This is a genomic window from Mycolicibacterium sp. XJ870 (assembly GCF_053483975.1).
Map to the genome: position 1 here is coordinate 1 of NZ_JBEFTI010000011.1, position 55467 is coordinate 55467.

Consider the following 55467-nt stretch of genomic DNA (forward strand, 5'->3'; position numbering starts at 1 on the left):
TCCCGCCGGACTTCGGCCCGTGGCCGGATCCACTGCCCACACCCAACGTCTGGCCCGGTCCAGTCCCACAACCCGCACCCAGCCCGGCGCCTTCGGACGCCACGATGCCGCAGGCACCACAAGGTCCGCTGGAGGCGGCACCGTCGGGTTCCGGAGTTGGCGCGACACCGCCCGCGGGCATATCACCGGGCGCGCCTACCGATCCCGGTGCCCACGTTGGCCCGGGGTACCCGGTACAGGCTCCGACCGGTTTGGTCGATCCGGCGATGTTCCTGCCGTAGCCGCGAGACCATCGTGACCCGTCGCGCCGTCGCCGGGGCGATCGCCGGTTTGGTGATCGCCTTGGCGCTCCCCGGATCAGCTGAGGCGCAACTGACTTCGGGCCACGCGCCGGTCACGTGGCGGTCACTGCCTGCCAGTCCACTACCGGTCGAAGCTGGGGTGTTCATTCCTGCCCAACTCAATATCCCGGCTATCGGAGTGACGGCCCACGTCGTCCCGGTGGGGACAGTGATGGCCCCTGCTCCTTTCCTCGGAGGCCAGGTGGTGCCGACGTTTGCCGTACCGCCGGATGCGTCCAGCGTCGGATGGTGGGACGGTGGACCCCTGGTTGGCGCCCCCGGCATGGCAATCATGTTGGGGCACACACAGGTTGGCGGTGGCTATGCAGTGTTCAACCGTCTCGGTGAGCTGCGCTCCGGTGATCAAGTCAGGGTCGCAGGTCGTCCTGGCGGCGACGGGGCCGATTTCCGCATCATCCGCGTGGTGTCTGGCATCCCGAAGAAGGATCCTGAAGCGCTGCGGCGGGTGCTGTCCGATAACGCACAGGGCGCACAACTGGCGTTGATCACCTGCGGCGGCGACTTCGAGGCCAGCTATCGGGCAAGCGCCGACAACATCGTTGCCTTCGCCGCGCGGTCGTGACGTCTGCTCGCGTCGCCGCCAGCCCGACGCAGATGGATATGGGCCTCCTGGCGGACCTGATCGATCGCGGCATCAGGAGCTCACCGACGGACGAGCCATAGAGCGACTACGCAACTTTCACCTATCTGAACGGTAACTACGTTTACGGTGTGGCCGACCACGCCAATGGAGTCAAGTCAAGCGTTCCGTGGGGCATGGCGGGAATCGGAACTGACCTGCTGTCGATCACACAGACGGTGGCGACCGAAGGCGCCTCGGCAATGGCCAGGTCGGCGGCCGCATCGGGCGACCTGGCGTCGGCCAACACGCTCAAGAATTTCGCCAAAGGCGCTGGAACTCCGATAATCAATGCCGGGTTGATCACCCTGACCATGGAAAGCAACATGCTGGGATTCGGACGGCCTGCAGACGGGGCGCGGTTCACGGAAGCCGCCACCCAGTTTTTGGACGCCCACTCGACGCTACTGAGGCCCACCCGGCGACTGGACGGGCGATGGGTCGACTGCCTACGGCGATAGAAATAGAGAGCAACAGGCATGTGCCGCCGAAATGTCTACTACGGACGCAAACATTCAGAAGGTCCTCGTCGAAGAAGCCGGTCAGGTCGATCAAACACGCGAATCCGTGTCGAAATGCCAGACCATACTCAGCTTGAGCATCATCCCCGGGCTGGCAGCCAAGGCGATCCCGGTCGTGGGCCAAGCGGTCTCGATCGCAATTGAGGTCGCAGCAGTCGCGGGCACCGTGCCCGTCGGCACGATGCGAGTCCATGAAATGGCCAGTCATTCCGGACAGCATGCAAGCAAAATCAAGGAATTGGCCTCACAGTACGAGTCGATCGGTTCGACCGCCGAGATTCCGGGCGGCGGTTTTGGCCCCGCCTAGACCTCACCTCGCTACGACCTGAATCCAACACGGGAACTGCAGATGACTCAACCGCCACTCACCGTTTCCGAGCAGATCCTCTCCACCGCAAGCATCCAGGCGGACGCCGCAACGAAGATCGAGACCGCCAAGTCGGCAACCCATGGTACGGCCGGGCATGTTTTTCAGACCCACGGCCTCGTGTGCTCGCCCACAGCAATGGCGTTGAAATCGGCAGAACTGTCGCGCCGTAACGCCGCGGAGAAGATGCACCTGATCTCGACGGACCTCTCGGTCAAGTTGACGTCCGCGGCTACCGAATACGACGGCACCGACCAACAAGAGGCCGGCAAGCTCAATGGCCAGATGCAGCCGGACTGAACATCTTTCACGCTAGCGCCAACAACGCGCGCACCGCTTGCGCCATGTCCTCCTCCAGCCAGGGCGGCATCTCCTTGTCGTGCGCATGGCGACGCACGGTCGCGTACGGCAGGTCCACCACGGCCCGCGCCATGGCGTCCATGGTTCGTTCGCCGTCGTCGCCAAAGATCGCGCGGGCCAGTTCGTGTAATCGCTCGATGAGTGGAGCGTTCATCGTGGCGAGCGTGGCCTGAAAGTCAGCGTCGGGTTCGCCGTCGAGGAGGTCGGCGGGCCGGATGGTCAGCAGCAGCCGGGCGTCGTCTGGAATCTCGCGGGCGAATTGCACGGCGGCGACTGCCATGGCCACTGCCGACTCCAATGCAGACTCCCCCTTTGCGGCCATCGCCCGCGACTGGAACCGCTCCAACGCTCGCAGCCACGCCGCGGTGAGGATCCCGTTCCGGTTGCCGAACCGGTGATACAGCGTGCCCGCCGGTGCACCGCTGACCTTGGCGATCGCCGCGACGCTGGCGGCCCGAGGCCCGTCAGACAGCACCAGCGCGCGCGTCGCGTCGAGAATCACATCGGTTTCATGCTTCCGCGGAGGGGCCATGATCTAGTACGGTCCTTCTATATGAAACGTTTACCCTATATCGATGAGCATGCCATAACCGTCGACGCCGACGCGGCCACGACATGGGCCGCCACCCTGCGCACCATGTGTGACGATCCGGCTGATCCGCGCGCTCCGTTCGGCTTCGCCATCGGCGAATGCACACCGCGCGAGCGTCTGGTCCTCAAAGGCCGGCACCCCTTCTCGATCTACGAGTGGGTGTTCGAACTCGACGCCCTCAGCCCGCACCGCACCCGGGTGCGCTCGCAGACCTGGGCGGCGTTCCCGGGCCTGCACGGCAAGATCTACCGGGCCCTGGTGATCGGCTCGGGCGGCCATCGAGTGGCGGTGCAATGGATGCTCAAACGGATTGCGGGGCAATTACGTCCGCGTCCGGAGGTGACCGCGTGACCATGACGTTCATGAATTGGGGCGCGACGCCTCAGGAGCGCGTGGCCATCTTGCCCTGCGATGAGGTGGCACCCAGCGCTCGCACCCGGGCTGATCGGGCGATCACCATCAACGCACCGGCATCGGTCGTGTTCGGTTGGCTGTGCCAATTGCGCGTCGCGCCATACAGCTACGACCTGCTCGACAACTTCGGCCGCCGCAGCCCGCGCACGCGCGACCCGGCCCTGACCGGACTCGCAATCGGCCAGCGGTTCATGGGCCTCTTCGACCTGCAGTCGTTCACCGACGATGAGCACATCACGCTCCAATCGGGGAAGGTGACCGTCACCTACTCGGTGCGGGCGGCCGGGGCGGGCAGCCGTCTACATGTGCGCGTCTTGTTCGACGGTCCACGCCTGGTCGGGTGGGCTCTCGCGGTGGGCGACGTGGTGATGATGCGCAAACAACTGCTTACGTTGCGTCATCTTTCAGAACTGGACGCTGCGGGGATCGCATCTTGACGCTGACAAGTTGCCGTGGAATAGTTCAACTTGTCACTGCCTAGATGTTCAGGGGATGCGATGGCTGACATTGTTCTCAACACCGCCACAACCACGCGCGCCGGCGACGGCGAACGCGAAAAGACCGCCAACGACCTGGGCCGGGCGCTCGCGCAGGGCTACCTGACCATGGCCGAATATGAGGTCCGCCTGCAATCCGCCTTCCAAGCGCAGACCACCGGCGAACTGCGCCAACTTCTCACCGACCTGCCCGTCGCTCAACTCCGCCGCAACGACCCGCGTCGTCGTGAAGCCCAAATCAGGGCGGCCAGACTGGGCGTTCGCATCCACCTCGCCGCGTACGTCGCGGGATCCGTACTGATGCTTGGCATCTGGCTCGCCGTCGGACTCGGCGGCGGTGGATGGTATTTCTGGCCGGTCTGGCCGATCATGGGCTGGGGCATCGGCGTTGCGTCCCATGCGATTCCGATCTGGGCTCACGGTCGCTGAGCACTGCCCGCCGCGGCCCGCGTCTGCCGAAAAGCGTTTACGTCTAGGATTACTGCTTGATAGTGACTGCAATCCGCGGCGTAGATGCCTGCCCCCAGGCGGCGACGCGCAACCGCGGCCCGCGTGTGAAGCGCCTTGGCGGAGAATCGGCTTTGGGACCGCCACCACGCTTCAAACGCGGAACGTGCGGCCCGGACGATTCCAGGCATTGCAGCCTCCAGCGACAATGTCGCTATTAGGCGGGCGCACCGAATTACGTTGCAGGAGTGACAGATAGGGGTCATCGGGATTTATGGGGTTTCGAGCTTGTGGCTACCGCGGCGCATGTGACTGAGGTGGCGATTTCCGCGACTCAGTCGCGCACAGGCGGGCACATCGACGATGCCGCCGGGAGCCGCCGAAGATCACCGATCAACGCCGAGCAACACAGTCACGGCTCGATGAGCCCAGCCCGGATGGCATACCGCGTCAACGCCAACCGATCCCGCAGCCCCAGCTTGGCCAGGATGTTGGTGCGGTGGCGGTCAACGGTTTTGGCGCTGATGGTCAATGTCGCCGCGATCTCCCGCGTCGAATACCCCTCGGCGATGAGCTTGAGCACCTCCTCCTCGCGCGGCGTGATGATGTTGTCGGGCATCTCCCCGCCCTGGCGGGCCCGGTGCAGATAGTCGCGGATCAACGCGGTTACCGCACCGGCGTACAGGAACGGTTCACCACGCATCGTCGCCCGGCAGGCCTCCAGCAGGTCGCGGTCAGCCACCGATTTCAGCACGTAGCCCGACGCTCCCGCTTTGAGCGCCTCGAAGAAGTACTGCTCGTTGTCGTACATCGACAGGATCAGGATGCGGACGTGCGGGTGTGACCGGTTGATCTCACGTGCCGCCTGCAGGCCGGTCATTCGCGGCATCGCGATGTCGAGGATGGCCAGGTCGACGGGAGTGCCGTCCAGCGCTGCCAGGGCCTCATACCCGTCGGCCGCCTCGGCCACCACCTGCAGATCGGGTTCGGCGTCGATGATCATCCGCAACCCACTGCGCACCAGGGCGTGGTCGTCGGCGAGCAGGATTCGGGCCATTCAACCCCTCCGGACCGGGATGACGAGACGCACCTCGGTACCGCCACCATCCGGTGAAGTGATGGTGAGCGCGGCGTTCACGAGCAGCGCCCGTTCTCGCATGCCGTTGATCCCGGCGCCTTCGCCGACCACGCCGCCGCACCCGTCGTCGGCAATCCGCAGCGTGAGTTCATCGGCGCCGGCGTGCAGATCCAGCCATACCTTGCTGGCCCCCGAATGCCGGGCCACATTCGTCAGGCTCTCCTGCGCGATCCGGTAACAGACCAACTCGATGTCAGGCTTGAGTCGATCCACCTGCGGGGCAACATGTTTGATAACGGCAATACCCGAGGCCTGAGCGAAGTCGTTGCAGAGTGCATTCAAAGCACTGTGCAGACCCAGATCTTCGAGGGCATCCGGGCGCAACCGGCGGGCGATGCCACGCACCTCGTCGAGGCTGGCTCGCACGATCTCCTGCGCGTCGGCCAGCTCGCCGCGGATCTCCGACGGCGCGCGGTCCACCGCCCGCTTGAGGGTCAGTAGGGCGACCGTCAGGGTCTGGCCGATCTCATCGTGCAGTTCCCGCGCGATGCGCTGGCGTTCGTTCTCCTGGGCGGCCAAAGCCGACGCGCTCGCCGTGGTCCGCTCGGTCTCCAGGCGGTCCAGCATGGTGTTGAACGACGAGATCAGATGGTGCAGGTCGCCGGTACCACGGTCGTCCACGCGGTCGCTACGCCTGGGCGGATCGACTCGCCGCATTGACGCGGCGAGCCGATCCAATGGGGCAAGACTGGATCGCAATAGCAGTGCGTTGGCAGTCAGGATAATCGCCAAACCCACCACCAATACTGGGATTTCGGTGAGTTTTATCCGTGAAGAAACTGACGCGGGCGACAGCGCCAGGATCAACGTGCCCAGGGTGAAGATCAGGCCGTTGATCAGAAACACCCGCCGGAACAGTGCCGCCGCCGGGGTCCGCGCCGGTTTCACCACACCAGCGTGGCCCGCGACGAGGACTTTTGTCCATACAGGTGCCATCCCCCTGCGAATGGGTGTCAGCCCCGATGGTCACTGGTGGATATGCCGCCCACACTTGCTGCACCTGCTTCGAAGCGCCCGAATGCCGGCATCTGTTCACCTGCGATCGCCGAAATCCTGCACAGCCGTCCCGACTGATCGGAGAACGAGGACGATGACGATAGCTACCCATTGGACCGAAGAGATGCAAGCACACGAGATCGCCGTCCACCCGCCGACGGTTCGCACCGACGATCCGGTGTCCAAGGCCGTGCAGTTGATGGTCGTCAACCGGCTGCCCGGCCTGGTCGTGGTCGACGATGCGGACCGGCCGATCGCAGTGCTGCCCGGAACACAGGTGCTGCGCCTGGCGATTCCCGAGTCGTACCGGGATGACCCCGCCTTGGTGCGGACGGTCGACGAGATTCACGCCGACCTGTTCTGGCACGGCCCCGGGAAGTTGACCGTCGGCGACTGCCTACCCAGTCCCGTCGCCAAACCGGCCACCGTGTCCCCGGACGCGACGCTGTTGGAGGTCGCCACGGTCATGGCCAACAAACGCAGCCCGCTCATCGCGGTCGTCGACCGTAGCGGGCGCCTCACCGGAGCGGTGACGCTGGAACGGCTACTGACCAGTCTGGCGGTGGCCGGACCCGGCGACTGACCCCTGAGCCCATGTTGGCTCCGGTCCTGGCGCTGACGATCTTCGTCGTCGCCTTCTGGTTCATCGCCACCGAACGGGCCGACAAGGTCAAGACCGTCCTCGTCGCCGCCGGCCTGATGGCTCTGCTCGGCCTGATCCCCGGCGAGAAGATCTTCTATTCCGAGCACGAGGGCATCGACTGGAACGTCATCTTCCTGCTGCTCGGGATGATGGTCATCGTCGGCGTCATCAAACAGACCGGCCTGTTCGACTTCCTCGCCATCTGGGCAGCCAAGCGCTCCCGCGGCAAACCGTTCCGGCTCATGGTGATGCTGATGGTGATTACCGCGATCGCGTCGCCGGTGCTCGACAACGTCACCATCATCCTGCTCATCGCCCCGGTCACCTTGGTGATCTGCGACAGGCTTCGCATCGCGCCGCAGCCCTACCTGATCGCCGAGGTGCTCGCGTCGAACATCGGCGGCGCGGCCACCTTGATCGGCGACCCGCCCAACATCATCATCGGCAGCCGTGCCGGCCTGACATTCAACGACTTCCTCATCCACATGGCCCCGGCGGTGATCATCATCTTCGCGCTGTTCGTGGTGTTCACCCGGTTGCTGTTCCGCGCCGACCTGCGCAACGGGACGATGCACATCGACGAGGTGATGGCCCTGCAGGAGCGCCGCGCCATCAAGGACACCCGACTGCTGGTCCGCTCACTGGTGGTGTTGGCGGTGGTGATCGTCGGGTTCGGTCTGCACTCGGTGCTGCACGTCGCGCCGTCGATTGTGGCGTTGCTGGGTGCGGGGGCGATGCTGCTGGTCACCGACATCGACGTGGCCGAGGTGCTGCCCGAGGTGGAGTGGTCGACGCTGGTGTTCTTCATGGGCCTGTTCGCGATGGTGGCGGGTCTGGTGCACACCGGGGTGATCGGAGCGCTCGGGTCGGTGGCCGAATCGGCGTTCGGCGACAACTGGTTCGGCGCGGCCACCGCGCTGCTGTTCGGCTCGTCGATCGTCGGTGCGTTCGTCGACAACATTCCCTACACCGCGACGATGACGCCCGTCGTGGAAGGCATGGTGGCCCAAGCCCCTGATGCCGACACCGGCCAGGCACTGTGGTGGGCGTTCGCGCTGGGCGCCTGCTTTTCCGGTAACGGCACCGCCATCGCCGCGAGCGCCAATGTGGTTGCCATAGGTATCGCGAAACGGGCCGGGCATCCGATCAGCTTCTGGCGGTTCACCCGCTACGGCATCGTGGTGACGCTGTTGAGTACCGCTCTGGCGTGGGTGTATGTCTGGCTGCGCTATTTCTGAGAGCGTCACCCCGACGCAGAAGTCCAATGCGCGATCGCCGCGCGCACGTCAGCCGAACGCGGCAACCGCTCGCTGGCCCAGGCCACATAACCGTCGGGCCGGACGAGCAGCGCGTCGGGCAACTCGGGCCGGTCGTCGATCGCGTGCACCACGTCGCAGCCACCGATGTCCACCGGCGCCGCGGTCAGCAGCACGAACTTCCCTGCCCGCAACAACTCATAGAGCCGCTTGCCGTCACACTCCACATCGGCCATCCGCCGCCCGACCAACCGGTCCTCGCCCCTCGACCGCGGATACGCGATGCCGATCCCGCTGAGCCGCTCGGCCAGGAACCGCCGCGTGCGAGGAACGCGCAGCACGGCACCGAGCACCAGTACCCGAAATCGGCGCGTGGCCGCCGAGCTGAGCACCACCTGATTGAACGCATCGGTGAGCCGAAGCACCGCCGCACCGACCGGATGCCGCTCGCGTTCGTAGCTGTCCAGCAACCATGCCGGTGCCTGTCCCCGCACCGCCGACGCGAGCTTCCAGCCCAAGTTGATCGCGTCGCCGAGCCCGGTGTTCATCCCCTGCCCACCGAGCGGCGAATGCACGTGGGCGGCGTCGCCGGCCAGGAACACCCGACCCGAGCGGTAATGCCGGGCTTGACGTCGTTCACTGAGGAACCGAGAGCTCCACCGCATCTCGCTCATGCCGAAGTCCTCACCAGCGATGCGGCGAAACGCGTCGCGCATCTCATCGAGCGTGACCGGCTCGTCCAGCGGGGCCTGCTCACGCAACCGGTCCCAGGCAATCGCGCGGAACCAGCCGTCACCGAACGGGACGAACAGCACCACGCCTTCCGTACCGGTCCTGGCGAACAACGTCTCGGTGGGCGGCGACGCCAACCTGACGTCGGCCAGCAGGACGTGCGTCTCATACTGTTTGCCGACGAAGTCGATCCCGACGAGCCGCCGAACGGCGCTGTGCGCACCATCGCAGCCGACGACGTACGACGCCTGCAGGCTCTCGCCGCCGGCCAGGTCCACGGTCACCGCGTCGGCGTCCTGCCGCAGGCCGACGACTTCCGCACCGCGGCGCACTTCAACGCCCAGCTCGGCGCCCCGCGCCTCCAGCACATGTTCGGTGCCGCTCTGCGGGACGATGAGCACCATCCCGTAGCGAGTAGGCAGCTCGCGAAGATCCAGCGTCGTCCCACCCGGTGGCGCCAGCTCCTGCACCGGTAGCCCGCGGCTCAACAACTCCTCGACCAGGCCACGCCCGTCGAGCAGTTCGAGGGTTCTGGCGTGGACGGCGAAGGCCCTCGTGATGTTGGGCATCGTGGTGCGTTCCTCCAGCACGGTGCACTTCGCGCCGCCCAGGGCAAGCTCGCACGCCAGCATCAAACCGGTCGGGCCCGCACCCACGACCAGAACCTCGTTGGTTGCCACGAGAATTCACCCCCTCGCCGCGCGACGGCTCTGCACGCTGATCGTAACGACAACGGCCCACGTAGAATGGCTAACCGAAGCCGTAGCCAATCCAATAGCTAGAGGCTGACACCCCGACCCCAACCCGATCGGAGTGCCATGCTCGCCGTCCTACTCGCCCACGCGGTGGCCACCGCGCTGGCGCCACTTCTGGTGGCCAGATGGGGTCGGGCGGCGTTCTATCCGCTGGCGCTTGTTCCGCTGGGCTCGCTGGTGTGGGTGGGGCTGAACTGGCCGACGGACGACCGGGTCCCGACGGTGCACATTCCGTGGGTCTCCGAACTGTCGATGGACATCACCCTGCGGTTCGATTCGCTCGCGGCGATCATGAGCGTATTGGTGCTGGCCATCGGGGCGCTGGTGCTGTTCTACTGCGTGGACTACTTCCACCACCATGACGGCAAGATCGAGAAACGGCTGCCCAGTTTCGCGGCCGAGCTCGTCGCGTTCTCCGGGGCGATGTTCGGTCTGGTGGTCAGCGACAACATGCTGGTGCTCTACGTGTTCTGGGAAACCACCACCGTGCTGTCGTTCCTGCTGGTCGGCCACTACGCCGAACGGGCCACCAGCCGTCGGGCCGCCACTCAGGCACTGCTGGTGACGACGTTCGGCGGGCTAGCCATGCTGGTCGGCATCATCGTTCTGGGCAATCTCGCCGGCACCTATCTGCTCTCGGAATTGATCGCCGCGCCGCCGACGGGGACCGCCGCATCGATCGGCATCGCGCTGATTCTGGTCGGCGCGCTGTCCAAGTCGGCGATCGTGCCGATGCACTTCTGGCTGCCCGGTGCGATGGCAGCGCCGACGCCGGTGAGCGCGTATCTGCATGCGGCCGCCATGGTGAAGGCCGGTGTGTACCTGGTGGCGCGGATGACCCCCGGTTTTGCCGACACCCCGCTGTGGCGGCCCATGGTGATCGGCCTCGGGTTGCTCACCATGTTGCTGGCCGGGTGGCGCGCGGTGCGCGAATACGACTTGAAACTGATCCTGGCGTTCGGCACGGTCAGCCAGCTCGGTCTGATCACCGTGATGGTCGGCGCCGGTGGATCAGACATGATGCTGGCCGGGCTGGCCATGCTGTGCGCGCACGCGATGTTCAAGGCTGCCCTGTTCATGGTGGTCGGCATCATCGACCACGCCACCGGCACGCGCGACATCCGCCGGCTGGCCGGGTTGGGATCCCAGCACCGGCCGCTGCTGATCATCGCGTGCGGGGCAACCGCCAGCATGGCCGCACTTCCACCGTTCTTCGGCTTCGTCGCCAAGGAGGCCGATCTGGAGACGGTGCTGCACAGCGCCGCGCTGGGAACGGCCGCACCCTATGTGCTGGCCGGTATCGTGCTCGGCTCGGTGTTCACCACCATTTACAGTCTGCGGTTCCTGTGGGGGGCGTTCTCCGCCAAAGGATTACCCAAACCCAGCATCCGGGTGACCGAGATGCACCGTCCCCCAATAACTTTCCTGGCATCCCCGGCGATCCTGGCCGCCGCGGGCCTGGTGTTCGGAGTGTGGCCGGCGGGGCTGGACGCGGTGCTCGACGAGTACGCCGACACGGTGCCGGGCGGATCGGGCTATCACCTGGCGTTGTGGCACGGGCTGGGCCTGCCGTTGCTGCTGTCGGTTGTGGTGATCGCCGTCGGCACCGCAGTGTTCTTCGGCCGGAATCGGCTGCCCCGCACCCGTTTCGCCTATCGACCGCTGGGCAACGCCGACCACGTCTACGACGCGGTCATCCGCGGCCTCGACGTGGTTTCCGTGCGACTCACCTCGCAGACACAGCGCGGATCACTGCCGGCCACCCAGTCGGTGATCCTGTCCACGTTGGTGCTGCTGCCAATCGCAACGCTGGCGCTCGGTGCCCGCGATCACCCCGATTTCGCGCTGTGGGGTTCACCGCTGCAGGTCGTGGTGGGGTTACTGATGCTGGCCGCGGCGCTGGGCGCCACGGTGATGCGCAACCGTCTGGCCGCTGTGCTGCTGGTCGGGGTCACCGGCTACGGCTGCGGCGCGATCTTCGCGTTCCACGGCGCGCCTGATCTGGCGTTAACCCAATTCCTGGTCGAGACACTGGTTTTGGTGACTTTCGTGCTCGTGCTGCGCACGCTTCCGGCCGAGGCCGAAGCGACCATGATCAACAAGAACCGTCTTCCCCGGGCTCTGCTCGCCCTCGCGGTCGGCGCGGCGGTCACCACCCTGACCGTCTACGCCATGGCTGCCCGCACCGGCGCCGGCATCGCCGAGTTGCTGCCGGACGCCGCCTATTACCGCGGACACGGCGCCAACACCGTCAACGTCCTGCTTGTCGACATCCGCGCGTGGGACACCATGGGCGAAGTGATGGTGTTGCTCGTCGCCGCGACGGGCGTGGCGTCACTGGTGTTCCGGCACCGACGGTTCGGCACCGCGCCGCGGGTCAGCACCGCCGTCGGTCAGCCCGACATCGGCCCGGTCGGTGCCTACAGCCCTGCCGCCGGCGGCGTCACCTGGCTGCGCGGCAGCGAACTGCGCGACCCCCGGCACCGGTCGCTCGTGCTGGAGGTGGCGACTCGCATCATCTTCCCGCTCATCATGGTGCTCTCGGCGTACTTCTTCTTCGCCGGACACAACACCCCGGGCGGTGGCTTCGCCGGCGGTCTGACCGCGGGACTGGCGCTGGTGCTTCGCTATCTGGCCGGCGGCCGTTACGAATTGGGCGAGACGCTGCCGCTGGACGCCGGCAAGATCCTCGGCACCGGACTTGCGTTGTCGGCGGGAACCGCCGTCGCGTCGCTGCTGGTCGGTGCGCCCGCCCTGTCGTCGGCGCTGGTCCAGTTCGAGCTTCCGCTGTTGGGCTCGGTCAAGTTCGTCACTGCCCTGTTCTTCGACCTCGGGGTGTACCTGATCGTCGTCGGCCTCGTGCTCGACGTGCTGCGCAGCCTCGGCGCCCGGGTGGACTTGGACTTGGCGGAGAACCCCGTACCGGCGAAGGCGGTAGCACGATGACAACCTTCCTGGTTCCCCTGATCCTCATCGGCGGCCTCACCAGCGCCGGCGTGTACCTGCTGCTGGAACGCAACCTCACCCGAATGCTGTTGGGATTGTTGTTGATCGGCAACGCCGTGAATCTCCTGATCCTGACGGTCGGCGGCCCGGGCGGCAATCCGCCGATCCGCGGGCGCGGGAGCAACGGCGCAAGCACCACGGCCGATCCGCTGGCACAGGGCATGATCCTCACCGCGATCGTGATCAGCATGGGCATCGCGGCGTTCGTGCTGGCCCTGGCGTACCGGTCATACCGGTTGACCACCGCCGAAGAAGTCACCAACGACCCCGAGGACGAGCGGGTTTCGCAACTGTCCGCGGCCGAGGAGGACGTCGTCCCACTACCCGACACCAGCCGCGACACCGAGGCACCCGACGAACTCGACGCGCTGCCGGGATTCGAGGGCTCCAAGTGAACGCCCAAACCCTGATCCCGCTGCCGGTGCTGATTCCCGCGATCGCCGCGGCAATCACATTGGTTGCCGGACGGCGGCCACACCTGCAACGGATCATCGCCCAGGTGGCCCTGGTCGCGGTGGTCGCGGTGTGCGGGGCGCTGCTGTACCTGGCCGATCGCGATGGGACGCTGGCGCTACATGTCGGCGGCTGGGGCCAGAGTGTGCCGGGAATGGGCCCACTCGGCATCACCCTTGTGGTCGACCGGCTCTCGGCACTGATGCTGGTGGTGTCCTCGATTGTGCTGCTGGCGGTGGTCGTCTACGCGATCGGCCAGGGTATCCGCGACGGTGACGAACGCCAGCCGGTGTCGATCTTCGTGCCCACCTATCTGGTGCTGTCCGCAGGTGTGTGTACGGCATTCCTGGCCGGTGACCTGTTCAATCTGTTCGTCGGATTCGAGGTGCTGCTCGCCGCGAGCTTCGTGTTGCTGACCATCGGGGCCAGCGAGGAGCGCGTGCGTGCCGGCATCGCGTACGTGATGGTGTCGATGGTGTCGTCGCTGATCTTCCTGATCGGCATCGCACTTGTGTACGCCGCCACCGGAACGCTGAATCTGGCCGAGCTGGCGGTGCGCCTCGACGATGTTCCCGACGGCACCCGTACCGCGCTGTTCGCGGTGCTGTTGGTGGCGTTCGGTATCAAGGCCGCGGTGTTCCCGTTGTCGGCGTGGCTGCCCGACTCGTACCCCACCGCGCCGGCTCCGGTCACTGCGGTGTTCGCCGGGTTGCTGACCAAAGTCGGTGTGTACGCGATCATTCGCGCCCATTCGCTGCTGTTCCCCGACGGCGGGCTGGATGCGGTGCTGTTGATTGCCGGCCTCCTGACGATGGTGATCGGCATCCTCGGCGCGATCGCGCAGAGCGACATCAAGCGATTGTTGTCGTTCACGCTGGTGAGCCACATCGGCTACATGGTGTTCGGGATCGCGCTGGCCTCCGAACTCGGGATGTCCGGCGCGATCTACTACGTGGCCCACCACATCGTGGTGCAGACGACGCTGTTCCTCGTGGTCGGTCTGATCGAGCGCCAGGCCGGCGCGTCCACGCTGCAGCGCCTCGGCGGGCTCGCCGCCGCCAGCCCGGTGCTCGCGTTCGTGTTCGTCGTCCCCGCGCTGAATCTTGGTGGTATTCCCCCGTTCTCAGGGTTCATCGGGAAGGTCGCGCTACTGGAAGCCGGCGCCGAGAACGGCTCGGCCCTGGCCTGGGTCTTGGTGGGCGGCGCCGTGATCACCAGCTTGCTGACGCTGTACGTGGTGGCCCGGGTCTGGACGAAAGCGTTCTGGCGAGCCAGGGCCGACGCGCCCGAAGGTCATCTGTCGGGTGCCGCACCGGCGGTGTTGCTCGACGTCGGCGAGGACATCGAGTTCGCCGACCGCGACAGCGTGGGCCGCATGCCGGTGGGCATGTTGGTACCGACCGGCGCGCTCATCGTGGTGGGGCTGACGCTGACGGTGGCGGCCGGTCCGATCTTCGCCTACAGCGAGCGGGCCGCGGCCGAGGTGCTGGACCGAGGGCAGTACATCTCAGCAGTGTTGGGAGGCACCCAATGAGAAAGTACGTGCTGCGCGCCTGGGTGCTTTGCTTCCTCGTACTTGTGTGGATCCTGTTGTGGGGCAACGCGTCCGTGGCCAACATCATCAGCGGGCTGGTGGTCGCCCTGCTGATCACCCTGCTGCTGCCGCTGCCGGCAGTGCCGGTGGAAGGCAAGCTGCACCCAGTGTCGCTGTTCAAGCTGAACGCGTTGGTGACCTATTACCTGGTCCTGTCCTCGGTGCAGGTGGCGTGGCTGGCGGTGCGGCCCGGCCCACCGCCGCTGACCGCGGTGCTACGCGCGCACATGCCGCTCAAGTCGGATCTGGTTCTGGCATTGGCGGTCAACATCCTGAATCTGACACCGGGCAACATCGTGCTCGAGATCGACCAGTCCAGGCGGATGCTCTACGTCCACGTTCTCGATGTCGGTTCCGAACGCTCCGTCAACCGCTTCTACCGCCAGGTTGAGCAGTTTCAGCGAATGCTGGTTGCCGCATTCGAACGCGACTCCGACTGGAAACCGGCCGCGGACAAGGAGGTCGACGCCTCATGACCTGGGTATGGATCATCGCAGGGGTCATGCTCACGGCGGCCGCTGCCGTCACCATGTTCCGCTTGTTGGCCGGGCCCAGCACGCTGGATCGCCTGGTAGCCCTGGACACTTTGGTTGCGGTGACGATGTGCGCGATCGGCACCTGGGCAGCGTTCAGCCTGGACACCACGGTCACCTACAGCCTGACCGCGCTCGCGTTGATCAGCTTCGTCGGTTCGGTGAGCGTCGCCCGGTTCCGCGTGCCCGACATCGACAATCCACGGCCGAAACGGAAGCTGCTGTGAACACCTTCGACATCATCAGTGCGGTACTGGTTCTCAGCGGATCGACACTCGCGTTGACCGCCGCGATCGGCATCGTCCGGTTCCCCGACACCCTGTCGCGCATGCACGCCGCCACCAAACCACAGGTGCTGGGTCTGCTGCTGGTGTTGGCGGGTGCGGCTATTCGACTGCGCGGCCACGCCGACGTCGGCATGGTGATCCTCACCGGGCTGTTCACGCTCATCACCGCGCCCGTGATCGCCAATCGAGTCGGCCAACTGGCCTACCGCGAGCAGAACATCCGCGACGACCTGCTGACCCGCGACGAGATGGCCGAGTTCGAGCAGGGCCGGGACTGAGCGCGATTATCGCGCCGAGACCAACGCTTTGGTCGATGTAGCGCGCGGGATTTCGACCAAAGCGTCGGGTTGGCTAGCGATCGGATCGTCATGTTCATCGTGCGAGGCCGCGAAATTCGTGCCATCAGGCTGCGCTGACGTGCGATAACGTCACCGTTTGAGATGACACAGCGAGTCTGAGGACAAGATGCTTGTTGACCCCGACGTTTTGCGCGGTTTCGCAGACCAAGTCCAGATCGCATCGGCCGCCATCACCGGATCACCATGCGCATAGAACTGCCACCGCCGCCGAATTGGGAACGCAAACTATCAATCCTGGACAAGTTCGGGGTTCTTATCTTCGTAGGCGGTGTTGTTTATAGCCTGGCGCAGACAGTGGTCGCGCTGCAGCGCGGCATGTTGCTCGCAGCTGTGACTGCCGGCGGAATGACAATATTCTTTACGGGCGTGGTCGCCACGCTCGCCACGACGTGGTTCGCGTCCCCGACGCGGTTTGCCGAGTCCGCCGACAACGGAACGAGATTGCGGATCAATCCTTACATCGCCTGGTGCTACGGGGTGACGTTGGTGGGCGCTATTCTCGGCTCGGCGTTCTACATCGCGTTCATCTCACGAGGAATCGCCGAACTTCCGCTCGCCACCCCCGGTCGGGATGTGGTCAACCGGTACTTGATGATCAGCCTGCTGATCCTCTCGTTGTTCGGCCTGGCTGCGTTGCTCAGGCGTCGCGGGGCCGGCTACTTCCGGATCGGACCTGACGGAGTCGAGAACGCCGACATTTTCCGAACCCGCACTGCGCGTTGGCATGACGTCGTCGATATCACCGACAAAGCCGATAAGCGGAGCCGAAACCCGATCGTCTTCGTGCTGAAAGATGCCAAACCGATCGTCGTGCCCAACGCCGACCGCTATGAGCCCAACTTTGGGGCGCTGTATTGGATGGTCCGGCAGTATTGGCAGCATCCCGAGGACCGAGCCGAACTCACGGACGGCCGGGCCCTGGAACGCCTCCGCAACGAGGACTTCGTTCCCGAATAGGCGGCTTCACCCAGATCGACGCTTTGGTCGATCCTTGGGCGAAATTTCGACCAAAGCGTCGGTTTCGCGGGCAGGCAGGCAGGGCAGGCAGCGGGCTACTCCGAAAGCTGGAACTCCACCAACGCGGTCACGGTGTCCACCGCTTCGCTCAATGCCTCCAGCCGCGCAGCGGCACTCGGCGCAGATAGCACCGAGTAGCGGTCGGCTTGGCCCATCGGCAGGCGAGCAGCCAACGCATACAACCGATCTGGTTCAGCACTGGCCGCGGCCACGATCTCCCGACTGTGTATCGACGCCCCACGAGCCTCGCCAATTCGGTCGTACAGCGCGACCATCCGGTCCTCCACGTCGGCAATGCGCGCCGGGTCAACAGAATCGGGTTCGTCAGGCCAGATCTCGATGTCTGCCCGAGGGTAGGGTTCGTCGTCGAGCCAACGCTGTACGCGAATGCGCTCGCCCATCACGCAGAGCAGCCGGTAACGGTCGACGCCCAGGTTCTGGCAGTCCACAATCCGGGCGAGTGCGCCGACGTCGCACCGCTTGTCCCCGCCGCCGACCTCGCGTCCCGCCGCAATCAACACCACGCCGAACGCCGGGTCGGGCATGGCCATGCAGTCGCTGACCATCGCCACGTAGCGGGGTTCGAAGATCCGCAGCGGCAGTTCCTCACCCGGAAGCATTGCCACCTCGAGGGGAAACATCGGTGTGACTGTCATCGGCGACCTAGTTGAACCCTTCCCCGGCGACTGCGTCTCGGACCAGAGTGGCGGGCGGCGTGAACGAGCACATCATGTCGGCCATGCTGATCCACAGTTCGGGATTCATCTCGACGAGTTCGTTCTCCTCCCCGATCGCCGCGATCACCTGCCGCTTCGTGGCCTCGTCCATATCCAGGTACTCGCCGCACGTTGTGCCGGCCATCCCGGCCGGTGGAGGCGTGGGGGCCGTGGGCGAATCCGGCGCCGACGGTGTGGTGGTCCTCGGCGTGGTCCGGGTGGTGGTCGTGGAGATCCCGGTCTGGTCCGGATCGGCCATCGGCGTCCCGCTGGTGACGTTGCTGCAGCCGGCCAAACCGATTACTGCGAGGGCAATCCCGGCAACCACCAAACGCTGCATCGCCTCAGCCTATAGCTCTAGTTCGCTGATCAGGGCGTCAACGACTTCCCGCAGGTCGCCATCATTCTCCTCGGCAACCCGCCGCTGTCGCTGATAGGACCCACCGGAGCGGTAGATGTCGGCGACGGCAGCCAGCTCGTCAGGACAGTTCAACGACCTGGCCACCGGCTCGAGGTGGTTCAGCAGCTCGTCGAGGTCCTCGGAAACCAGCCGCTCATTGCTGTCGGCGTCGAGGATGATCACCGCGTCGAGCCCGTAACGTGCAGCGCGCCACTTGTTTTCCTGCACATGCCAGGGCGGCATGGTGGGCAGCTGTTCGCCGGCGTCGAGCCTGCGGTCGAGGTCGACGATCAGGCAATGCGTCAGCGCCACCAATGCCCCGAGTTCGCGAACATTGGACACGCCGTCGAAGATCCGCACCTCAACCGTGCCCAGATACGGCGACGGCCGGATATCCCAGCGGATTTCGTTGAGGTGGTCGATGATGCCGGTCTTCTTCTGATCGTGCACGAAGCCTTCGAACTCCGGCCACGTCTGAAACTGGAAGGGCAACCCCGCGGTCGGCAATTGCTGGAACATCATCGCCCGGTTGCTCGCGTAGCCGGTGTCCGCACCTTCCCAGAACGGCGACGACGCCGACAGTGCCAGTAGATGCGGGTACTGGTTGAGCAGCGAGGAAATGATCGGCATCACCTTGTGCGCGGACGAAACGCCCACGTGCACATGCACACCCCAGATCGTCATCTGCCTGCCCCACCACTGCGTGCGCTTGATGAGCTCGGCGTAGCGCGGCGCGTCGGTCAGCTGCTGGCTCGACCATTTTGCGAACGGATGTGTCCCCGCGCAGAACAGCTCCATGCCGCGACCCCGCACGATCCTGCGGACGGTGCCGAGCGTGCTGCGCAGGTCGTCCATCGCCTCACCGGTGTTCTCGCAGATCCCGGTGACGATCTCGACGGTGTTGCGCAGCAGTTCCTTGTGTACGTGCGGGTTCTCGCCGATCTCGGCGATGACGGCGGCGGCTTCGTTGCTCAGATCACGGGTGTCGGCGTCGACGAGAGCGAACTCCCATTCGACGCCGACGGTCGGCCGGGGTGACCCGGCGAAATCGATACGGCTGTTAGCCGGTACCGATAACACCGCACGCCACCCGAGCGCCGGCGTCGCCGGTGGCCATCGTCGTCTGATCGGGTCCGGGCGCACCGCCGACCACCTGCTGGTAGCGCTCTGGCGGGATGTTGGCGAAGTTGTCCGACTTCTCGTGAATGATGATGGCGGTCTTGGCGCCGGCCTGCAGATCCTCCGCGGTGATCGCGTCTGTCGTGGTCACCAGCTTCGCGGAGCCGTCGGCGCGGACCTGCAGCGAGCTGAGATCACCACTGGCCGGATGCGTGGTGTGTCCGGGAACCTGAAAATGCCCACCGGCGGAGTTGAAGTCGCCGGGCGCGCCGCCGGTCGGGGCCACCGAGTTGGCCTCGCACTTACCGACCGAGTGGATGTGCAGACCGTGGAATCCGGGGGCCAGATGGCCGGGCGCGGTGGTCTCGACGGTGACCGTGGCGAAGCCGTCGGCGAAGTGGAAGTCCGCGGTGGCCACGGAGGTGCCGTCAGCGGTCTTGATGTCGGCGGTCAACGTCTCGCCCGCACTGGCGGCACCCGAGCCATGCTCGCTGCCGTGCTCTCCGGGCGGAGCCGATGGCGAAGGCGAGCCGGTCCAGATCGCGGGGGTGGTACCGGGCTGGGTGGACACCGGTTCGTTGGGGGCGCAGGCACTCAACGCGACGACGGGGGCGGCGAACAGGATGGCGACACTGACGGACTTCAGCATGGCCAAAGCCTAACCGGTGACTACCACGATCACGCCCGGTGGTTGCTCGGCAAGTTCTGGACGACGCGGTTCGACCGGGGCCTGCAGCAGCTGGCCCACGTCATCGGCAGCCGCCTGCTCGCCCGGAGCTTCGCCGAAGTACACCGTGGTGCCGGCGACCCCGTCCAGGGTGAGGTTTCCGGTCTCGGTGACGTTCCACTGCGCCTCACGCAGCCGGTTCGCGGTGCCCTCGGCCGCGCCGGCGACCTCGGAGATGTTGTAAACCCGGACGTCGGGCTTGGCTGCGGGTTCCGGCTCGGCCGTCGGCGAGGCCTTCGTGGCAGTGGTCGTCGTGGCGGTGGCCACCGTCGATTCCTGATCCGAGGAGTCGTCGTCGGAGCCGAGTGCCTGGAACCCGACCAACAGGAACACCACCCCGAGGAACAACAGCACCATGACCATGGCGCGCAGGGGCAGCCCGGAGGACTCTCGCTGATTCATCGCGTCCACTGTATCGAGCGAAACGCCCGAACCGTCACGCCGTGACCGTTAAGTGATGTCGAAGCCGAGCCGCCGCGCGGCCCTGGCCTTCTGCCGGCTGGCCCTCAGCCGGCGCAGCCGCTTGACCAACATCGGATCGGCAGCAAGCGCCTCCGGCCGATCGACAAGCGCATTCAGCACCTGGTAGTACCGCGTGGCCGACATGGAGAACAGCTCTTTGATCGCGTCTTCCTTGCTGCCCGCGTACTTCCACCATTGGCGTTCGAACGCCAAAATATCGTGTTCACGCCGGGTGAGCCCATCGGTCAGATCAGAGTCGTCCCCGGATTGCTCAGTCCGCGCCATGGCGCCGTCCATATTGCTCCCTGGACCCTTCCGACACTCGAGAAATGACATCGCTGTGGTTCGGCCGTAATTCAACCACGGCTTGCTGGCCTGAGGTGACACCTAAGCCCGCGAGTCGGCTCACATAAGCTCTCCAGCCATGGCTGTCGTACCGATTCGCATTGTCGGAGATCCTGTTCTGCACGCGCCGACCGAGCCGGTTCCGGTCGGCGCGGATGGTTCGCTGCCCGCAGATCTGCCCGAGCTCATCCAGACCATGTACGACACCATGGACGCCGCGAATGGGGTTGGCCTGGCAGCCAACCAGATCGGCGTCGCCAAGCGGTTGTTCGTCTACGACTGCGCCCCCACCCGCGGCCGCACCACCCGCCGCCGCGGCGTGATCATCAATCCGGTGCTGGAGACCTCCGAAGTTCCCGAGACGATGCCCGATCCCGAGGACGACGAGGAAGGCTGCCTGTCGGTTCCTGGTGAGAATTTCCCCACCGGCAGGGCCGACTGGGCGCGGGTTACGGGCCTGGACGCCGACGGTTCACCCATCACTCTGGAGGGCACGGATCTGTTTGCCCGCATGCTCCAGCACGAGACCGGACACCTCGACGGATTCCTGTACCTCGACAAGCTCGTGGGCAGACACGCCCGCGCCGCCAAACGAGCGGTGAAACGCAACGGCTGGGGCGTTCCCGGGCTGTCCTGGAATCCCGGCGAGGACCCCGACCCGTTCGGTCACTGATGCCCGCACTACCTGCGGTGGGCACCCGGGTCAGCCTGCGCTATCGCCTCCCGCCCGACTCGGTCAAGCCGCTCACCGACGTCATCGGCCATGTCGAGCAGGTCGCGCCGACCGTGCTTGTGCGCACCAAGTCCGGCGAACTGGTCGACGTCGCACCCGACGACATCGTCAGCGTCCGTGAGCTTTCGCACACGCCAGTGCGGGCCTCAGAGATCCGCGCAGTCGAGCATGCGGCCGCGCTCGGGTGGCCGGGAGTCGAACAGCAGTGGCACCGCGGCTGGTTCCTGCGCGCGGGGCTCGGCGTCACCAGCCGCGGCAACTCGGCTATACCGCTTGATCCTTCAGCGCAGATCGCGGACCTTCCCGCGGTCGTCGACTGGTACCGCGCCCGCGACCTGCCTGCCTGGTTGGCCCTGCCCGAGCGGCTGCTGCCGGTGCGCGCCGAGGGCATCAAGCCGGCCCGCGTCATGGTGCGCGATGTTCCGACAGACCCGGTCCCGGTGTCGGCCACCTTCCAGGCGCGCCCCGACGCAGCCTGGCTCGGCCGCTACGAACGCGACGTACCCGTCGATGTCCTGACCGCCGTGGTCGGCGGCGTGCTGACGTTCGCCTCGGTCGCCGATTGCGCGGTCGGGCGGGGTGCGGTGACGCCTGCGCCGGACGGCACCCGGTGGCTTGGCATCTCCTCGGTGCGCGTCGCGCCCGGGCGGCGACGGCAGGGCCACGCCCGCGCGGTGTGTGAGGCGCTGCTGGCATGGGGAGCCGAGACGGGCGCCCAACGCGCGTACGTCCAGGTCGAGGTCGACAACGCACCGGCAATCGCGCTGTACACCGCGCTGGGGTTCCGCCTGCACCATCAGACCCGCTATGTGGCGGCAGGCGATCTGCTGCCACTGGGGGTTTGAGCCGTACCCTCTAGCCCATGCGGCTGGCCACCTGGAACGTCAACTCGATCCGCGCCCGCGTCGACCGGGTCACCGATTGGCTTGAGCGCGCCGACGTCGACGTACTGGCGATGCAGGAGACAAAGTGCTCCGACGACCAGTTTCCCGCCATGCCGTTCGCCGCTCTCGGCTACGAGGTAGTCCACCACGGACACAACCAGTGGAACGGCGTGGCGATCGCGTCACGCGTCGGCCTCGACGACGTGCAGCTCGGCTTCGACAGTCAACCCGCGTGGGAGGCAGCGGCCGAAGCGCGGGCCCTGGCCGCGACGTGCGGCGGCGTGCGGGTGTGGAGCCTGTACGTCCCGAACGGGCGTACCGTCGACTCTCCGCACTACGCCTACAAGCTGGAATGGCTTGCCGCGCTTCGGGATAACGCACTGAAATGGTTGACCGAAGACCCCCAGGCGCAGATCGCCCTGGTTGGTGACTGGAATATCGCGCCCACCGACGAGGATGTCTGGGACGTCGACTTCTTCGTCGGCTCCACCCACGTCACCGTGCCGGAGCGGACCGCGTTCACCGCCATCGTCGAGGCCCAATTCACCGACGTGGTGCGGCCTTTCGCCCCAGGTCCGGGGGTTTACACATACTGGGATTACACGCGGCTGCGGTTCCCGAAGCGTCAGGGGATGCGGATCGACTTCATTCTCGGCTCCCCCGCTCTGGCCCAACGGGTGACCCACGCCGAGATCGTCCGGGAGGAGCGCAAGGGTAAGTCTCCCAGCGACCACGCCCCAGTTCTGGTGGAGCTCGGCTGAACTGCAGATGAACCAGTGCCGCGGCGAAAATAGTGCACCCGGCGGTGATAAAGGTTCCGTACGATAATCGCGACTGCTAGCTTCGCTCGCAGGTGACCGCCCGGTTCGGGGGAAGCCGTCAACAGACGACTAAGGGAGTGATCCGCACGATGAAAATCTCTGAGCTGACCGCCGCATTGGCTGCAGCCCTGGCCGCGGCCGGAGCAGCAGGCACGGTGGGCGTCGCGACCGCATTCGCCGACGCCGCCGCCGACGCCGCCGCAACGGCCAGCAGCCAGATCGGCGGCCAGGCCAAATTGGAGAACGGCGACGTCGTGCAGGCCTGGACGATCAGCGATCTCAAGCCGAGCACCGACACGATCCCCTACGCGGTCCGTGGCACGCTGTGGGAGGCAACGGCCACCGACGAAGCGATCGAGGGCTCGGTTACCCCGATCGTCTCCAACCTGAATGCCCGGGCAGCCGACGGGCAGAACTATCGCGTGCTGTTCCAGGTCGCCACGCCGCAGGGCGTGAACCCCGCGACCCTGTCCGAGGGCCAGAAGACCACCGGCAAGGTCTATTTCGACGTCACCGGCGAAAAGCCGACCAGCGTGGTCTACAACGCAGGCGGCGCGGACCTGCTGACCTGGACGGGTACCGCCCCCGCGGCGCCACAACCGGCTGCGTCGCGCCCGGCCCCGGTCCGGACCGCACCCGTTGCGACCGCACCCGCTCCCGCTTCCACCGCACCGGCTGCCGCTGCTCCCGCTCCGGCGCCCGTGCCTGCCGCCAACGCGCCTGCCCCGGTCGCCACCGCCCCGGGAGCGGGCGCCGCCACCCGGGCCAGCGACCTCCCCGGCACCACGTTGGACGCACCTCTGCCCGAGGGCAGCCAGGGCACCCCATTGCCGGCCGACGCCCCGGTTCCCGCCGACGCACCTCTGCCTGAAGGCAGCCAGGGCACCCCATTGCCGGCCGGCGCCGAAAACCTGCCGGCCGCAACGCCCGCGCCGGGCGCACCGGCACCGGTATCCGCGCCTGTCGCGCCGGGCGCACCCGCAGCCCCAGCCCCGGCGCCGGCACCGGCAGCACCGCCCGTTGACCCGGCCGCCCCGCCTGCACCCGCAGCTCCTGCTCCGGAAGCACCGGCGACGACTCCCTCGGTTCCGGCGGGCAGCGAGGCTCCGCTGACGGCCGGCGGGATTCCGACGCTCGTTCCGGCGGGCAACCAGGTCGCGCCGACGCCCTGACGACGTTCGCGATGCCGGCGGCGTAATCAGCGTCGCCGGCAGTCAGGCCGTCACGAGTGTGATGACCACCAGGCGTACAGCTCGGGGAACGTCGGGCCTTGTGCGTCGGCGTGGGCTTGACTCAGCAACATCCTGGCTTCATCGGTCCAGGCCACCATGGGGTGGCCCTGTCGGATACCGCAGAACAGGATGCCGCTGATCTGATCGGGCGTGGCGTTGCGGCGCCACGGGCCCGGCGACTGAATCCGGCCCGGGCACACGACCGTGGTGGATGATGCGACGACCTGTTCGAACGCGGCAGTGAGCGCGGCCTTGTCGGGCATAAGGGTGTACGTCGCCGAGGGCGGACCGTTGGGGTCCGTGTTCCTCCCGCATGACACCGCAGCCAGTGCAGTTCCCGGTGCCGACGCCGCGGGTACGCAACTGTCCTGCGGATAGCCTGCCGGCACCATATCGGCCAGCCGCATCTGGTCTGGATCGGCCACCTCACTGGATTCCGTTGCAGTAGAGGAGCTTTCATCAGACGGCCCAGAGGCCACCAGCCACGCCACAAGTGCCACAACAGCGACTACGACGACTGCGCCTGCGGTCACGAGGGCGAGCTTGGCCCGTTTGCGCTTCACCTTCTGAGGCGTTGCGGCTCGGCGGCGAGCGTCATTGAGCTCGAACAGCTGATCCCACATCGGCTCGGGCGGTCGCGATTCAGGTGGCGGGGACGTACTCATGACTGCACCTCCATCGGACCCCCAGGTACCGCCGCCATCGGCTCAACCAATGGTAGGCGACGCTTGTGCAACCCTGACGTCGAAATCGGCGCATCCCGGTTCCCATCGCCACCTCACTGCGCTAGGTTGGGTCCCGCACAACCAAATCCACGCGGGAGCGCGCACTGAGCGCGCTGAGAGGACGGGTAGGCCCGTCGACCGTACGAACCTGACCGGGTAATGCCGGCGTAGGGAGATTTTCATGAGTGATGTTGTTGTTGACCCGTCCGTCACCACCGGCCCAATCACCGGAAGCAGCAAGATCTACCGGTATGTCGACGGCGCCAGGGTGCCGTTCCGGCGGGTGAACCTGACCAACGGGGAGCACCTCGACCTGTACGACACCTCCGGCCCGTACACCGACAGCGATGCGGTGATCGATCTGACCGCCGGCCTGCCGCAACGACCGGGCGTGGTGCGCGATCGCGGTACTCAGCTGCAGCGGGCCAGGTCCGGTGAGATCACCGCTGAGATGACGTATATCGCAGCACGCGAAGGTGTTTCACCGGAATTGGTGCGTGCCGAGGTCGCGCGTGGCCGGGCGGTTATCCCGGCCAACCACAACCACCCGGAGAGCGAACCGATGATCATCGGCAAGGCGTTCGGGGTGAAAGTCAATGCCAATATCGGCAATTCGGCCGTCTCGTCCTCGATCGGCGAAGAGGTCGACAAGATGGTGTGGGCCACCCGCTGGGGCGCCGACACCATCATGGACCTGTCCACCGGCAAGGACATCCACCTCACCCGGGAGTGGATCCTGCGCAACTCACCCGTTCCGGTCGGGACCGTGCCCATCTACCAAGCCCTGGAGAAGGTCAACGGGGACCCCACCAAGCTGACTTGGGAAGCGTACCGCGACACCGTGATCGAGCAGTGTGAGCAGGGTGTCGACTACATGACGGTGCATGCCGGGGTGCTACTGCGCTACATCCCGCTGACGATCAACCGGGTCACCGGCATCGTGTCCCGCGGCGGCTCGATCATGGCGGCCTGGATGCTCGCGCATCACACCGAGTCGTTCCTGTACACCAAGTTTGACGAGCTCTGCGAGATCCTGGCCCGCTACGACGTCACCTTCTCACTCGGTGACGGCCTGCGGCCCGGATCGATCGCCGACGCCAACGACGAAGCCCAGTTCGCCGAACTGCGCACCCTCGGCGAGCTGACGAAGATCGCCAAATCTCATGGCGTGCAGGTGATGATCGAAGGCCCCGGGCACGTCCCGATGCACAAGATCGTGGAGAACGTGCGGCTCGAAGAGGAGCTCTGCGAAGAGGCGCCGTTCTACACGCTCGGCCCGCTGGCCACCGACATCGCACCGGCCTACGACCACATCACCTCGGCGATCGGCGCGGCGATCATCGCCCAGGCCGGCACCGCGATGCTGTGTTACGTCACCCCGAAAGAGCACCTCGGCCTGCCGGACCGCAAGGACGTCAAGGACGGGGTGATCGCCTACAAGATCGCCGCTCACGCAGCCGACCTGGCCAAGGGGCATCCGCTGGCGCAGCAGCGTGACGACGCGTTGTCCAAGGCCCGGTTCGAGTTCCGGTGGCACGATCAGTTCGCGCTGTCGCTGGACCCCGACACCGCGCGCGAGTTCCACGACGAGACGCTGCCCGCCGAGCCCGCCAAGACTGCGCACTTCTGCTCGATGTGTGGGCCGAAGTTCTGCTCGATGCGCATCACGCAGGATATTCGCGACGCGATGAAGGGCAAGTCGCAGGAGTTCGCCGAACACGGCAATCGGGTTTATCTACCCTTGACCTCGTGAACTACTTGTCCTTGGCCCCCGCCGGCCACACACCACTGCGGGTTATGACCATCGCCGGGTCCGATTCCGGCGGTGGTGCGGGCATCCAGGCCGACATGCGGACCTTCGCCATGCTGGGGTTGCACGGCTGTGTGGCGGTGACCGCGGTGACCGTGCAGAACTCGGTGGGCGTCAAGGGTTTTCACGAGATCCCGCTCGCCGTGGTTTCTGACCAGATGCGCGCCGTCGTCACCGACATCGGCATCCAGGCGGCCAAGACCGGCATGTTGGCGTCCTCGGAGATCATCACCACGATCGCCGAGACGTGGCGCGCCGAAGGACTCCAGAACGTTCCCCTGGTGGTCGACCCGGTGTGCGCGTCGATGCACGGCGATCCGCTGCTGCACCCCAGCGCCCTCGATGCGCTGCGCACGGACCTGTTCCCGCTGGCGACCCTGGTGACACCCAACCTCGACGAGGTGCGGCTGCTCACCGGCATTGAAGTTATCGACTCGGCCAGCCAGCGGGAGGCGGCACGCGCACTGCATGCCTTGGGTCCGCAGTGGGCACTGGTCAAGGGCGGGCATCTACGGTCGTCGGCGGCCAGCCCCGACGTGCTGTTCAACGGCAGCGGTTTCTACGAGTTCGACGCGCCACGCGTGGACACCGGCAACGACCACGGCGCCGGCGATACGCTGGCCGCGGCCACGGCATGTGCTCTGGCACACGGGTATTCGGTTCCCGATGCGGTCGAGTTCGCGAAGTCCTGGATCACCGAATGTATCCGGGCGGCCTACCCCCTTGGCCACGGACACGGGCCGGTTTCCCCACTCTTCAGATTGGCGAAATGAACCTCGACGACATTGCAGGCGTCGCCCACCAACCCGAGGGGACGCCGAAAGGCATCGTGATGCTCACGCACGGCGCCGGTGGCAGCCGCGAGTCACCGCTGCTGATCAGGATCTGCGACGAGTGGGCCGGGCGCGGCTGGCTGGCCATCCGCTACAACCTGCCCTACCGCCGCCGCAGGCCCAAGGGACCGCCATCGGGCTCAGCGGCCGGTGACCGCGAAGGTATCGCCGAGGCGGTGGCGTTGGCGCGCACCCTTGGCGACGGCCCGGTGATTGCCGGCGGGCACTCGTACGGCGGCCGGATGACCTCGATGGCCGTCGCCGACGAGGGCCTCGGCGTCGATGTGCTGACCCTGTTCTCCTATCCGGTGCACCCGCCCGGCAAGCCGGAACGTGCCCGCACCGAACACCTGCCCCGTATCGCGGCTCCTACGGTGTTCACCCACGGCACGGCGGATCCTTTCGGCAACCTCGACGAGGTGAACGCGGCCGCTGCGTTGGTCGGTGGGCCCACCGAGGTGGTCGCGATCACCGGGGCGCGCCACGACCTCGGCTCCAAGACGCTCAACGTGCCCGCCCTCGCGGTGGACGCGGCGCTGCGACTGCTCGATATCGTCGAGACATGACCACTCCACCAGGCCCGCCGGGGTACGGGCCCCGCCCGCCCTACGGACCAGGGCACGGTTACCCACCGCCTCCGCCGCAGCCGTACTCGAGCGAGTCCGGACCGTTGCCGGTCCCACCGAAGAAGTCTTCGACGCTCAAGTGGGTGGTGATCGGGGTGACTGCGCTCGTGGTGCTGGTCGTTGCAGCGGGCGCCGCCTTCTACTTCTTGAGCGACCGCGGCTCGACCGAGGCGACCGAAGTCAAGACCGGTGACTGCCTGGCGGAGATCCCGGACAGCACCCGAGTGCTCTATGTGCAAACCGTCTCGTGCGACCAGCCACACAAGGGCGAGGTCTTCGCGGTGATGCTGATGCCGGACGGCGCCTTCCCAGGGGATGCCGAGGTGATCAAGTACACCGACAAGTGCGGCCCGGCACTGGCTGAATACTCGCCCGCGGCGGTGGACGATCCAGCCAACCGGCTGCTGGTGCTGTACCCGACGGCCGATTCCTGGCAAAGCGGTGACCGAATGGTGACCTGCATCGCGGCCAGCCAAAATCCCCGTACGGGGAAATTGGAGTAACGGACTACTCTAGGCCTGCAGTTCGGCCCGGCCAGACACTCGACGCATGGTCGAGATCGAAAGCCTCCCGGCGACGCACTCCCTGCCGCTGGCACCCCGTAATCCCCTGCCTTACCGGCAGCAGGTGAAAGCCCTGCGCTCCTTTATCGACGGATTTCAGCAGTTGCACGACGCGGGCGGCCCGGTCAGCCGCATCGTCCTGGGGCCGCGCTGGATGATTCCACCCGCTCTGCTGATCTCTTCGCCGCAGGGTGCGCGCGACGTGCTCGGCCGGCCCGACGCGATCGCCGACCGCGGCGGCGCCCGCACGATGGTCGAGTTGCATCGGCTCATGGGCGGCAATCTGCTGAATCTGCCGCACGACCGGTGGCTACCGCGCCGACGCACGCTGCAGCCGATGTTCACCAAACGCCACGTCCCCCGCTACGCCGGACACATGGCGGCGGCCGCGCAATCACTCGCCGACGGCTGGACCGACGGTGACACCATCGATCTGGACACCGCGTGCCGTGCGCTGACGCTGCGGGCCCTGGGCCGTTCGGTTTTCGGCCTGGATCTGGATGAACGCGCCGACGAGGTGGGACCGGCGTTACGCTCCGCGCTGTCCTGGGTCGCCGATCGTGCGGTCCGCCCGGTCAATTTCCCGCAGTGGTTCCCCACCGGCGGCCAGCGGCGGGCCCGCGCCGCCAATGCTCGCCTGCACCAGTTGGCCGCCGAGATCCTCGACGCGGTCCGCGCCGATCCCGATCGGGACGCGCCCCTGGTGCAAGCGCTCATCGACGCCCGCGACCCGGACACCGGCCGGCAACTAACCGATGACGAAATCTGCCATGAACTCGTGCTTTTCATACTCGCCGGGCATGACACGACGTCGACCACACTGTGTTACTCGTTGTGGGCGCTCGGTCATCATCCCGATATTCAGTCCCGGGTGCACGACGAGGTGGCTGCGCTCGGAACCCGGACACTGACACCGGAGGATGTGCCTCGCCTGGAGTACACCGTGCGGGTGCTGCACGAATCGTTGCGGCTGTGCCCACCGGGCGCGGGCACCATGCGGGTTCTCAACGAGGACATGACGGTCGACGGCTATCGTGCCGAAGCCGGCACGATCGCGTTCGTCAGCTTCTATTCCATGCACCGTGACCCAGCACTATGGGACGACCCGGCGGCCTTCGACCCGGATCGGTTCACACCCGAACGTTCTGCGGGCCGAAACCGCTGGCAATACCTGCCATTCGGCGGTGGGCCGCGATCCTGCGTGGGTGATCACTTCGCGATGTTGGAGGCCACCCTGGCGCTAGCCACCATCGTCCGCGAGGTGTCGGTCGAATCCCTCGACGACGACTTCCCGGTGGAGACGCCCTTCACCGTGATCGCCGCGGCGCCGATCCCGGCCCGCATCACGGCGAGGTGACAATCCTCGAAACCGACGCAATGGCTGGAGAATTCGCAGAACTTCGACCGTTGCGTCGATCTGGAGCAAGCGGCATCGAGGCTAACGAGCACTGCCTCGCAGGTTACCTGCGGTCCAGGTCGGGACACCCGGCGAATCCGACGAGGTCTTCCACCGCCTGCGCAACCCGGAACACCGTCGCCTCATTGTGCGGGTGGCCGACCACCTGCACGCCCGTGGGGACGCCCTCCTCGGACATCCCGCTGGGCACCGAGAGCACCGCACAATGATTCGCCACATTGAACGGACTCGTCATGTGCCCTTCCCAGTAGTGCTCGAGATGGCCGGAGCCGGTGTCGATTCCGTCGAGGTAGTCACCGTCGGCCTGCAGTGAGGTCACCGCGGACGTCGGGCACAGCAGCACGTCGACTCCGCTCATGCCTGCTGCCAGTTCGCCCCGCATCCGGGCGTCCATCGCCAGCGAATCGAGCAGCGAGTACCGCCGCGCCGCAGCCGCCGCATCCTCGATGAAGCGGCGCGTGTAAGCGGCGAGTTCCCGCTCGGTGCCGGCCGTCTCCCGGGCCATGGCGGGCCCGAGGATATGCCCGAAGTGCGCGAAGATCGTCTCCCTGACCATCGCCGTTGTCCAGGGCAGTTCGACGAGGACAACTTCGGCGCCGGCCTGCTCTAACGCCGCTGCCACAGCGTGGGTGTTCTCGGCGATGGAGGCGGCGACCGGGTAGTCGCCGAGTCGGGTGGCAAGGCCGATCCGCAGACCCTGGACACCCCCGTCGAGCGCAGGGATCTGGCCGTTGGGACCCCAGGAGGCGTGGTCGGCCGGGTGCTGCCCCGACATAACCGAACTCAGCAGCGCCACGTCGGCGACGGTGCGGCCCATCGGCCCGTCTCCCCGGTACCAGTCGGCGGCCAACGGCGGCAGTCCGGGGATCCTTCCGAACGGCGCCTTGTAGCCGACGGTGCCGGTGAAACCGGCTGGGATGCGGGTGGATCCGGCGATGTCGGACGCGGTGGCCAAGGTGGTGAACCCCGCGGCGAGGGACGCGCCCGCGCCGCCCGAGGATCCACCCGGTGAGGTCTGCAGGTTCCACGGGTTCCGGGTGATGCCCCACATCGGGGAGTGAGTGACGGTGGCGCAGCTGAACTCTGGGCTTGTGGTGCGCGCGTGGATGATTCCGCCGGCCGCCTTGATCCGTTCCACCACCGGGTGGTCATGATCGGCGCGCCGCCCCCGATGCGCCGCCAAACCCTGTTCGAGGGTCAGGCCCGCAATGCCATGCTTCTCTTTGGTGGCCACCGTCAGCCCCAGCAATGCCGGCGGCTGCTGTCCGGTGGTGGCGCACCGCGCGTAGGTGTCGGCCGCCCGGCGAGCCTGAACCCTGGCGTCGTCGAAGAGCGTCTCGGTGAAGGCGTTGATGCCGGTGGCGGTGTCGCCATTGTAGGTCTCGATCTGCCGGATCTGCGCCTCGAGCACATCGAGCGGCGAAAAGTCCAGTCGGCGAAAGGCTTCCAGCGCTTCGGTAGCGCTCAGATAGCCCAGCGGCGTCATCGTCGTCGTATCCGTCACGCGTTCGCCTCGACGGCGAGTGCTCCGTTGACCATCTCCCAGGCCACCCCGGTCAGGGCGTCCACCCCGGCGGCCATGTCGTCGTCGGTGCTGAACTCCCGCTCGCAGTGACTCACGCCGTCGACCGAGGGGATGAACATCATGACCGTCGGAACGATGCGGTTCATCGCCACCGAGTCGTGACCGGCCATCGTACGGATGGGCCGAACGCTCAGCCCCAGGTCCGCCGCGACCTTCTCGATCAACTGGATGCCGGCCTGCGGATAGTGCTGGATGTCACGAATGTCGAAGTCGCGCACGTTGATTCGAATGTCGTGGTCCTGAGCGATCTGAGCGATGTCGGCAAGCAGGCTGGACCGCGCCGCAGCGACATTCTCGGGCGACGCGGAACGCAGGTCGGCAACCATGTGCACGCGCCTGGCCACCACGATCGGCGAATTGGGCTCCACGGTGAACCGGCCGACCGAGGAGACGATGGCCTCGTCCTCGAACTGGTTGGTCACGTCGTGCACCAGCAGGACGACCTTGCTGGCGGCCACAAGCGCATCGTGGCGATCGGCCATCGCGGTGGCACCGGTGTGCGACTGCTCCCCCAGCACCTCGATGTCCAGCTTCTGGGTGTACCAGGAGTAGTCCACGGCGCCCAGTGCGATGCCCTCGCGTTCCAGGATGCGGCCCTGCTCGATGTGAATCTCGGCGTACCCGGCCACCTCGGGACGTGGATCGGCGCCGCGGTAGCCGATGGCCTCCAACGCATCGGCAACAGTGGTGCCGGACAGGTCGCGGACCTGCAGCATCTCGGCCTCGGGCATGAGACCGGCGAACACCGAGGAGCCCATGATCGACGGGGCGAAGCGACCGCCCTCCTCGTTGAACCAGTTCACGACGGCGAGGTTGTATTGGACGTCGGCGCGCTCCTCGGTGACTCGGTCGGCGACCCGCTCCGCGGCGTGCAGTGCGGCGATGACGCCATAGGCTCCGTCGAAGCGGCCGCCGAGCGGCTGGGAATCCAGGTGCGATCCGATGAGTACGTAGGGAGCGCCGGGGACGAACTCCAGCAGCGCGAACATGTTGCCGATGCCGTCCACCCGTAGCTCCCAGCCACGCTGGGCCGCGAAGGCGCCGAACCAGTCGCGGCTCAGCTTGTCTTCGGGTGTCGCGGCCTGCCGGTCGACGCCATCGTTCTCGGTGGCGCCGAACGTCGCCACATGGTGGAAGTCGGTGAGGAATTGGGCAGCACGCATGATGGATCTCCTTGCGGTAAAGGCTTATTCGAGTAGCGGGTGCGATCAGCCGATGCGCCGGCGGGTCTCCGGAACCTGGGTGAACACCAGCAGGAGAAGGACGATGACGGCGGCTGCAGCCATGTAGTAACCGGGCGCGGCGTTCATGCCGATCGTGGAGACCAACATCGTTCCGATGAACGGCGCGGTACCGCCGAAGATCGCGTAGGCGACGTTGTAGCTGATCGCCGCGGACGTGAATCGGGTCTCGGTCGTGAAGATTTCGACGAAGAAGGTGTAGCAGCCGCCGCCATAGATGCACAGCGGGATCACGAACAACAACTGGCCGACCATCGCCAGCGCCAGCGAACCACTCGTCACCAGCATGAAGCACGGGACCGACAGCACCGCGATCGCCGCTGACCCGGCGATCAGCATCGGCTTGCGGCCGACGCGGTCACCGATGATCCCGCCAACAGGCAGCAGCAGTGCGTAGAAGGCCATCGCGACCGCATTGGCCAGCAGGGACTGATTGCGGCTGAGATCGCCGGTGGTCTGGACGTAGGACACGAAGTAGCCCGACAGGAAGTAGAAGCCCATGGCGGTCAGGCCCATCACGAAGATGACCTGCAACATGCGAACCTTGTTCTCGCGGAACGCCTGTCGGATCGGGCTGTATTCCTTGTGCTCGTGCTTGGCCAGCACCTGCTTGAACGCCTCTGATTCCTCGGTCTTGGCGCGGATCCACACGCCGAAGATGGCCAGCGGCAGCGCGAGCAGGAAGGGGATGCGCCAGCCGTACGACGTGAACGCCTCCGACGACATCGTCGATGACAGCACCAGGATCAGGGTCCCGCCGACCACTGACGGCAGGGCGGTCGCGGCAATGGTGACGTTGAGCCAGAAGCCGCGCCTGTCGAGCGGAGCATGCTCGAATACGAATGCGGGTGCTCCGACCGATTCACCTCCGGCAGAGAATCCCTGCGCCAGCCGGCAGAGCACCAACAGGATCGGGGCGGCCACCCCGATGCTCGCGTACGTGGGCAACAGCCCGATCAGGGCGGTGGCGAGGCCGATCGAGACCAGCGTGATGAACAGGACTTTGCGACGACCGATGCGGTCGCCCAGCGCCCCGAAGAACAGGCCACCGAGCGGCCGCATGAGGAAGGCGACGCCGAAGGTGGCGAAGGTGGCGAGCAGGCCGGCCAGCGTGCTGCCGCCGGGGAAGAACAGACTGGCCAGGGTCACGGCGGATATGCCGTAGAGGGTGAAGTCGTAGAACTCGATGAACTGCCCGATGCTGCCACCGGCCAGCACCCGTTTCTGCATGCCGGAGCTACGTTGCTCAGGCATCGGCTGGGTAAGGGTCGCCGTGGCGCGTTCCTGATCCGTCATGGTCATGGAAGCTCTCAGATCGTCGTGGGGCTCTATCGCAAGAGCCGGGTAACACTGTGCGTCCAGTTTCGTGACTCAGCCCACACAAGTCCAACGAAAAAGATTGCATACCGTGTTCGGAGAAACCGATCACTTGTCGCGTTCGGACGCCCGCGCGTGCAAGTCCACACAGACCTCTTCGAAGGCCAGGGATTTGCGCGTCGGCCGCTCGCCCTTCACTCGGACCAGGGCTACTTCGATAGGCGGCAGGTCATCGGCCATCTTCAGGGGAACCACCCGCGCCCCGGCGTAGGTCATGTCGTGCGCCAACCGCCGGTTCAGGATGGAGTAACCGTGCCCCAAACTCACATACGACCGGACCGTTTCATACCCGGCGACAAAGTGCCTGATGCGGGGCCTCAACCCAAGGCGTTTGAACATGTCGAGGTAGTACTCGCGGCTGTGCTTGAGGTCCAGCAGGATGAACGGCTCGTCCTCGAAGTCCCGCAGGTGCACCGGAATCTCCGGATGGGCGGCCCGCGGGTGGTCCACAGCGACCAGCAAGTGCGGCGGTATCCGTTCCAGCACGCGGTAATCGAACTCGGCTCCGACCCCGAGGTCGTACATCACAGCGATCTCGCAGGTGCCGTCGGTCAAGGCGCGGATCAGCGTCTCCTGGTCACCTTCGAGAAAGCTCACACTGATTCCCGGGTGCCGTCGCTCCAGAGCGGTCAGGATCGCGGGCGCGTGGAACGGCGCGATCGGCGAGAAGATGCCCACCACCAGGTCGCCGACCAGCTCCTCCCGCTCGGCGCGCACCGCGTTGTAGAGCTGGTCCGCGTCCTCCAGCACCGTCCTGGCTCCGACAAGCAGCTTGCGCCCCTCCCCGGTCAGGCGCAGGCCACGGCTGGACAGGCGCTGAAACAGCTCGACCCCGACCTCGCGCTCCAGCTGGTGGATGGCTGCCGACAGCGTGGACTGGGCCACGTTGAGCTCGAGCGCGGCCACCCGCATGTTCTCGCGCCTCGCGACTGCCGTGAAGTACCTCAGCTGGACCAGGGTGAACGACTTCGCCATAAACGAATGATGCCCCCAACGCTTCAGCCGAGCGTTTCCCAGAAATCGGTCAGGGCACGCGCCCCGCGGGCCGGATTCTGCAACATCCACCAGTGGCCGAGCCCGTCGAGCACCTCGGTGCGAGCTCCCGCCCGGTCGGCCGCCCGTCGCCGCGTGTCGTTCGATCCGATGAAGGGATCCTCGGCGGCCAACAGTGACAATCCCGGTCGGGCTGAGGCCGCCTCAAGATCACGGCCCGCCTCCGCCATCGCCGGCTGGCGCGCAGAGCGGTACAACGCCAGGATCGCCCGTGCCATGTCCGGCCCCTGGTGCGGCGACATCTGGATCGCGGTGTCCAGGGGTATGCCGAACGAGGACATGCGTTCCGCCCGCTCCTGCACCGTGCCGATCAGCATGCTTTCGACAAGCTGCTCGCCTTCGCCCGGCGTCTGCCATACCTGGGCCATGTCATGCCAGACATACTCCGGGTCGAAAAGTCCGACGACATCGCTGGCCCAGCTGCGCACAAGTTCCGGTCGATGCATCACCACGTTCACGACATGGCCGCCGCCCCAGTCGTGCCCCACCAGGTCGACGGGTTCGTCGAAACCCGCCAACTCGCCTTCGAGCCAATCCCGGTAGGCGAGATAGGTGGCCGAGAAGCCGTCGGGTAGCGGGGTTCCGAAACCCGGCGGTGACAGCCTCACCACGTCGTCGCGACCGAGCGCGTCGACCAGCGGGCCCCAAATCGCGTCGGTCTCCGGATTACCGTGTACCAGAACGACAGTCATGATCACCATCCTGGCACGGCGCACGGGCGAGTTCAGTATGGTTGGGAAGATGACGTCCACCGATAACGGTTGGCCAGCACTTCGGGTGTCGGATTGGGAGCCGACGCGCGACACCCTGCACATGTGGACCCAGATCGTCGGCAAGATCCGCCTGGCGCATTCGCCCCTGTTGAATCACTGGTGGCAGGTGACGTTTTATGTGAGTCCACGCGGGTTGACCACATCGTCGATTCCGTACGGAAACCTGTTGTTCGACATGGAGTTTGACTTCATCGATCATGTTCTTGCTATCCGCACCAGCGATGGCGGATCGCGCACCGTCGCGTTGGCACCGAAATCTGTCGCCGAGTTCTATGCCGAAACCCTGTCCGCACTGGAACAATTGGGCATCCAGGCGCGCATTTCCGCCCAACCCAACGAGGTCGACCCCGCCATTCCGTTTGCCGAAGATCACCAGCACGCGTCCTACGACCCTGACGCCGCCCGCCTGTTCTGGCGCCAACTGGTGCAGGCGCACCGGGTGATCAGCGAATTCCGTTCGCATTTCGTCGGCAAGGTGAGCCCCGTGCACTTCTTCTGGGGTTCATTCGACATGGCCTGCACCAGATTTTCCGGCCGTCCCGCACCCGAACATCCCGGCGGTGCACCCAACTGCGGCGACTGGGTGATGGTGGAGGGGTATTCCCACGAGTTGAGCAGTTGCGGTTTCTGGCCGGGTGGTGGTGAAGAGGGCGCGTTCTACGCCTACGCATATCCCGAGCCGGAAGGGTTCGCCGACTATCGCATCGGCCCGGATGCAGCGTTCTACAGCCCCGACTTCAAGCAGTTCCTGCTGCCCTACGAAGCAGTGCGGAAGTCCGCCGACCCCGACCGTGCCCTACTGGAGTTTCTACAGTCCACCTACGCTGCCGCGGCCGACCTGGCCGACTGGGACCGGGCGGCCCTTGAGGACGATCCGCTGCGCTGGGCCGACGGGGGCCTGCAACGGTGAGACCATGACCAATCCCGATCTACCAGCTCCCGACGAGGGACTTGTCGTGACGCATTTCCTGGCGGTGCGCGACGTCGCGCGCTCGCGCGATTTCTACGCGGACATCTTCGGCGGTCGGGTGGTACTGGAGGAGAACCCGGCCATCGTCAAAGTCGCGAACAGTTGGATCATCATGAACCCCGGCGGCGGCCCGACGCCGGACAAACCCGAGGTCACCCTCGCTCCCCCCGAGCCAGGTGATCGGATTTCCTCGTTCCTGAACGTCCGCGTCGCCGACATTGCGACGTTCTACGCCAACGCGAAAGCCAAAGGAGTGCAGTTTCTTACCGAACCCATCGACCGTAAGGCCGAGATTCGGTGCTACCTGCGCGACCCAGACGGCTACCTCATCGAAATTGGCGAGGCCACAGGAATGCTTCGCGGCATCTTCGCCGACGTCCGCCCGGAGGATGGTTAGCACGGGCCCGAGCCTCTCGACAAAGTACCCGGTACCTGCGGTACTGTTTGCGGCATGAGTCCAGGGCCATACGACGCGGTCATCGTCGGGGCGGGGTTCGCCGGGATCGGTGCGGCCATCCAGCTCAAGCGGATGGGCATCGAGGACTTCGTCATCCTCGACCGCGAGGACGATCTGGGCGGCACCTGGCACGTCAACCACTACCCGGGGCTGGCCGTCGACGTGCCGACCACCACGTACTCGTACTTCTTCGAGCCCAACCCGAACTGGTCGCGACTGTTCTCCACCGGCACCGAGATCAAGCAGTACGCCGACGACGTGGCCGACAAGTACGACGTCCGCCGCCACATCCGGTTCAACGCAGCCGTCGACGGCGCCCGCTGGGATGAGGACGCCGACGTCTGGCGCGTTGCCCTCGCCGATGGCGAGACGCTCATCGCCCGCTACCTGTTCACTGCCACCGGCTTCCTGTCGCAGCCGCACACCCCGGACATTCCGGGGATCACGAACTTCGGCGGCGACGTCATCCACACCACCGACTGGGACGACGACTGCGATCTCGACGGCCGCCGCGTCGCGATCATCGGGACCGGGGCCACCGCGGTACAGCTCATCCCAGAACTGGCCAAGCGCGTGGCCGATCTGACGGTCTATCAGCGCACGCCGATCTGGGTGGTGCCCAAGGTCGACCTGCGGTTCGGTCACCGAGCCAAGCGGCTGTTCGCCCGGATCCCGCTCACCCAACGGGTGGTGCGCGCCATCACCGACGGCATTTACGCGTTCATGGTCGACACCGCGGTGCTCAAGCACCGGCACTTCTACCGGCTCAACATCGCCGCGGCCGACCTGGCCAAGCTGCACCGGTTCGTCTCGATCCGCGACCCCGAGTTGCGCCGCAAACTGACCCCCGACTACGACTTCGGCTGCAAGCGGCCGACGTTCTCCAACGGCTACTACCGCGCGTTCACCAGGCAGCATGTGCACTTGCAGGCCGACGGCATCGAGCGCATCGAGCCCGACGGCATCGTCAACGCGGACGGCAGCAAGACGGTCATCGACACCCTGGTGCTGGCCACCGGGTTCGACCTGTGGGAAGCCAACTTCCCTGCCATCGAGGTGATCGGACGACAGGGTCGTAACCTCGGAAAGTGGTGGCGCGAAACCAGGTTCCAGGCCTACCAGGGTGTCTCCATGCCGTACTTCCCGAACTTCCTGAGCCTGGCCAGCCCGTACGCGTTCCTCGGCCTGAATTTCTTCAACACCATGGAATACCAGATGCGGCTGATGAACCGGTTGTTCACGGAAGTGAAGCGCCGCGGAGCCACCACCTTCGAGGTCACCGAGGAAGCCAACAGCCGATATCTGGACCGGATGACCGAGGCGCTGGGCGATTCCCTGTTCACCCTCGGCAACTGCGCATCGGCGCGGTCGTACTATTTCAACCCGAGCGGCGAGGCAACGCTGCTCCGACCGATGACGACCCGCCGGGCCGTCGCAGAAGCCTCACGATTCCCGTTGAGCGACTACACATTTGCCTGATCAGAGAGGATCACACATGGCAGAGGGCAACAACTCCAAGCTGGCCAAGATCGTCGGCCTCGGCGTGGTAGGCGCCGGTGTCTCACATTTCGTGAAGCCGCAGCTGTTCGAGTCGATCACCAAACCGGCGTTCCCCAAGGACACGCAGAAGCACATCTACACCAACGGCGGCATCGAGACCGCCATCGGCCTTGGGCTCCTGCTACCCAAGACTCGCAAGCTGGCCACCATCGGCACGCTCGGCTATGTGGCCTACCTGGCAGGTAACGCCGTCCGTAACCGGTAGCGGCCCAGCAACGTCTGATCGACCATGGCCGCGACCACGGCCCGCGGCTGTTCCGAGTTCTGGTATTCCATCAACCGGCCAAGGTCGATCACCAAAGCCATCGCAGCATGAACCGCGAACCGTGCCTGACCCGCAGACCACTGCGGCCGTACCGGCGTGACCATATCCACCCACGCCTCGACGGCCGACCGCTGCAGATCGCGCAGAATCTTCTGGTCGGCGGGGGCCATGTTGAGGCGCTCGGTGTAGTAGACGTAGTCCAGTTCCGGACGGTCGAACGACCGGGCGACGTAATCGTCGATCAGTGCCGACAGCGCCTGCTCGGGATCGTCGACGGAACCCAAGATCTCGGCCATGTCGGCCGACAACCGGTCAGCAGCCCGGCGGAACCCGGCGGCAAGGATGTCGGCCTTGCCGGAGAAGTATCGATAGATTCCTGACGCGGGCATCCCGACAGCCGCCGCGATGGCCTCCATGGTGGTGTCGCGGTAGCCATTCTGATTGAACAGCCGCATCGATTCGCTCAGCAGCGCTTCATATTTGGTGGCGCTCACCGCGGCCCGCGCCGGTGCGGCCACGCTGTCGTCGGCATCGGGAAGCGCGGGCAGGTCCGCGGCCAGGACAGTGTCGACGATCTCGGCAAGCACCTCACGGATCTGGCCGGCCGGCAGTTTGGCCCGGTGATCGACAATGCTGCCGAGCACGCTGAGCACCGCCGTCGACAGTGTCCAGCGCTCACGCGAGCCCAGTTCGGGCCGAAGCGCCTGCAGTGGCCGATGGATCCGGTGGTGCACCGTTCGCATCTGCGCGTCCAGCGCGGTCTGGTCGTCCCCGGTCAGAAAGCGCGCTTCCCAGCGGTACAACCCGCCGGATTCCCGGTTGGCCAACGCGGTATCGGTCAGCGCGGCGACCAGAAGGCGCAACTGCTCACGCGGCTCGGCATCTTCGGTCTCAGTCGCGGCGGCATCGGCGAACGCCGTGCTGTCAACCAGTTGCTGGCCGAGGTTGAGCACCGCGTCGCGAAACAACTCGTACTTACTCGAATAGTGCCGATACAACGCGGCAGCCGAGATACCGACGCGCGAGGCGATGGCCTCCATGCTCACCCCGTGGTAGCCCAGTGCGCTGAATTCCTCCCCAGATGCCCGCGCTATCTGGGCTTTTCGGTCCTTCGGCCGGCGCCGCACACCACTAGCGCCACTCACGGTCGGACCGGGCGGGGTGCGCGCCATGTCGACACCATAAACGGACCTACGGATCCGGTCAAAACAGCCACACCTAGCAGAATGATGGTTAACATATACCGGACTCTGGGCGGATGGGGGTCCCGTGCTTGTCAGGATGCGCAAGTTGCTGGCGTACCGAGTCGCCGTCGGCGAACTGATCGTCGCGGCGGTCGTTCTCGGTGTGCCCTATCTGCTGATCGGGCTGATCTGGTCCGGCACCCACGTCGAACATCTGCGCCATCTGGGCGGCCTCGACGCGGTGGTGTCATTCCTCGGATCGATCGTCTCCTGGCCGGTGCTGGTGTTCACCGATGTTTGCATGACGTGAAAGGAAGTCAATGAGTTTCCGTGCTGTGTACATCGGGATCGCCGGTGCGGTCATCCTGGCCCTCGGCCTGTACCTGATGAGCATGTCGGTCTATTTGGCCGACTTCGATCGATACGGCATGCAGATCCCTTGTGGAACATCCTTTTCGGCTCACCTCGACCAGGCCAGTGCCGCAGGCAACGAGTACGTCGACAAGTGCGGCTCAGCACTGATGACGCGGCGACTGTGGACCATTCCGGTCGTGGCGATCGGATCGCTGGCCCTGCTCGCGGTGCTGGTCCGGGCCGCGACATCGTCGGCCCACGAATCGCTGATCCCGAACCGCGACACCAAGTGACTTAGTATCGCGGGCGTGACTACGCCCGGCGGCCTGCAGCGTCGACTCGGCACCGTCGACGCCGTCACCATCGGACTGGGATCGATGATCGGGGCCGGCATCTTCGCGGCGCTGGGTCCGGCGGCAGCGGCGGCCGGAACGGGCCTGCTCGTCGGATTGGCGGTGGCAGCGCTGGTCGCGTACTGCAACGCGATGTCGTCTGCCCGGCTGGCGGCACGCTACCCGCAATCCGGCGGTACCTACGTCTACGGCCGGGAACGGCTCGGCGAGTTCTGGGGCTACACCGCGGGCTGGAGTTTCATCGTCGGCAAGACCGCGTCGTGCGCAGCGATGGCATTGACGGTCGGGGTCTATCTGTGGCCGGATCAGGCGCACGCCGTCGCGGTGGGCGCGGTGGTGGCGCTGACGGTGGTCAATTACGCCGGTATCCAGAAGTCAGCCATGCTCACCAGGACGATCGTCGCGCTCGTGCTCGCAGTACTGGCTGCAGTGGTGGTGATCGTGTTCGGTTCCGGTGAAACCGATCTGGGGCGCTTGGCGCTGGCTGACGATGTCACCGTCGGCGGCGTACTACAGGCAGCCGGACTGTTGTTCTTCGCATTCGCCGGGTACGCCCGCATCGCCACCCTCGGAGAAGAGGTTCGCGACCCCGCCCGCACAATCCCCCGGGCGATTCCCATCGCGCTGGGCATTGCGCTGATCGTCTACGCCGTCGTCGCCGTCGCGGTGCTGGCCATCCTCGGCAGCACCGGACTGGCGTCGGCGCCGGCAGCCTTGGCTGACGCCGTCACAGCAGCAGGCGCCGGGAGCTGGCAGCCAGTGGTGCGGGTGGGCGCCGCGGTGGCGGCGGTGGGGTCGCTGCTCGCACTGATCCTCGGAGTGTCACGCACGACGCTGGCGATGGCCCGCGACCATCATCTTCCCCACCGTCTGGCCGCCGTGCATCCGCGGTTCGGCAGCCCACACCGGGCCGAGATCACCGTCGGGGTCGCGGTGGCGATCCTTGCCGCGTTCGCCGATCTGCGTGGGGCGATCGGCTTTTCCTCGTTCGCGGTACTGCTGTACTACGCGATCGCCAACGCTTCGGCCTGGACGCTGGGAGGCAGGGTGATACCCGCGCTCGGCCTGGTCGGCTGCCTGGTGCTGGCGTTCACCTTGCCGCTGCCCTCGGTGCTGACCGGGCTGGCAGTGGTGGCGGTTGGGGCTGCGGTCTATGGGGTGCGCCGGCTCGTCGCGACGGAAGACTCAGCTCACTAAAACTGCTGCGGCCGTGCACATGTGGTCGCGCACCGCTGCTGCCGTGGCGGCGGCATCGCCGGACTCGATGGCCTCGACGATCTCCAGATGCCGTTTGGCGTCCATGTTTCGCAGCGCCCGCTCGACCCCGGCGTACATGATCGACATCCGGATGCTGCCCTCCAACGACGACCACGAATGCAGCAGGGTCTCGTTGCCGCACAGCTGACACATAGTGCGGTGGAACTTCAGATCGGCCTCGATCCGGTCCTCGAGGTTGGACGCCGCCCAACGCTCCATGTCGGCCACCGCCGCGCGCAGTGCCGCCACCGCGTCCGCACGATCCTCGCGAGAAGCCAGTTCGCTTGCCGCCAGCGATTCCAGCGCCGCACGCACGTCGAAGATGTCCTTGATCTCCTTGGTGTCGAGGTGCCGCACCGACAGGCGGCCGCGCGCCCCAGCGGAGATCAGGCCCTCCTGCTGCAACTGACGCATCGCTTCGCGCAGCGTGCCACGACTGATCTGCAGCGCATCCGACAGATCGGTCTCGACCAGGTGGGTACCCGGCTGCAGCTGGCCCGTGGTGATCGCACGACGCAAGGCCGAGAGAGCCTGTTCACGCAGGCTGGTTTTTTCCAGCCGCAGCAATGACGGTCCATCCCCGGACACGGCGGCGGTCATCCAATCCCCTTTGACTGTCAACACTTGTCTGTCAACATTGATCCTACAGCCGCGCGAGGACGGCGGCGACGATCCGCGCCGTGGACAGGCCGTAGCGCTCGTGCAGGGTCGGCAACGCCCCGGCCGCAAGGAACTCGTCGGGGAGCGCGATGGGCAGCACGGAGGCATGCACACCGGCCCGCACCATCTCACCGGCCACCGTCTCGAACAGCCCGCCGACAACCGTGTGGTTCTCCAGCGTCACCGCGAGCCGATCCGAATTCACCTCGCGCAGCACGGTTTCGGCATCGAACGGCTTGAGCGTCGGGGTGTGCACCACCGCCACGTCGACATTGTGCGTGGCCAGCTCCTGCGCCGCCAACAGCGCCCGCATGGTCATCAGCCCGCTCGACACGAACACCACGTCGTTGCCGGGGCGCACCACCTTTGCCTTGCCGAGTTCGAAGGTGTAGTCGTACTCGTCGAGCACCGTCGGCACCTGCCCGCGCAGCAGCCGCAGATAGGTCGGTCCGTCGTGTGCCGCCAATTGCGGCACAGCCTGGGCGATGTCGACCGAGTCGCACGGGTCGACGATGGTCAGGCCGGGCACGCCTCGGAAAATCGCGACGTCCTCGGTAGCCTGATGCGACGGGCCGTAACCCGTTGTCAGACCGGGCAACCCGCCCACGATGTTCACGTTGAGGCCCGGTTCGGCAATGTCGAGACAGATGAAATCGTAGGCACGGCGCGCCGCGAACACCGAATATGTCGACGCGAAAGGAATCAGCCCGGTCTCGGCCATACCGGCGGCAGCGCCGAACAACAGCTGCTCGGCCATCCCCATCTGGAAGAACCGCTCCGGGAACGCCTTTGCGAAGATGTGCATATCGGTGTACTTGCCCAGATCGGCAGTCAATCCGATGATCCGGTCATCCGACTGGGCTGCAGCCACCAGAGCGTGCCCGAACGGGGCTGGCGTGGTGCGCTGGCCCGGGTCGGCGAACGACGCGATCATCGCCGACGTGCGCAATGGTGCTGCGGTGCTCATACCAGTACTCCTTCATAGCCGGCAGTCAGTTGCTCTCGGCAGGTCTGCCACTCGTCGGCGTCGATGCGCATGAAGTGCGCCTTCTCCCGGTTCTCCAGCAGTGGTACGCCGCGACCAACCTTGGTGTCGCACAGAATGATCGACGGCGTACCGACCGGCCGGCCGGTGATGTTGTCGAATGCGTCCAGCAGGGCGCCGACATCGTTGCCGTCGATGCGCTGGACAAACCATCCGCAGGCCGCCCACTTGTCGGACACCGGCTCGGTGCGCAGCACTCCGGCAGTGGGGCCGTCAGCCTGCAGCGCGTTGATGTCCACCATGGCAATCAGATTGCCGAGCTGGTGATGGCTGGCTCCCATCGCCGCCTCCCACGTCGAACCCTCGTCGAGTTCCCCGTCTGAGAGGAAGTTGATCACCCGCGCCTGCGACCCCTGCATCCGCAATCCCAGCGCCATTCCGACGGCCACCGTCAGGCCATGCCCGAGGGATCCACCGGAAATCTCCATGCCCGGTGTGTAACTGGCCATCCCGGACATCGGGAGTCTGGAGTCGTCGGTTCCGTAGGTGTCGAGTTCGTCGACGGCGATGATGCCGGCTTCGGCGAGGGTCGCGTACAGCCCGATCGCATAGTGGCCGGTCGACAGCAGGAACCGGTCGCGCTCATCCCAATGCGGATCGTCGGCGCGGTAACGGAGTTGGTCGACGTAGACCGTGGCCAGCATGTCGGCGGCGCCGAGCGCCTGGCCGACGTACCCCTGGCCCTGGGCCTCGCCCATGTTGAGCACGTGATGACGCATCCGGTATGCCGCTGCCGCGACCTTTTCGCTACGCATCAGGCGGCCATCGCGGGGGTGTCGGCAGCAGCCTTGTCGGCCAGGGCACGTTCGCGAGCTCCCCAGGTTTCCCGGGTGGATACCGCTGCCCACAATCCGATCGCGGCGTACGCGGAGAACAACAGCGCCGGGCCCATCCAGCCGAACCCTTCGTACAGCAGCGTGGTGATGAACGGGGTGAAGCCGGACACCATGGCCGAGATCTGGTATGCCAGTGAGGCCCCCGATGCCCGGGTGTTCGCCGTGAACAGTTCGGGGAACCACGCACCCTGCGCACCGGCCAACGCGTTCTGACTGACCCCGTAGGAGATGACGAACGTCGCGACGATCAACAGAAACAGTCCGGTGTTGACCAACATGAACATCAGCACACCGAACGGGATGCCGAACGCGCACACCCAAAGGTAGACGGGGCGTCGTCCGATCTTATCGGTCAGCCGGGCCCAGGCCACGGTTGCGAAGATGCCCACCGCCGACGCAATGCAAAGCGCGACAAGGGTTTCGCTCGCGGTCGCCAGCTCAGCACTCTTCAGGTAGGAGATCATGTAGGTGATCGAGACCGCGTATCCCGCCGTCTCGGCGATACGAAGACCGATGCCACGCAGGATGTTTCGCCAGTCGGTCTTGAACACCTCGACGATAGGGGCCTTGACGATCTTGCCGGACTCCTTGACGTCCTCGAACACGGGCGACTCGGGCACCCGGGCCCGGATGATCAGGCCGACCATGACGAGGACGATGCTGGCCAGGAACGGCACCCGCCAGGCCCAGTCCCCGGGGAGATGGACACTGACCAGGAAGACCAGGTTGGCCAGGAGAAGGCCGACCGGGAATCCTGCCTGCACGATGCCGGTATAGCGGCCCTTCTGCTTCCACGGTGCGTGCTCGTAGCTCATGAGGATCGCGCCGCCCCACTCCGCGCCGAAGGCCAGGCCCTGCACAATGCGGACTGTCACCAACAGGATGGGGGCCAGCACGCCAACTGCCGCGTAGGTGGGCAGCAGACCGATGGCGAAGGTGGCCAGACCCATGATGATGAGCGAGGCGACCAGGACGGGCTTGCGGCCGATCTTGTCTCCCAGGTGCCCGCCGATGATGCCGCCGATCGGGCGGGCCGCGAAGCCCACACCAAGCGTGGCGAAGGCGGCGAGAGTGCCGGCAACGGGGCTGGAGTTCGGAAAGAATGCGGTACCGAAGTAGAGCGCGGCCGCGGTGCCGAAGCCGATGAAGTCATATGTCTCGATGACGGCCCCGACTCCGGAACCGATCGCGACCTTTCTCGCCTCCGGGGTGCCGTGCACTGGCCCCCGCATCGAAAGAGCGTCGTCGCTCATGAGCAGATCCTTTCAAACTTCCTGGTCAGCGTCTGGGGAAACATCACTGTCAACGGTCAACAGTGCTTCGCATCACCCAGTGTGAGGCGCGACACAGGCCATTGTCAACAGTCAACACCTATTGATTGTTGCTAGTTGACTGTTAACAGTTAACTAGCATATTGTGGCCAGCGTCACTCATCGACCTGCGGAGGCCATCACATGACCGGCAACAAATCACCGCACAGTCGCCTGGGCTGCTCAACCATCAGCTTCAGGCACCTCGACCTGGAGATGGCGCTGACCTGGATCAGCCAGCTCGGCTTCCGTGCGATCGACCTCGGGGCATTGCCCGGCGTCTGCGACCACGTGCCCTATGTCCTGAACAAGAGGGCCGTAGCCGGCGTGACGGCAACCGTCGCCGCAACCAGGTTGCGGGTCCGCTCGATCAACGGCGACATCGGCGACCTGAACCGCCCGCTCACCGACGACGGCCGCGCGGCTCGTGCGCGTCACCTCGACATGCTGCTGGCGCTGGCCTCCGCGACGGATGCACACGCCTTGGTGCTGCCGTGCGGCGCGATCGACCACAACCCCGTACGTTCTCTCGCCGAAGATCTGGACCTGGTGGCCTCCGAACTCGCCACCGCCGCCCGCCGCGCCACGGAGTACGGCGTCGAACTGTGGACCGAGTCGCTGCACTACTACCGCTTGTGCCATGACATCGACCGGGCGCAGGCGCTCGCGGACCGATTGCGCGGCTCCGGCGTCGGCATCGTGATGGACTTCAGCCACATCGTCGCCTCAGGCGGTGACCCGGTCGACTTCGTCAGCCGCTTCGCCGACCGCATCGCACACGTACACATTCGCGACGCCGTGCCAGGCAACATCAACCTGTCCGTGGGACGCGGCCAGGTCGACTTCTCCACGGGCCTCAAGGCCCTCGCTGCCGCTGGTTACACCGGCGAATTCGCCCTCGAACTGGAAACCCGCGACGTCACGAACGACGAACGGCCGATAGCTACTGCCGAAGCCGCCCAACTGATTTCAGAACTCATCCAAGGAGACATCTCATGACCACCATCCAACGCACCGCCGTCATCACCGGCGCCACCTCCGACAAGGGCATCGGTGTGACCACCGCAGCGCGCTACGCCAAGGAAGGCTGGGGCGTCGTCATCCTCGACCTGGACGGTGAAAAGTCCGCGAAGGTCGCCGCCGAGATCGGCAATCAGTTCGCCGTGCCGGCATTCGGCCACGCCGTCGACGTCACCTCCGAGGAGTCGGTCGCTGCGGCATACGCCGCCGTGGCCGCTGAGGTCGCGTCGGGCAGCCTGCCGCCCGTGGGCGCGCTGGCCAACATCGCCGGAATCACCTCGCCGGTGGAATTCCTCGACACCACGCTCGAGCTGTGGAACAAGGTGATGGCCGTCAACGCGACCGGAACCTATCTGGTCACAAAGGCTTTCCTGCCGGACATGATCGACGCGGGCTGGGGTCGCATCGTCAACATGTCGTCGGTTTCCGCGCAGCGCGGCGGCGGCGTATTCGGCAAGGTGCCGTACTCGTCGGCCAAGGCCGCGATCCTCGGCTTCACCAAGTCGCTGGCCCGCGAGATCGCCCGCACGGGCGTCACCGTCAACGCCGTCACCCCGGGTGCGGTGGACACCAACATCCGGGTCGGCTCAACCGACGAGCAGGAGGCCAAGCTGGCCGCCGACATCCCGGTCGGTCGTACCGCGACCACCGAAGAGGTGGCCGCCGTCATCACCTTCCTGTCCAGTGCGGACGCCAGTTACCTGACCGGGACCACTGTGGACATCAACGGCGGCAGCCACATTCACTGATCCCTCCCAGTCCGGGTGCGCGGCCGCCGTTGATGGTGTGTAGTCATCATTCGTGACCCTGCTGAGTTGGAAGTACGTCGAGTCCCGCGCCGACGACGACTTCGTCGTCTCCCCCGGTGAACGGCTGGACTGGCCGCGCACCATCGGCATCGGTGCCCAGCATGTGGTGGCCATGTTCGGCGCCACGTTCCTGGTTCCGGTACTGACTGGCTTCCCACCCGCCACCACACTGCTGTTCTCCGGGGTCGGCACCATCTTGTTCCTGCTGATCACCGGCAACCGGCTACCCAGCTATCTGGGGTCCAGCTTCTCGGTGATCGCGCCGGTCACCGCAGCCGTGGCCTCCGAGGGCGCAGGCAGCGCGCTCGGCGGGTTGATCGCGGTCGGCGTGCTTCTGATCCTGATCGGCGCGGTGGTGCATCTGATCGGCACCCGGTGGATCGATCTGGTCCTGCCGCCGGTGGTGACCGGGGCAATCGTGGCCTTGATCGGATTCAACCTGGCCCCCGCCGCCAAGAACAACTTTGAGCAGGGCCCGCTCGTCGGCGTGGTCACGTTGGTGTTGCTGGTGGGCACACTGGCGTTCTTCCGCGGCATTATCGGACGACTCGCCATCTTCGCCTCCGTGGTGATCGGCTATCTGCTGGCGTTAGTCCTCGGCGACGTCGACACCTCCGCGATCAGGGACGCGCCGTGGCTGGGGTTGCCCGAGTTCCACTCCCCGACATTCAATCTCGCCGTCCTTCCACTGTTCCTGCCCGCGGTCATCGCGCTGATCGCCGAGAACATCGGCCACGTCAAGTCCGTCGGGCAGATGACCGGAACCGATATGGATCCGCTCATCGGACGCGCGCTTGCCGCCGACGGCGTCGCGACCGTGCTGGCCGGCGCCGGAGGCGGATCGGCCACCACCACCTATGCCGAGAACATCGGCGTGATGGCAGCCACCCGCGTGTACTCGACCGCCGCATACTGGGTCGCCGCGGCGGTGGCGATCGTGTTGTCGTTGTGCCCCAAGATCGGCGCGGCGATCTCAGCGATCCCGCCGGGCGTGCTCGGTGGGGCGACGATCGTGCTCTACGGGTTGGTCGGGATCCTCGGCGTGCGGATCTGGCTGACCAACCACGTCGACTTCTCCAAGCCGGTCAACCAGATGACCGCCGCAATCCCGCTTATCATCGGTATCGCCGATTTCACCTGGCACGCTGGGTCTTTGACGTTCACGGGTATCGCGCTCGGCTCGATCGCCGCGCTTCTGGTGTTCCATGGCATGCGGTTGCTGGAGTTCCTGGGTGGTCTGGGTAGACGGCCCGAAACTACTCCCCTAGCGCGTTGACGACGCGGGTGAACACCGAGGGAAGAGCCGCTGCCGCCGGGGTGATACAGGTCCGCACCGGCCGGAATCCACTGCCGTGCAACAGGGCAGCTGTCAGGAACCGGTAGCGGCGGGTCATCGCAAGCCACTGCCGGTCATAGTCCTCGGGCCGGTCGGCCTGTACACAGCCCACGAGCAGTTCGGCCGCGCCGAATGCCAACCCCATCCCCTCTCCGGTGAGTGCGTCGATGTAGCCGGCGGCGTCGCCGACCAGCAGCACCCGTCCCGCCGTGCGTTGGGAAACCTTCTGCCGCAAGGGTCCTGCGGCCCGGTCCTGACCATGCGGCAGGCCGTGAACCCGCTCGATGAGCGCCGGGAACTGTTTGAGACCCTCGTCGAAGCCGCCGCGGGTCGATTTCAGGATGGCGATCCCGACGCAGTCGTCGCCGACCGGCGTCACGTACGCCTCGGTGTCATGCGCCCAGTACACCTCGACGCACTCCGACCACGGGGCAATCTGGATGTGTCGCCGGATTCCCCAGCGGCGTCGCCGCGGCTCGCCCTGCGCCAGCCCGAGCGCCCGGCGGATCGGTGAATGCAGCCCGTCCGCGGCCGCCAGGTAGCGCGCGCGAAAACCGGCTGCGCACACAGAATCAGAGTCCTGCGTCACCTCTCCGACTTCGTCCCGCACCACTGGGACGCCGGCCGCGGCCGCCGCCTCCGACAACGCCGCGTGCAACGCGGTACGGCGCACGCCGCGTCCGGCCCCGCCGCGAAACCTGGCCTCCGCACACCGGCGGCCGTCGAGGTATCGGATGCCGTAAAAGGCGCGCCCGTCCACCTTCGCGCCGAGCTGTTCCAGTTGCCGCAGCGAGTGCGGCATCAAGCCCTCACCGCACGCCTTGTCGATCGGGCCGCGCCGGTGTTCCACGACCACCACCTCGAGCCCGGCACGCGCCGCGTGCACCGCGGTGGCCAGCCCGGCCGGGCCGCCTCCCGCGACGAGCAGATCGATCACGTCAACGCGCTCACAATAAATCCTGCAACGCATCGTTTTCCACGCGGATACGGGTCCGCAGCAGTGCGGCGTTGGCGACCGAGAAGACCAGGGCGGTGATCCACCCGCCACGCACCAGCGGCAGGGCCGCACCTTCGGCCACCACGGCCACGTAATTCGGATGCGGCACAAGCCGGTACGGACCGTCGACGACGCGCGACGCACCGGGCACGACCACCACCCGGGTGTTCCACTGCCGTCCGAGCGTGGTGATGCACCACCACCGCAGGCCCTGCGCGGCCAACACGACCGCCAGCATCGGCCAGCCCAAAGCGGGCCGGAACCGACGTTTGCGCGCTTCGACCACCGCACCGACCAGCAGCCCGGTGTGCAGAGCCACCATCACCGGATAGTGACCCGCACCGAACTCTTTGCCGCCGTTGGCCTTACTCCAGTCGAGATTGCGTTTGGACACCACCAGCTCGAGCAGTCGTTCGGCGGCGACAACGGCGATGAGCGTCGCGTAACCCCTCATCAGCGCCAACGCAGCAGGACGAGCTCCGAACAGAACCCCGGGCCCATCGCCATCATGACGCCGGGGCTGCCCGCCGGCGGCCGCTTACGGATCGTGTCACGCAGCACGTGCAACACCGACGACGACGACAAGTTGCCGACTTCGGCAAGCGACTGCCAGGTCAGATCCAAGGCGTCGGAGGGCAATTCGAGCGTCTCGATGATCGACTCGATCACTTTCGGCCCGCCCGGGTGGCTCACCCAGGCCGCGACATCACCCACGCTGAGATCGTGGTCACCGAGGAATCCGGTGACGTCGTCACCGAGGTAGCGGCCCACGAACGCCGGAACCTCTTGACTCAGCACGATCTCGAACCCGTCGGTGCCGATATCCCAACCCATGGCGTCCAGCGAATCCGGATACAGGTGGCTGCGGGAGTCCAGCACGTCCGGACCGGTGGGGTCGAGTTTCTGTGCCCGCTGCTCGCCGACCACCACCACCGCGGCCGCACCGTCGCCGAACAGCGCGCCGGCAACAAGCGTGGGCATGGCGGGTTTGTCCTTGCGGCTCAGCGAGCACAGCTCCACCGACACCAGCACCGCCACTTTGTCGGGCGCGCCGCGCAGGTAGTCGTTGAGCCGGGCGATCCCCGCCGCACCGGCCACGCAGCCCAGCCCGAAGATCGGGATCCGACGCACATCGGGCCGCAGGCCCAGACGACCGGCGATCCGGGCATCCAGCGAGGGCACCGCGGCGCCGGTGACGGTCGTGGTGACGATCAAATCGACGTCCTCCGGACGAAGGCCGGCCTCGTCCAGCGCACCCGACAAGGCCTCACACCCGAGTTCGGTCGCGTGTTCGATAAACAAATCGTTGGTCTCGGTGAAATCGCTCAGCCGGGCATATTCCTCGAGAGGCCTGACCAGATATCTGGTGTTGACTTTTGCGCTTTTGTGCAGGGCCCGGACGATGTCTTCGACTTCGGCGTATCCGGGCAGGTCAAGTAGGGCCTGGGTGACCTCGTCCTGGGTGTATCGATGGGGCGGCAGGACGCCGTGAACGCCGGCAATTGTGCTGTACCTGGGCATTCCCGCGAGATTAACTCCCATACCCGAATAACGGGGGCCTACGTCCTGTGGTTCACCGGTTCTTCGCCTGAATCGACGCCGATCGACGGTGTCAGCGTTTGTCGCGGGAGGGCACCCCGTTGGGACCGTCTGTCGACAAGGCATAGGTGCCGACGACGAAGGCGACGGCGGGTCCCATGATCGACAGCGCGTGCGCGTCGACGTTGTCGATGGTGTCCCGTGCGGTGTGGTAGTTCGGGTCGAACGCAACCCCGGAGCGCCCACCCCAGAGCCGGGCCTGCACTGGGGTTTTGCGTTGCGACGAGCCGGTGGTGGCTCCGCCGATCGGCACACCGGCCGTCAAGAACGGGGTGTAATCGGTGGTGCCACTCAACGGCATGTCGGCGGGCCGTGCTCCGGCGAGATTGATGTAGCCGGCAAGTGTGCGCTCGATGCCCGCCGAACCCTCGGGCACCGGTTTCGCGTCGGTGGCCTGCGCCGACTGGTCCCCGTCGTAGGTGAAGTAGCCGGCGTTGGGCGAGCCCAACATGTCGAAGTTGAGGTACATCGCCAAGTCGGCGATCTGCTCGGGAGGCAGGTTGCGGACGTACTGGGTCGAGCCCTCCAGCCCGGTCTCCTCGGCACCCCAGAAGGCGAACCGCACCGCGTTGTGCACCTGCGGCGAACCACCCAGTTGCAGAGCGGTTTCGAGCACCGCGGCCACCCCGGAACCGTTGTCGTTGATCCCTGGGCCGCCCGCCACACTGTCCAGATGCGCCCCGACCATCACCACGTCGGTGGTCGAGCCGGTTTTGGTCTGCGCCAAGAGGTTTCGTGACTTCATCATTTCGGCTTCGCGATCCAGCACCAGCCGCACCGGTGCGGACGTGCGTCGCAGCGCGGCGTCGGCGTTCTTGTCGATGACCCCGACGGGAACCTTGAGTTGCCCGTAGTAGCCGGACGTGAACAATCCGGGAGGACTGGGACGGCTGGTGCTTACCACCAGCAAACCCACCGCCCCCTCGGCGAGTGCGGTGTTCTGCTTCACCGCGATCGAGCAGCCGGTGTCGTCGACGACCGCGATGGCCCCGCCGACGTCCACCCCGTCGTAATCTGCCGTAACGCAGCCCGCGGGATTTCCCGGGCGCAGGGTCGGAGCGTTGAGCCCGCCCGGGGGCGTGGTCACCAGCAGCGACGCCTGGTCCACCGAATAGCGGCGCCCGGATACGGTCAGTGCAGGGTTGCCGCCGCGCATCGTTCCCAGCCGTTCGAACTCGGGCGTCTGAACATCGAAGCCCTTGTCGCGCAACAGTTGTGCGACGTAGTCGACGCTGGCGTCGTAGCCTGGCGTGCCCTGTGCGCGGTTGCCGCCGTTGGCGTCGGCGATCTCCTGGAACTTGCGCAGGTGGGCGAACATCGCGTCGACGGTGATCCGTCCGGCCAGGTCACGGGGCAGTTCCGTCGCAGGCGGCGCAGACGGTGACGAGCAGCCGGCCACCACCACAGCCACCACCAAGGCCGCCGATGTCGCGGCCAGCAAGCGCAATCTCACTGTGGGCTGATCCGGTGCCGCGTGCGGTCCGAGCGAATCGGTAACCCGTTGCGGCCCCGCTGATCCTGGGCGTACAGGCCGACGGCGAAAGCCACGCCCTCACCATGGATCTGCAGCGCATCGGAGTCCACATGCTCCAGCGTATCGGTCTTCTTGTGGTAGTTCGGATCGAACGGTTGATCGGCCTGCCCACCCCATTCCTCGGCCTGCTCCCGCGTCATCTTGTCCTCGGCGCCGGAGAACAGACCACCCGCGGGGATCCCGGCCTGGGTGAACCCGTCGTAGTCAGAGCGGCCGTCGAAGCTGGTGTCCTGCGGCGTCTTTCCCGCGTCGGTCAGATAAGCCGCCAACGTGCGCTCGATACCCGCCGAGCCCTCCGGGACGCGCGGCACGCCGCGCCCTTCCGGCGGTGCGGACTGGTCACCGTCATAGGTGAAGAACCCGGGATTCGGAGAGCCCAGCATGTCGAAGTTCAGGTACAGCGCGATGTCCTTGAGTCCCTCGACGTCCAGCGATTCGACGTAGTCGCTCGACCCCAGCAAGCCCTCCTCCTCGGCGCCCCAGAACCCGAACCGGACCGCGTTGTGCACCTCGGGAGAACTACCCAGCTGCAGTGCCGTCTCCAGCACCGCGGCCACACCGGATCCGTTGTCGTTGATGCCGGGCCCCTCCGGCACGCTGTCCAGGTGGGCGCCGACCATGACGACGTCCGAAGTGGACCCCGTCTTCGTTTGTGCGATGACGTTGCGGGTGCGTTCGGTGCGCACCCCGGCGTTGAGCTTGATGGTGGTCGGCCCCAGGTTGGCCCGCAGCCGGGCACCGTCGTCCTTCGTGACGCTGACCACCGGGATCTTGACGTCGGTGCGCCTGCCGAGGGTCCCGCCCATCTCGTCGCCCTCTTCGTTGTTGGCGACGATCACCGCGACGGCACCGCGTTCGGCAGCCATGGCCTGCTTGACCGAGAACGGGCAGGCGCCGCGATCGATCAGCGCCACCGCGCCGGTCAGCGGCAGACCTTCGTAGTCCCCGGCGTCACAACCGGGGGTGTTGTCCACTTTGACCGGTACCAGCGCCCCGGACACCCCGTCCGGCGGCGTGCCGATCGTGAACTCCAGCGGTTTGGCGGTGACCGGTTGGCCACCCACGGTGACCTGCGGATCGTCGGAGAACGGCAACCGCACCTCGAACTCGGGGGTCTGCACGTCGAACCCCTTGTCGCGTAGCGCACCGACCACATAGTCCACGCTGTCGTCATAGCCCGGGCTGCCGAGCGCGCGGTTGCCGTCGTGCGCGTCGCCGATCTCCTGCAGCTTGGTCAGGTGGCCCATCATCGCGTCGATCGACACCCGTTCCCGCAGCTGGTTGGCGAACTCCGTGGCCGCCGGTGCCGAGTCCTGTGTTGGCGTCGCGGGCGGTAGTTCTGTCGTCGCGTCACAACCGGCCAGCGTCACGGTCAGCACGGCGGTGCCCAGTATCGCCCCCGTCAAAGTACGTCGCATTGCACCCACGGTAGCGGTGGTCTCAGCGGGCGGTCATTGCTCCAGGGTGATGTCCTCGGACTCGCCGTTCTCGGTGGTCGTGACGTCGCGGCATTCGCCGAGCACCGAGATGT

62 protein-coding genes, 1 pseudogene and 1 riboswitch (1 of these 64 only partly in view) are annotated in these 55467 nt (G+C 66.2%); of the genes and pseudogenes, 36 read left to right on the forward strand and 27 right to left on the reverse strand.

Going from position 1 to position 55467, the window contains the following annotated elements; all coding sequences use genetic code 11:
- The 5 genes and pseudogenes from ABQF30_RS27155 to ABQF30_RS27175 form a co-directional block, all read left to right on the forward strand.
- A pseudogene (locus ABQF30_RS27155) lies at nt 1–281 on the forward strand (hypothetical protein); the annotation flags it as partial.
- 13 nt (nt 282–294) lie between these two features.
- On the forward strand, nt 295–924 hold the full coding sequence (locus tag ABQF30_RS27160; protein ID WP_448469711.1) for a class F sortase: 630 nt from the start codon (nt 295–297) through the stop codon (nt 922–924).
- 149 nt (nt 925–1073) lie between these two features.
- On the forward strand, nt 1074–1442 hold the full coding sequence (locus ABQF30_RS27165; protein WP_448469713.1) for a hypothetical protein: 369 nt from the start codon (nt 1074–1076) through the stop codon (nt 1440–1442).
- Between the two features lie 133 nt (nt 1443–1575).
- Nucleotides 1576–1809, forward strand: a complete 234-nt coding sequence (locus tag ABQF30_RS27170; protein WP_448469715.1) for a hypothetical protein — start codon at nt 1576–1578, stop codon at nt 1807–1809.
- Nucleotides 1810–1851: 42 nt separating this feature from the next.
- Nucleotides 1852–2169, forward strand: coding sequence for an ESX-1 secretion-associated protein (locus tag ABQF30_RS27175; protein WP_448469717.1), 318 nt, complete (start codon nt 1852–1854; stop codon nt 2167–2169).
- A 7-nt stretch (nt 2170–2176) separates the two neighbouring features.
- Here ABQF30_RS27175 and ABQF30_RS27180 read toward each other — a convergent pair whose 3' ends face one another.
- Nucleotides 2177–2761 (reverse strand): TetR/AcrR family transcriptional regulator, encoded by a 585-nt coding sequence (locus tag ABQF30_RS27180; RefSeq protein ID WP_448469719.1) that lies wholly within the window; start codon nt 2759–2761, stop codon nt 2177–2179.
- Nucleotides 2762–2782: 21 nt separating this feature from the next.
- On the opposite strand from ABQF30_RS27180, the gene ABQF30_RS27185 reads away from it, so the two are divergent.
- From ABQF30_RS27185 to ABQF30_RS27195, 3 genes are read left to right on the forward strand one after another with little or no spacing between them, the layout of a single operon-like run.
- A complete protein-coding gene (locus ABQF30_RS27185) occupies nt 2783–3172 on the forward strand; it encodes a hypothetical protein (RefSeq protein WP_448469721.1) in 390 nt (129 codons plus the stop codon).
- Nucleotides 3173–3174: 2 nt separating this feature from the next.
- The gene (locus ABQF30_RS27190) at nt 3175–3672 is read left to right on the forward strand and encodes a hypothetical protein (protein WP_448470074.1); all 498 of its coding nucleotides are present in this window, start codon (nt 3175–3177) and stop codon (nt 3670–3672) included.
- A 60-nt stretch (nt 3673–3732) separates the two neighbouring features.
- A complete protein-coding gene (locus tag ABQF30_RS27195) occupies nt 3733–4161 on the forward strand; it encodes a DUF1707 domain-containing protein (RefSeq protein WP_448469723.1) in 429 nt (142 codons plus the stop codon).
- 430 nt (nt 4162–4591) lie between these two features.
- Here ABQF30_RS27195 and ABQF30_RS27200 read toward each other — a convergent pair whose 3' ends face one another.
- A complete protein-coding gene (locus ABQF30_RS27200) occupies nt 4592–5236 on the reverse strand; it encodes a response regulator (protein WP_448469725.1) in 645 nt (214 codons plus the stop codon).
- Complete coding sequence (locus ABQF30_RS27205) at nt 5237–6205, reverse strand: sensor histidine kinase (RefSeq protein WP_448469727.1); 969 nt, start codon at nt 6203–6205, stop codon at nt 5237–5239.
- A gap of 202 nt (nt 6206–6407) precedes the next feature.
- Here ABQF30_RS27205 and ABQF30_RS27210 point away from each other — a divergent pair, with 202 nt between their 5' ends.
- The gene (locus ABQF30_RS27210) at nt 6408–6896 is read left to right on the forward strand and encodes a CBS domain-containing protein (RefSeq protein WP_448469729.1); all 489 of its coding nucleotides are present in this window, start codon (nt 6408–6410) and stop codon (nt 6894–6896) included.
- Between the two features lie 11 nt (nt 6897–6907).
- Nucleotides 6908–8194 carry an ArsB/NhaD family transporter gene (locus ABQF30_RS27215; protein WP_448469731.1) on the forward strand — a complete coding sequence of 429 codons (1287 nt, stop codon included), beginning with the start codon at nt 6908–6910 and terminating at the stop codon, nt 8192–8194.
- 5 nt (nt 8195–8199) lie between these two features.
- Here the strand turns inward: ABQF30_RS27215 and ABQF30_RS27220 are convergent, their stop codons facing one another.
- Nucleotides 8200–9624: an FAD-dependent monooxygenase gene (locus tag ABQF30_RS27220; protein WP_448469733.1), complete on the reverse strand. Its 1425-nt coding sequence runs from the start codon at nt 9622–9624 to the stop codon at nt 8200–8202.
- Between the two features lie 138 nt (nt 9625–9762).
- On the opposite strand from ABQF30_RS27220, the gene ABQF30_RS27225 reads away from it, so the two are divergent.
- The 7 genes from ABQF30_RS27225 to ABQF30_RS27255 all read left to right on the forward strand — a co-directional run bounded on the left by ABQF30_RS27225 (nt 9763) and on the right by ABQF30_RS27255 (nt 16888).
- A complete protein-coding gene (locus ABQF30_RS27225) occupies nt 9763–12645 on the forward strand; it encodes a Na+/H+ antiporter subunit A (RefSeq protein ID WP_448469735.1) in 2883 nt (960 codons plus the stop codon).
- Nucleotides 12642–13100, forward strand: coding sequence for a Na(+)/H(+) antiporter subunit C (locus ABQF30_RS27230; protein WP_448469737.1), 459 nt, complete (start codon nt 12642–12644; stop codon nt 13098–13100). The genes ABQF30_RS27225 and ABQF30_RS27230 overlap by 4 nt, the downstream gene beginning before the upstream one ends.
- Complete coding sequence (locus ABQF30_RS27235; RefSeq protein WP_448469739.1) at nt 13097–14692, forward strand: Na+/H+ antiporter subunit D; 1596 nt, start codon at nt 13097–13099, stop codon at nt 14690–14692. Before ABQF30_RS27230 ends, ABQF30_RS27235 begins: the two co-directional genes overlap by 4 nt.
- Nucleotides 14689–15228, forward strand: coding sequence for a Na+/H+ antiporter subunit E (locus ABQF30_RS27240; protein ID WP_448469741.1), 540 nt, complete (start codon nt 14689–14691; stop codon nt 15226–15228). The genes ABQF30_RS27235 and ABQF30_RS27240 overlap by 4 nt, the downstream gene beginning before the upstream one ends.
- Complete coding sequence (locus tag ABQF30_RS27245) at nt 15225–15512, forward strand: monovalent cation/H+ antiporter complex subunit F (RefSeq protein ID WP_448469743.1); 288 nt, start codon at nt 15225–15227, stop codon at nt 15510–15512. Before ABQF30_RS27240 ends, ABQF30_RS27245 begins: the two co-directional genes overlap by 4 nt.
- Nucleotides 15509–15850, forward strand: coding sequence for a monovalent cation/H(+) antiporter subunit G (mnhG, locus tag ABQF30_RS27250; protein ID WP_448469745.1), 342 nt, complete (start codon nt 15509–15511; stop codon nt 15848–15850). The genes ABQF30_RS27245 and mnhG overlap by 4 nt, the downstream gene beginning before the upstream one ends.
- A gap of 447 nt (nt 15851–16297) precedes the next feature.
- Complete coding sequence (locus ABQF30_RS27255; protein WP_448469747.1) at nt 16298–16888, forward strand: hypothetical protein; 591 nt, start codon at nt 16298–16300, stop codon at nt 16886–16888.
- Nucleotides 16889–16983: 95 nt separating this feature from the next.
- On the opposite strand, the gene ABQF30_RS27260 is transcribed toward ABQF30_RS27255, so the two are convergent.
- The 6 genes from ABQF30_RS27260 to ABQF30_RS27285 are packed head-to-tail and all read right to left on the reverse strand — an operon-like array spanning nt 16984 to nt 20669.
- Nucleotides 16984–17604, reverse strand: a complete 621-nt coding sequence (locus ABQF30_RS27260) for an LON peptidase substrate-binding domain-containing protein (RefSeq protein ID WP_448469749.1) — start codon at nt 17602–17604, stop codon at nt 16984–16986.
- A 7-nt stretch (nt 17605–17611) separates the two neighbouring features.
- Nucleotides 17612–18004 (reverse strand): hypothetical protein, encoded by a 393-nt coding sequence (locus ABQF30_RS27265; RefSeq protein ID WP_448469751.1) that lies wholly within the window; start codon nt 18002–18004, stop codon nt 17612–17614.
- A gap of 9 nt (nt 18005–18013) precedes the next feature.
- Nucleotides 18014–19144 carry a glutamate--cysteine ligase gene (locus ABQF30_RS27270; protein ID WP_448469753.1) on the reverse strand — a complete coding sequence of 377 codons (1131 nt, stop codon included), beginning with the start codon at nt 19142–19144 and terminating at the stop codon, nt 18014–18016.
- Entirely contained in the window at nt 19125–19832 is a 708-nt protein-coding gene (sodC, locus tag ABQF30_RS27275; RefSeq protein ID WP_448469755.1) for a superoxide dismutase[Cu-Zn], read from the reverse strand. The genes ABQF30_RS27270 and sodC overlap by 20 nt, the downstream gene beginning before the upstream one ends.
- A 9-nt stretch (nt 19833–19841) precedes the next feature.
- Nucleotides 19842–20312, reverse strand: coding sequence for a LytR C-terminal domain-containing protein (locus ABQF30_RS27280; RefSeq protein ID WP_448469757.1), 471 nt, complete (start codon nt 20310–20312; stop codon nt 19842–19844).
- 48 nt (nt 20313–20360) lie between these two features.
- The gene (locus ABQF30_RS27285) at nt 20361–20669 is read right to left on the reverse strand and encodes a nucleoid-associated protein NapA (RefSeq protein WP_448469759.1); all 309 of its coding nucleotides are present in this window, start codon (nt 20667–20669) and stop codon (nt 20361–20363) included.
- A 127-nt stretch (nt 20670–20796) separates the two neighbouring features.
- Here ABQF30_RS27285 and ABQF30_RS27290 point away from each other — a divergent pair, with 127 nt between their 5' ends.
- The 4 genes from ABQF30_RS27290 to ABQF30_RS27305 all read left to right on the forward strand — a co-directional run bounded on the left by ABQF30_RS27290 (nt 20797) and on the right by ABQF30_RS27305 (nt 24327).
- Complete coding sequence (locus ABQF30_RS27290) at nt 20797–21390, forward strand: peptide deformylase (RefSeq protein ID WP_448469761.1); 594 nt, start codon at nt 20797–20799, stop codon at nt 21388–21390.
- Complete coding sequence (locus ABQF30_RS27295) at nt 21390–22295, forward strand: N-acetylglutamate synthase, CG3035 family (RefSeq protein ID WP_448469763.1); 906 nt, start codon at nt 21390–21392, stop codon at nt 22293–22295. Before ABQF30_RS27290 ends, ABQF30_RS27295 begins: the two co-directional genes overlap by 1 nt.
- 17 nt (nt 22296–22312) lie before the next feature.
- Complete coding sequence (locus ABQF30_RS27300) at nt 22313–23095, forward strand: exodeoxyribonuclease III (RefSeq protein ID WP_448469765.1); 783 nt, start codon at nt 22313–22315, stop codon at nt 23093–23095.
- A gap of 149 nt (nt 23096–23244) precedes the next feature.
- Nucleotides 23245–24327, forward strand: a complete 1083-nt coding sequence (locus ABQF30_RS27305; RefSeq protein WP_448469767.1) for an MPT63 family protein — start codon at nt 23245–23247, stop codon at nt 24325–24327.
- Between the two features lie 50 nt (nt 24328–24377).
- Here the strand turns inward: ABQF30_RS27305 and ABQF30_RS27310 are convergent, their stop codons facing one another.
- Nucleotides 24378–25052 carry a hypothetical protein gene (locus ABQF30_RS27310; protein ID WP_448469769.1) on the reverse strand — a complete coding sequence of 225 codons (675 nt, stop codon included), beginning with the start codon at nt 25050–25052 and terminating at the stop codon, nt 24378–24380.
- 141 nt (nt 25053–25193) lie between these two features.
- Nucleotides 25194–25303, forward strand: a riboswitch (TPP riboswitch).
- Here ABQF30_RS27310 and thiC point away from each other — a divergent pair.
- The 5 genes from thiC to ABQF30_RS27335 all read left to right on the forward strand — a co-directional run bounded on the left by thiC (nt 25294) and on the right by ABQF30_RS27335 (nt 30301).
- Complete coding sequence (thiC, locus tag ABQF30_RS27315; RefSeq protein ID WP_448469771.1) at nt 25294–26865, forward strand: phosphomethylpyrimidine synthase ThiC; 1572 nt, start codon at nt 25294–25296, stop codon at nt 26863–26865. (Overlaps the previous riboswitch by 10 nt.)
- 44 nt (nt 26866–26909) lie before the next feature.
- A complete protein-coding gene (gene thiD / locus ABQF30_RS27320; protein WP_448470076.1) occupies nt 26910–27695 on the forward strand; it encodes a bifunctional hydroxymethylpyrimidine kinase/phosphomethylpyrimidine kinase in 786 nt (261 codons plus the stop codon).
- A complete protein-coding gene (locus ABQF30_RS27325) occupies nt 27692–28321 on the forward strand; it encodes an alpha/beta hydrolase family protein (protein ID WP_448469773.1) in 630 nt (209 codons plus the stop codon). Before thiD ends, ABQF30_RS27325 begins: the two co-directional genes overlap by 4 nt.
- On the forward strand, nt 28318–28884 hold the full coding sequence (locus ABQF30_RS27330) for a septum formation family protein (RefSeq protein WP_448469775.1): 567 nt from the start codon (nt 28318–28320) through the stop codon (nt 28882–28884). Before ABQF30_RS27325 ends, ABQF30_RS27330 begins: the two co-directional genes overlap by 4 nt.
- Before the next feature lie 46 nt (nt 28885–28930).
- Nucleotides 28931–30301: a cytochrome P450 gene (locus ABQF30_RS27335; RefSeq protein WP_448469777.1), complete on the forward strand. Its 1371-nt coding sequence runs from the start codon at nt 28931–28933 to the stop codon at nt 30299–30301.
- Nucleotides 30302–30404: 103 nt separating this feature from the next.
- On the opposite strand, the gene ABQF30_RS27340 is transcribed toward ABQF30_RS27335, so the two are convergent.
- From ABQF30_RS27340 to ABQF30_RS27360, 5 genes are all read right to left on the reverse strand, one after another.
- Nucleotides 30405–31865 carry an amidase gene (locus ABQF30_RS27340; RefSeq protein ID WP_448469779.1) on the reverse strand — a complete coding sequence of 487 codons (1461 nt, stop codon included), beginning with the start codon at nt 31863–31865 and terminating at the stop codon, nt 30405–30407.
- A complete protein-coding gene (locus ABQF30_RS27345; protein ID WP_448469781.1) occupies nt 31862–33109 on the reverse strand; it encodes a M20 family metallo-hydrolase in 1248 nt (415 codons plus the stop codon). The genes ABQF30_RS27340 and ABQF30_RS27345 overlap by 4 nt, the downstream gene beginning before the upstream one ends.
- A 45-nt stretch (nt 33110–33154) precedes the next feature.
- Nucleotides 33155–34489, reverse strand: coding sequence for an MFS transporter (locus ABQF30_RS27350; RefSeq protein WP_448469783.1), 1335 nt, complete (start codon nt 34487–34489; stop codon nt 33155–33157).
- Between the two features lie 123 nt (nt 34490–34612).
- Entirely contained in the window at nt 34613–35539 is a 927-nt protein-coding gene (locus tag ABQF30_RS27355) for a LysR family transcriptional regulator (RefSeq protein WP_448469785.1), read from the reverse strand.
- Nucleotides 35540–35562: 23 nt separating this feature from the next.
- Nucleotides 35563–36309: an alpha/beta fold hydrolase gene (locus ABQF30_RS27360; protein ID WP_448469787.1), complete on the reverse strand. Its 747-nt coding sequence runs from the start codon at nt 36307–36309 to the stop codon at nt 35563–35565.
- A gap of 49 nt (nt 36310–36358) precedes the next feature.
- Between ABQF30_RS27360 and ABQF30_RS27365 the strand changes: the two genes are divergently transcribed.
- The 4 genes from ABQF30_RS27365 to ABQF30_RS27380 are packed head-to-tail and all read left to right on the forward strand — an operon-like array spanning nt 36359 to nt 39582.
- A complete protein-coding gene (locus ABQF30_RS27365; RefSeq protein WP_448469789.1) occupies nt 36359–37300 on the forward strand; it encodes a DUF5996 family protein in 942 nt (313 codons plus the stop codon).
- A 4-nt stretch (nt 37301–37304) separates the two neighbouring features.
- Nucleotides 37305–37757, forward strand: a complete 453-nt coding sequence (locus tag ABQF30_RS27370) for a VOC family protein (protein ID WP_448469791.1) — start codon at nt 37305–37307, stop codon at nt 37755–37757.
- Nucleotides 37758–37811: 54 nt separating this feature from the next.
- Complete coding sequence (locus tag ABQF30_RS27375; protein ID WP_448469793.1) at nt 37812–39296, forward strand: flavin-containing monooxygenase; 1485 nt, start codon at nt 37812–37814, stop codon at nt 39294–39296.
- A 16-nt stretch (nt 39297–39312) separates the two neighbouring features.
- A complete protein-coding gene (locus tag ABQF30_RS27380; protein ID WP_448469795.1) occupies nt 39313–39582 on the forward strand; it encodes a DoxX-related protein in 270 nt (89 codons plus the stop codon).
- On the opposite strand, the gene ABQF30_RS27385 is transcribed toward ABQF30_RS27380, so the two are convergent.
- Nucleotides 39549–40814 carry a TetR/AcrR family transcriptional regulator gene (locus ABQF30_RS27385; protein ID WP_448469797.1) on the reverse strand — a complete coding sequence of 422 codons (1266 nt, stop codon included), beginning with the start codon at nt 40812–40814 and terminating at the stop codon, nt 39549–39551. The genes ABQF30_RS27380 and ABQF30_RS27385 overlap by 34 nt on opposite strands.
- A gap of 97 nt (nt 40815–40911) precedes the next feature.
- On the opposite strand from ABQF30_RS27385, the gene ABQF30_RS27390 reads away from it, so the two are divergent.
- Genes ABQF30_RS27390 through ABQF30_RS27400 form a run of 3 tightly spaced genes read left to right on the forward strand, consistent with a single transcriptional unit; the run spans nt 40912 to nt 42730 of the window.
- A complete protein-coding gene (locus ABQF30_RS27390; protein ID WP_448469799.1) occupies nt 40912–41136 on the forward strand; it encodes a hypothetical protein in 225 nt (74 codons plus the stop codon).
- Between the two features lie 10 nt (nt 41137–41146).
- The gene (locus ABQF30_RS27395) at nt 41147–41473 is read left to right on the forward strand and encodes a hypothetical protein (RefSeq protein ID WP_448469800.1); all 327 of its coding nucleotides are present in this window, start codon (nt 41147–41149) and stop codon (nt 41471–41473) included.
- A gap of 15 nt (nt 41474–41488) precedes the next feature.
- Nucleotides 41489–42730 (forward strand): APC family permease, encoded by a 1242-nt coding sequence (locus ABQF30_RS27400; protein ID WP_448469802.1) that lies wholly within the window; start codon nt 41489–41491, stop codon nt 42728–42730.
- On the opposite strand, the gene ABQF30_RS27405 is transcribed toward ABQF30_RS27400, so the two are convergent.
- The 4 genes from ABQF30_RS27405 to ABQF30_RS27420 are packed head-to-tail and all read right to left on the reverse strand — an operon-like array spanning nt 42719 to nt 46584.
- Nucleotides 42719–43378 (reverse strand): GntR family transcriptional regulator, encoded by a 660-nt coding sequence (locus tag ABQF30_RS27405; RefSeq protein WP_448470078.1) that lies wholly within the window; start codon nt 43376–43378, stop codon nt 42719–42721. The genes ABQF30_RS27400 and ABQF30_RS27405 overlap by 12 nt on opposite strands.
- Nucleotides 43379–43433: 55 nt before the next feature.
- Nucleotides 43434–44417 carry a transketolase family protein gene (locus ABQF30_RS27410; RefSeq protein WP_448469804.1) on the reverse strand — a complete coding sequence of 328 codons (984 nt, stop codon included), beginning with the start codon at nt 44415–44417 and terminating at the stop codon, nt 43434–43436.
- Complete coding sequence (locus ABQF30_RS27415) at nt 44414–45250, reverse strand: transketolase (RefSeq protein WP_448469806.1); 837 nt, start codon at nt 45248–45250, stop codon at nt 44414–44416. The genes ABQF30_RS27410 and ABQF30_RS27415 overlap by 4 nt, the downstream gene beginning before the upstream one ends.
- Complete coding sequence (locus ABQF30_RS27420) at nt 45250–46584, reverse strand: MFS transporter (protein WP_448469808.1); 1335 nt, start codon at nt 46582–46584, stop codon at nt 45250–45252. The genes ABQF30_RS27415 and ABQF30_RS27420 overlap by 1 nt, the downstream gene beginning before the upstream one ends.
- A 201-nt stretch (nt 46585–46785) precedes the next feature.
- On the opposite strand from ABQF30_RS27420, the gene ABQF30_RS27425 reads away from it, so the two are divergent.
- The 3 genes from ABQF30_RS27425 to ABQF30_RS27435 are packed head-to-tail and all read left to right on the forward strand — an operon-like array spanning nt 46786 to nt 49746.
- Nucleotides 46786–47640, forward strand: coding sequence for a sugar phosphate isomerase/epimerase family protein (locus tag ABQF30_RS27425; protein WP_448469810.1), 855 nt, complete (start codon nt 46786–46788; stop codon nt 47638–47640).
- Nucleotides 47637–48410: an SDR family NAD(P)-dependent oxidoreductase gene (locus ABQF30_RS27430; protein ID WP_448469812.1), complete on the forward strand. Its 774-nt coding sequence runs from the start codon at nt 47637–47639 to the stop codon at nt 48408–48410. Before ABQF30_RS27425 ends, ABQF30_RS27430 begins: the two co-directional genes overlap by 4 nt.
- Nucleotides 48411–48462: 52 nt before the next feature.
- On the forward strand, nt 48463–49746 hold the full coding sequence (locus ABQF30_RS27435) for a uracil-xanthine permease family protein (protein ID WP_448469814.1): 1284 nt from the start codon (nt 48463–48465) through the stop codon (nt 49744–49746).
- On the opposite strand, the gene ABQF30_RS27440 is transcribed toward ABQF30_RS27435, so the two are convergent.
- From ABQF30_RS27440 to ABQF30_RS27465, 6 genes are all read right to left on the reverse strand, one after another.
- Nucleotides 49727–50743, reverse strand: a complete 1017-nt coding sequence (locus ABQF30_RS27440; protein WP_448469816.1) for an NAD(P)/FAD-dependent oxidoreductase — start codon at nt 50741–50743, stop codon at nt 49727–49729. The genes ABQF30_RS27435 and ABQF30_RS27440 overlap by 20 nt on opposite strands.
- Nucleotides 50744–50753: 10 nt before the next feature.
- Nucleotides 50754–51257, reverse strand: a complete 504-nt coding sequence (locus tag ABQF30_RS27445) for an isoprenylcysteine carboxyl methyltransferase family protein (RefSeq protein WP_448469818.1) — start codon at nt 51255–51257, stop codon at nt 50754–50756.
- Nucleotides 51257–52324 carry a type III polyketide synthase gene (locus tag ABQF30_RS27450; protein WP_448469820.1) on the reverse strand — a complete coding sequence of 356 codons (1068 nt, stop codon included), beginning with the start codon at nt 52322–52324 and terminating at the stop codon, nt 51257–51259. Before ABQF30_RS27450 ends, ABQF30_RS27445 begins: the two co-directional genes overlap by 1 nt.
- Nucleotides 52325–52415: 91 nt before the next feature.
- Nucleotides 52416–53849: a M28 family metallopeptidase gene (locus ABQF30_RS27455; RefSeq protein WP_448470080.1), complete on the reverse strand. Its 1434-nt coding sequence runs from the start codon at nt 53847–53849 to the stop codon at nt 52416–52418.
- Nucleotides 53850–53851: 2 nt separating this feature from the next.
- Nucleotides 53852–55354, reverse strand: coding sequence for a M28 family metallopeptidase (locus tag ABQF30_RS27460; protein ID WP_448469821.1), 1503 nt, complete (start codon nt 55352–55354; stop codon nt 53852–53854).
- A gap of 33 nt (nt 55355–55387) precedes the next feature.
- Nucleotides 55388–55467, reverse strand: the 3' end of a protein-coding gene (locus ABQF30_RS27465; protein ID WP_448469823.1) for a lipoprotein LppJ family protein. The gene runs 409 nt beyond the window's last position; 80 of the gene's 489 nt are visible here — the last part of the coding sequence; the start codon falls outside the window, past its right edge — the gene reads right to left on this strand; the stop codon is at nt 55388–55390.

Coding starts and splice junctions, on each gene's coding strand:
- ABQF30_RS27175 (WP_448469717.1), top strand. CDS start 1,852: ATGACTCAACCGCCACTCACCGTTTCCGAGCAGATCCTCTCCACCGCA.
- ABQF30_RS27180 (WP_448469719.1), bottom strand. CDS start 2,761: ATGGCCCCTCCGCGGAAGCATGAAACCGATGTGATTCTCGACGCGACG.
- ABQF30_RS27185 (WP_448469721.1), top strand. CDS start 2,783: ATGAAACGTTTACCCTATATCGATGAGCATGCCATAACCGTCGACGCC.
- ABQF30_RS27190 (WP_448470074.1), top strand. CDS start 3,175: ATGACGTTCATGAATTGGGGCGCGACGCCTCAGGAGCGCGTGGCCATC.
- ABQF30_RS27195 (WP_448469723.1), top strand. CDS start 3,733: ATGGCTGACATTGTTCTCAACACCGCCACAACCACGCGCGCCGGCGAC.
- ABQF30_RS27200 (WP_448469725.1), bottom strand. CDS start 5,236: ATGGCCCGAATCCTGCTCGCCGACGACCACGCCCTGGTGCGCAGTGGG.
- ABQF30_RS27210 (WP_448469729.1), top strand. CDS start 6,408: ATGACGATAGCTACCCATTGGACCGAAGAGATGCAAGCACACGAGATC.
- ABQF30_RS27215 (WP_448469731.1), top strand. CDS start 6,908: ATGTTGGCTCCGGTCCTGGCGCTGACGATCTTCGTCGTCGCCTTCTGG.
- ABQF30_RS27225 (WP_448469735.1), top strand. CDS start 9,763: ATGCTCGCCGTCCTACTCGCCCACGCGGTGGCCACCGCGCTGGCGCCA.
- ABQF30_RS27230 (WP_448469737.1), top strand. CDS start 12,642: ATGACAACCTTCCTGGTTCCCCTGATCCTCATCGGCGGCCTCACCAGC.
- ABQF30_RS27240 (WP_448469741.1), top strand. CDS start 14,689: ATGAGAAAGTACGTGCTGCGCGCCTGGGTGCTTTGCTTCCTCGTACTT.
- ABQF30_RS27245 (WP_448469743.1), top strand. CDS start 15,225: ATGACCTGGGTATGGATCATCGCAGGGGTCATGCTCACGGCGGCCGCT.
- ABQF30_RS27260 (WP_448469749.1), bottom strand. CDS start 17,604: ATGACAGTCACACCGATGTTTCCCCTCGAGGTGGCAATGCTTCCGGGT.
- ABQF30_RS27265 (WP_448469751.1), bottom strand. CDS start 18,004: ATGCAGCGTTTGGTGGTTGCCGGGATTGCCCTCGCAGTAATCGGTTTG.
- sodC (WP_448469755.1), bottom strand. CDS start 19,832: ATGCTGAAGTCCGTCAGTGTCGCCATCCTGTTCGCCGCCCCCGTCGTC.
- ABQF30_RS27280 (WP_448469757.1), bottom strand. CDS start 20,312: ATGAATCAGCGAGAGTCCTCCGGGCTGCCCCTGCGCGCCATGGTCATG.
- ABQF30_RS27285 (WP_448469759.1), bottom strand. CDS start 20,669: ATGGACGGCGCCATGGCGCGGACTGAGCAATCCGGGGACGACTCTGAT.
- ABQF30_RS27290 (WP_448469761.1), top strand. CDS start 20,797: ATGGCTGTCGTACCGATTCGCATTGTCGGAGATCCTGTTCTGCACGCG.
- ABQF30_RS27295 (WP_448469763.1), top strand. CDS start 21,390: ATGCCCGCACTACCTGCGGTGGGCACCCGGGTCAGCCTGCGCTATCGC.
- ABQF30_RS27300 (WP_448469765.1), top strand. CDS start 22,313: ATGCGGCTGGCCACCTGGAACGTCAACTCGATCCGCGCCCGCGTCGAC.
- ABQF30_RS27305 (WP_448469767.1), top strand. CDS start 23,245: ATGAAAATCTCTGAGCTGACCGCCGCATTGGCTGCAGCCCTGGCCGCG.
- ABQF30_RS27310 (WP_448469769.1), bottom strand. CDS start 25,052: ATGAGTACGTCCCCGCCACCTGAATCGCGACCGCCCGAGCCGATGTGG.
- thiC (WP_448469771.1), top strand. CDS start 25,294: ATGAGTGATGTTGTTGTTGACCCGTCCGTCACCACCGGCCCAATCACC.
- thiD (WP_448470076.1), top strand. CDS start 26,910: ATGACCATCGCCGGGTCCGATTCCGGCGGTGGTGCGGGCATCCAGGCC.
- ABQF30_RS27325 (WP_448469773.1), top strand. CDS start 27,692: ATGAACCTCGACGACATTGCAGGCGTCGCCCACCAACCCGAGGGGACG.
- ABQF30_RS27330 (WP_448469775.1), top strand. CDS start 28,318: ATGACCACTCCACCAGGCCCGCCGGGGTACGGGCCCCGCCCGCCCTAC.
- ABQF30_RS27335 (WP_448469777.1), top strand. CDS start 28,931: ATGGTCGAGATCGAAAGCCTCCCGGCGACGCACTCCCTGCCGCTGGCA.
- ABQF30_RS27345 (WP_448469781.1), bottom strand. CDS start 33,109: ATGCGTGCTGCCCAATTCCTCACCGACTTCCACCATGTGGCGACGTTC.
- ABQF30_RS27350 (WP_448469783.1), bottom strand. CDS start 34,489: ATGACCATGACGGATCAGGAACGCGCCACGGCGACCCTTACCCAGCCG.
- ABQF30_RS27355 (WP_448469785.1), bottom strand. CDS start 35,539: ATGGCGAAGTCGTTCACCCTGGTCCAGCTGAGGTACTTCACGGCAGTC.
- ABQF30_RS27360 (WP_448469787.1), bottom strand. CDS start 36,309: ATGACTGTCGTTCTGGTACACGGTAATCCGGAGACCGACGCGATTTGG.
- ABQF30_RS27365 (WP_448469789.1), top strand. CDS start 36,359: ATGACGTCCACCGATAACGGTTGGCCAGCACTTCGGGTGTCGGATTGG.
- ABQF30_RS27370 (WP_448469791.1), top strand. CDS start 37,305: ATGACCAATCCCGATCTACCAGCTCCCGACGAGGGACTTGTCGTGACG.
- ABQF30_RS27375 (WP_448469793.1), top strand. CDS start 37,812: ATGAGTCCAGGGCCATACGACGCGGTCATCGTCGGGGCGGGGTTCGCC.
- ABQF30_RS27380 (WP_448469795.1), top strand. CDS start 39,313: ATGGCAGAGGGCAACAACTCCAAGCTGGCCAAGATCGTCGGCCTCGGC.
- ABQF30_RS27385 (WP_448469797.1), bottom strand. CDS start 40,814: ATGGCGCGCACCCCGCCCGGTCCGACCGTGAGTGGCGCTAGTGGTGTG.
- ABQF30_RS27395 (WP_448469800.1), top strand. CDS start 41,147: ATGAGTTTCCGTGCTGTGTACATCGGGATCGCCGGTGCGGTCATCCTG.
- ABQF30_RS27410 (WP_448469804.1), bottom strand. CDS start 44,417: ATGAGCACCGCAGCACCATTGCGCACGTCGGCGATGATCGCGTCGTTC.
- ABQF30_RS27415 (WP_448469806.1), bottom strand. CDS start 45,250: ATGCGTAGCGAAAAGGTCGCGGCAGCGGCATACCGGATGCGTCATCAC.
- ABQF30_RS27420 (WP_448469808.1), bottom strand. CDS start 46,584: ATGAGCGACGACGCTCTTTCGATGCGGGGGCCAGTGCACGGCACCCCG.
- ABQF30_RS27425 (WP_448469810.1), top strand. CDS start 46,786: ATGACCGGCAACAAATCACCGCACAGTCGCCTGGGCTGCTCAACCATC.
- ABQF30_RS27430 (WP_448469812.1), top strand. CDS start 47,637: ATGACCACCATCCAACGCACCGCCGTCATCACCGGCGCCACCTCCGAC.
- ABQF30_RS27445 (WP_448469818.1), bottom strand. CDS start 51,257: ATGAGGGGTTACGCGACGCTCATCGCCGTTGTCGCCGCCGAACGACTG.
- ABQF30_RS27450 (WP_448469820.1), bottom strand. CDS start 52,324: ATGCCCAGGTACAGCACAATTGCCGGCGTTCACGGCGTCCTGCCGCCC.
- ABQF30_RS27460 (WP_448469821.1), bottom strand. CDS start 55,354: ATGCGACGTACTTTGACGGGGGCGATACTGGGCACCGCCGTGCTGACC.